Here is a 54,839-nt window from a genome sequence, read left to right on the forward strand (position 1 = left end):
CCGTTGGTTTCGAGCACCCATCCCGCAGCAACAGGCCCCGTAATGATGCCGGTGGCCGGCGGGTCAATCTGGTGTGTGCCCGTCGTTCCCGTCAGTTGCGGATTGTCCGCGGCCAACATGAGGTTGGACGCGTCGAACGAATGCGCGATAGGCGTATCCGCCACGATCAAGGAATTGAGCACCGGGGCAACGCCCTTCGCGATAGTGATCGCGCCGAGATAGTTCGGATGCAATCCGTTGTCTTGCGCCGTGTTGTTGGTTGTCATCGTCGCCGGGTCAAAGACCGATTCGAGGTCGACCACCAAGACATCATTTTGCGCGCGGATCATCGCATTGAGCGCCTGCCGATCAGCCTCACGCTGGGGACCAAGGCCCTGCCACTTCGGATCGTTACGCGGCAGAACGCAGATGTTGACGACTTGAGCGCCGGCCTGCCGATAGGCCGTTACGCACGTCCGGATGTTTGCAAAAATTGTCGGAACATCGTCGGACGTTTCGCCGAGATCGTTCGTACCAGCCAAGAATACAACAACCTTTGGATTCGTCGCGAGCACCTGCGCGATTTCTGCCGGCTGTGCCATCTGGCGAGCGGTTTCACCGCCAACAGCTTCGTTGTACCCGACCGGCGCATAGAAACGGCCCTGCGAAAACATCAGATCGAACTCGACATGAGTCGGCCCGTTGCTGCCGCGCGTGATGCTGTCACCCTCGAAGCAGATTCGCGAATGCAGTGGGAGCGGCGTGCCGACCGGCGGAGTCACCGGCTCTTGGTCCGGAGCGAACGAGATACCCGACGCCTTCGAGATTCCCTTGATAGCGTCCATAAACGAGATCGCGGTTTCTTCCGACACACCCTTGATTGAGATCGTTCCAGTCACTTGTCACCGTCCTTTTAGTTGATCGAAAGAGCCTGCCGAACCTTGAACTCGACGCCGCCGCCGGCAATCGAGGCGATGTTCACACGAACCGCCGAGATCGGGACAATGTAATTGCCCGTGATCGTATCGGCGGAGGCAGTCGGGAATTGAGGGTCGGTTGTCCACCGCACATTGGTATTCGGCGAGCCGTCCGAGTTGGACAGATCGTCAAGGGTGAACTCGACGCTATAAGCTACCGTTGTTCCGGCGGGGACGAACACCTGCACCGCAACGTTGAAGGGCGCGAGCATCGGATCAAGGTTGATCGCTTCTTTCGCGCCGGGACTCGTATAGGTGACGTTGCGAAACATGGTTTCTCTCTCACGCGTCTATGATGATTGCGGCCAGGATGGCGAGCGCGATAGCAACCGCGACCATTGCCCAAAGGCCTATGATTCCTTCGATCATATTGCCTCCAACTCCCTAAAGAACTTGTGATGCGTGCGGCCCTTCGCGTCGATCACGACAGCGAAATCAGCCGCCCCATATCGGCGAACGAGGCTGAAAATCTTGGCCGGGAATGGCCCCTTGGGGGAATGCGCGAGCACGTCTTGCCCGACTTCAAACGGGAAATTGACGACGCTCATAGCGCATTCCCCCAACTGCGCCCCCCGCAGCGCGGCGAACCTCCAAATGCCACGGATTGTTTAACGAGCACCTTCATTGCAGAGCCTCAGTTTCAAACTGAATCTCTCCGCTGCGGATTTCCTCGATCGCGTCAGCAATCGTTCCGCAATCATCAACCATCGAGATCGCCATCGCGAGCAGATTTTGCATCGTAATGCCGCACGACAGACGCGAGAGAATTTCAAGAATCAACTCCTCTGACGGCAAACGCAGCTCAGCGCCGTCCTTGATCGCCTCAAGACGTGCCCGGCCCACGGGACCAAGGCGGAAATATTCTGGCTTACTCACTTCCGACTCTCCTCTTGCAACCCTCTCAGAACAGCGACTCTCACGCCGCAATCTCCCCCGCGCTGGTTTCATCGAGCAGCACATAGCGACTCGAACCCGTGAGGAATTTCATGTCGGCGCGACCCTTCACGCCGGTTCCTTCGAAGCGCACCTTGCGAACGTGAATGTTCGTGACGTCAGGCCGCACCGGATCAAGATCGATCACAATCAAATGGTCCGGTTTGTTCAGCCACGCCGCGGAGCCGTCGATATCGTACCCGCCAGGGACGCGCACACGGCCGCCATCAACAACGTTCTTCGTCGGATGGGCGATAATGAAGAACAGCAGCCCGTACCGCTTGGAGAGCTTGCGAAGCTTGCGCAGCGCGCGGTTGATGTACTGCGTTTCCGACTCGGCGCGAGCGCGCCCGTGCTCGACTTCGTTCCAGGGATCAAGCACGAACACCCGGATTCCATGGCGCAGCACCGCGTCTATCACGCGCTCCTCAAGCCATTCGAGCGTCAAATCCTCATCTTCATCGCCGGTAACGTCATGGTCGATAAAAACGAAATGCTGCCCGATCCAGCTATCAGCGCGGCGCGCGTATTCCAGCGACAAGTCGTCAATGTCGGAGCCCGTCACCATGCGGCGCATCTTGTCGCGAATGTGCGGCACCACAGGCATTTCGGGCGAGAAGATGCACGACTTCCAACCGTGCAGCCGAGCGAAGTTGATGCACAGATTTAGAACCCATGTCGATTTGCCCGAGCCAGGAATACCCGTCACCACCACGAACGACGGGAAAAACGGCTTGTAATGATAATCGACCGTGGGCCAGCCCGTCGAATAGGTCTCAATCGGCGGCAATTCCGGATAGTCCGAAAGCGTATAAAGCCCCTTGATGGGATAGGGCTTGGCATCGCGGAGCACCGCGTGCGCGGCTTCCGGCCCGTGCTCCATAAGGACCTGATTCAAATCCTTGCAGCCGGCGGGATAGGTGACGAACATGCAGCGCGAGGCGCCGAGCCGCCGCACAAGTTCCTCTTCGAGATACTTGCCGGGCTTGTCGTTATCCACCGCAATGATGAAGCGCTTGATTTTCTTCAACCGCTCCCGGTTGATCCACATAAATTCGAATTTGCCCGTTGAGTCGTCCCGCTCCTCCCCATCCCGCTTTTCCCGATTCTCATCAGCCGGCGGAGTCGGCGCGCCATCGGGCACGGAAACCGAGATCGGGAATCCGACATCGATCGCGGTGAAGAGATCGGGCTCACCCTCAAGGATGGTTAGAGCGTTGGTACCGTCCCAGAGCGATGGATCGTCCAACACGTCGCCGTTGATGAATGTGCGCTTGCCGCCCGGTTTCTGGAAAAAGAACTTGTTCGGCCCGCGGTATTTCTCGCCGACCGTGACGCCGTATTCCGTAATCGGGAACACGAGAATGTTGCCCTCCGGATCAGGCTCGACATGGTCGATTTTCTGCCTTCCGGTTTGCTCATCCTGCACATAGACGCAGCGGCCGGAATAGGCACCGAGCCGCATCGCCGTTTCCGGATTGATGCCGCGCTTCTCCATCGCATTGATCGCGACCTCGCCCAGGACGTGACTCATCGGTAATAGCTCGCAATTGAACGTTTCGGCGGCGCCGGCTTGCGCACGCCCTTGTGGGAGGGCCGGGAAGCCCCCTTGGCTTGATCGAAGAACGCGCCGCCTTGGTGCGGACAGTTGTTGCAGAAGAACTGCACGCCGGCCGAATCGACCTTCACGCTAAGACAGGGCTTTTTCCGGTTTCCAGCCTTCCGCTTGTGCGAGCATTCAGGACAAGTCGTATAGAATTGACCGCCCCGGCTCGACTTCTCGATGATCTTGAACTCCCGGAAGATATCCGACGCGCTCCGCATCTTTCAGCATCCATTTGGTGGGAGCCGGCGGCTCGATATCGGCCCGCTTCCAATCGAAGAAACCAAGTTGCCCGACCACAGGAATCGGCTCGCATGGTTCCGGGTTGCGGAGCACGAAACCCCAATAGCCGAAGAACCACGGGCTATCGCTTTGCTTGACCGCGTCGACGATTTCGACGCTTCCGATAATGGCGCCGCGCGTGAGATCGATCGCCGCCGGGCAGCGCACGCCGAGTTGCGACATGAACCCGCGAGCCGCGTCGTAATAGGTGCGCGTCATCCCCTTTGACGCATGGATGGCGACGCGGCCGCGGAATTTCAGCGCCGGATTGTCATCGCGCCAGGAGCGATTCTCGATCGGCTTGCCGCCGTACACCACGGCCCAGGCCCAGGGCTGAATCAGGGAAAGGCATTTCGCCGGCAGCATCAATACCTCCTATCCATGACTTCGCGCGCGCCGTTCTTTTCCGCCTCGCGCTGGCGATACTCGACATCTCTTTCCACCCACGTCCGCCACGCCGCCGGCCAATCGGCATATTCCCGCGCGTTCGCGTGCGCGCCGTTTTGGAACTTCGTCCACATCCGAGCGATTTCCTGCGGAGTGAAGCCGCGATCCGCCGCATAGGCGACTCGATCCGCCGTCAAAGAGAACCCTTCCGGCCAGCGGTGCTTGACCTTGCGGGGCTTCGTGGGAGCGCCATCGGGAAAGAGCGTGGATTGTACCGGCTTCCTTTTCGAGCGCGGCGGAGCAAGCGTCATGGCCCGCGCAATGGCATCGTGCGCATCCCGTACCCGCAAGCCCCGTTCAACAAGAGCCTCGATCAGATCGCCGACCGTCGGCGCTTCGAGAATGTTCACAGCGACATCTCCATTTGGGGCTTAACCGGCTCGTTATAGGCAACCGTCCACCTAATCGCCTTGCGGCCCGCCTCAGTCGTTCCATAGAGGCCGCTTGGCTTCACCGCGCCGCGCTCGACAAGATGGCGAAGGTTGCCAGAGACAGCTTGGTGCGAGCGGCAAATGCGCGTCTCGATTTCCTGACAGATCAGGCCCCCCTCACTTGCCCTTGTGAGGCACTCCATTATGAGACGATCCAGCTCGGCCGAGACCGGAAGAAAATCGCGCCACGCTTCGCGCGACGTCGGCTGATACCGAATCTTGCTCATGCTTCCACCCGCTCAACAATCTCGCGGACTGTCACAAGGACTTGCGGAACCTCGCCATAGACCTTGACGTAAAAACCCTGCACCACTTGCGTGTCATCGACGAACACGACGGTATTGAAAGCGTCGTTCCAGGCCTTCAGGATATTGTCGATATCCGGCTTTTTCGTCGGACGAATAGCGCCAGCCAGGGCGAGCGCGCGCTTTTTCTTCGACCAGCTTTGCGGTACCGGAAACACGGCCCGCAGCTTCATCTCGCAAGGCCCGACGATCGGAGCGCGGCCGGCCATGACATCCATTGCTTTCGTCCGGATCATCCCCTCATAGGTGACCGTCTTTTCCGGCGTGTGGTGGCCCACGGCCAGCTTTCCGGTTTTCTTTTTCTTGTAGAGGAATGACCGAGCACGGCCCTTGCCCTGCGGAGCACCCGCAAGCTGAATCATCACCTCAAGCATTGTGGTGGACCTCCGACACCGAATACTTGCGGCGCGGCAGCATCTCGCCCGGCTCAAGACGGACACGAAGGAAATAGCCTTCCTTCCACACCGTGATGACTTCCACGTTGGACGACTCGATTTTCTTGCGCAGCTTGCACAGAAGAACGTCGACCGTTTTCCAGTCCGGCCCGCCGTTCGGATCATTCCAATAAAGCGCATCGAATAGTTTTTCGCGGGTTACAACCCGACCATTTTTCGCTGACTTCCACAGCACATCGAAAATGGTTGCTTCGCTTGGCGTGAGCCGAGTCGAATAGCTGGTACCGAGCAATTGCCGAGTATCGGGACTCCACGACAGCCCATCGCCCAGGTGCATAGATTGCCCGCAGCACGGGCACAGGATTTGTTTTTCGTTAGACACGGACTGTTCTCCGGATATCAGGCAGACGATTTGCCACCGTATGTTCGCGGAGCCGCAATTGCTTTGCGATCTCCGCCGTGTTCAGCCCGCGGCGCCACAAAGCGGCGATGAGTCCCTCGTCTACGAGACTCAGCGCCGGAATGTGCAGGGTGCGCGAGCTGCGCTCCCCCGGCTTAGTCGTCATCGTCCGTTGTCCCAGGAAGGTCCGGTTGATCCTTGTCCGCCTTTGCCGGCGCGCGTTCGCCGAGGTAAACCGTCGGGTCGGACAGGATCAGCATCGCCGACGAATTGCCGTGCTCAGCCAACTTCGCCATGCTGTCGACCAGGGCGGAGGTTTCGATTTCCATCTTGATCGAATCCTTGACGAGCCACTTGTTGAGCTTCACGACGATATGCGGGAAACCCTGCTGCGCCATCAGGCCAGCGGCGCGGCGAACAGCGTCGATCGCGGTTTTCTGGATGGCGTCAATTGCTTCCTGTTGCTCATCCTCCGCCAGCATCGCCCACGGCACTTTGATCGATCGCACATGCGTCAACAGCGCGTCGCGGATATCGCCCGACAACGTTTCGATCTCCGCCAAGTCGATGATTTTCTCCGGCGGCAACTCCGCCGAAACCGGCGGCTTGATGTTCTGACTTTTCGACACGTTCACTTCTCCTCTCGTTTATCGGCAGTTTCAGCCCGACCGATTTCATAGCGAGCCCGTTCACCGACCCACTGCGCGATAAGCATTTCGAGCGTGACGCCCTCCGCCTGCGCGATCATCTGGATTGGCTCTCTCAATTCCGGATCGACATGACGCAGCACCGCGCGCTCGTTGAGTCGCCGGCGTTTGCCGTCCCGCAGCCCGTCGAAATAATTCAGCACCGTTGTGTGGTTGCGCTTGAGGATTCGGCCGATTTGCCCCGACGTGAATCCCGCCTCGCGCAGCCGATGCGCGGCGTCGCGCCGAGCAGCGACCAGATGCAAATCGCGCCTATGCCCGAAAAAGTCGTCGCGGTGCATCCGGTGCAGCGAGAGCACGGCCGAGATAATCAGCTTCGCGCGCCCGATCTCCGCGACCCTTTGCGGCGCCAGAGTCAGCATGTCGCGCTCGCGCAGTTCGTGCACGGACGGACCCATGCCGGGCGCCACATAGCGCCCGCTCCGGATAACAGACGCGCTCACGCCGCCGACCTCCGAGCGATGGAGCGGTGATAGGCACAATACGGCATGCCGTCGTCATCAAGGTGAGGAAGGCCGCAGAACACGAACTCATTTGTCGGCGTATCGTGTGGACTGCACTCGAATTTGCATTCGCCATCTTCCAGCGCCAGGAACGGCACGAGGCGCGGCTCGAACGCCGCGACGGCACTAGGCGAAGGCAGCGGGGCTTTGCGCTTCTTCACGTCGCCGCCGCGCGTGGCGACATGGAGCCGGCGCATTTTGCCGATGACGGCGCTGCGGGTGAAGTCGTACCCATGCGCCGCGAGCCGGCTTGCAATTTCGCTTGCCGTGAAAAGCGGGGCATAGCTTTCGAGCAACCCAACCGCTTTGTCATCCCATTCGCTTGGCCCATGCATAGTTCAATGCTCCCGTTCTTTTTGGATTTGATCGATGGATACGCCCGCCTGGATGGCCTCGGCGAAGTCCGCAAACCGACGCGAAACGTTGAGCCACCAATGCGCCCTTCGCTTCGCGTAGATCGCCAGCCAATCAGCGAAGTTGATGAAGATGTTTTTCAGCACTGTTGAGCCCCCGCACGAACTCACGCCGCAAAGCGCGCGGCAGCGCTACGCAAGTCGGACTATGTTTTGAGAAAGGAAGAGAGCGCCGGCCCCTATCCGGTTTCCTCGATCGCCTTCGCCAACTCCTCTTGCTGGCGACGCAACTCCGCTCTTTTCACGCTTCGCTTGAAGTCGATCCACCAGAGCGGTGTTGCGTCGCCCATGATGGCTTCAAGGAATTGGAAACCCTCATCGCTGCGCAGCAGGCATGCAAGTGCGTCAGACGAGAGGCTGTATTTGTTTTCTAGCCAGTATCGGCACATGCGATCGCTCGCGCCCGTCTTGTGGCGCAAAGCCCAATCGGTTTTCACCGGCCAAAGCTTCTGAGCAACCCGCGCCACGATCGCGGTTACCGAATCAATCACGCCCGGCTTTGCCGAACTTCGGAAAGCCCTTTCCGAGCCAGGTCTTGCTTCCTTTGGAATCAGTCGGCTTACTGCATCCATAGCGCAACCCCCGCAACGATTTCGAGGGCAACACCAACAGACAGAGAGGCCGCCAGTGCATTCCAGATATAAAAATCGTAGAGTTTACTTGAAACCTGCCGATCTATCCCAGACCGTTCGCGAACTTCAAAAAAGAACGAACGAGACACCGCATGGGAATGCAGGAACAAGACTTGATTCCGGATACTTTTGGACTTCCGGAATATTACGTGACCGGCGTAACAACGGAAATCGATGGGCCGAACGTGCGGGTCACGTACTATGCGCGGCGTCACGGACAGGTGCATTGGCTGTTCAGCAAGGTTGTCCGCGCCGAACACTTGATGCAGATCGGGCGGACTTGCCAGCACGTGGCAGAGCAAGCTTTCAACCTCGCCCAGATGATGGAGAGCCATCAAAGTCATTGAGCCGCCCCAAGCTGTTCCTCAAAGAGGAAATCGTTCGGCGTCACTTCGCCATTGGTCTCATCGAGAATCCGCTTGGCGAGCTCCCTACCGACCCAGACCGTACCGTTACACAGTCCGGTAATCGTCGCGGGCGACACGCCGACACTCGCGGCGAATGCAGAGCGCCGTCGTTCTTCTCGTCTCAACCAGTCGGTTAGTTTCATGGCGTACTAATAGCATTACTAAAATTCGCTTTCAAGCCAACTTTTTAGTGATGCTATGTGGCAAGCGACGAGTTGATAGTTCCAAATGTTTAGTATGGGTAAAAAAACGATTCAGAGCCGTGCTGCGCCGCGCCCGAGCCCTTGGAGGCGCAATTACGTCAAGCAATGGCGGAAGTACCGCGGCTTGACCCAGGAGCAGCTTGCCGAGCGCGCCGGCATGACAGTGGGCAATATTTCTCAGCTTGAGCAGGGAAAGCAGGGCTATTCGGACAAGGGACTGCACGCCATCGCCGAGGCGCTACAGTGCACGCCCGGTCAACTATTGATGGTCGACCCCACCGAGGATTCGGCCATTTGGGCCATCTGGGAAACGGCCGAGCCGTCCGACCGCCAGAAAATTCTTGAGATCGCCAAGACGATCACCGGCAAGAGCAGCCTGAATTAGCCTAATCCTCCCAGAGGATCGGCTGGCGAGGCGGCTCCTCAATCGGGAGCCCGAGGCCGGTTAGAGCGACTCTCTCGTGCGCCACTTCAGCGATTCGTGAATCGCCCGACTCAAGCGATTTTTGCGCGCACATTGCACAAATCTCCAAATCACCACGCGATTCGGTCACGGCGTAGCGGTGACGCTTGAGCCCGCCGGTCGACCACATGCGGCACGCAGTATCTTTCCGCGACTCGCTCCAAATGTGCGCGCGGACCTTCGCGCCCTTCTTCCGGATCAGAAATTTGCTCACGAGCCTCTCTCCATAACTAAGACTCTGAATCTCTTACTTTCTGAGTCTCTGTCGAGGGTTGCTCGGAAGGGTTCAGGAAGCCAACACCCCCCTTACCCCCCTCACTGAATTACAGTGAGGAAAGTGAGGAAGACATTGGCCTCCGCGTTCATTCTGTCGATGGGAGACGGAATGGGACGAGTCAGCCTGTCTCGGCGTTTTTCCTAGCAGCACATCCGACAAGGGAAATCCCTCACACCCTGCGCTACCGGCAACCCGCTAGGGGAATCGTCACCGGGAGCGGTTGGCTAATAGAGTCACTATTGCCGCGTCAAGCCGGCCGGAGGGCCGTCACCGAACCGTGATCGACATTCTTTATAGTATCACTGAGATTCATGTTGCGATCTGCTTTTAGTATCACTATTAGTTTGCCCATCGGCGGCGCGGTGCTGTCCGATGAAATCGGTGGGGACCGATGATGCAGACAAAAAAGATTTTCACGCTCAAGAGCTTTGCTCTTGTCGTCATAGCTGACGCTGTTCTCGCGCTCGCGCTCCTCACCTACGCGATTTTTTTCTGAGGAGTGGCAGCAGTGAGTTTGACGAAGAAAACGAAGTCCCGTTCTCCCTACAGCAAATACGGAAAGATTCCGCATCGCTACAGCGAGACGTACCAGCGTTGGAAGACGGCAGTGTGCGCCGGCCGCGATAATGAAGCCCGGCAACTCGCTTTCGAGCACGCCGCGAAGTTCGTCCGCAATCCCGCGTTTCATCGCGAACTGGCCAAGGCCGGCACGCTGCAAGCGGCTCAGTGAGGAACGATGATCTTGGAACAGGAGCGCAAGCATTTCTTCCGCGTGTCGGGTGAAACGGTGGTGACCGGGATTGTCCCGATTGCCGGCGGATATGCCGCGGTGCTCGCAGACGACCGCGACGGCTTGAAGGGTTTCGGCTGCACTCGGTTGTCCGCAATCACCGACCTTTCCGAACGCTTGGATGTTCTTCGCCAGGATGGCGAGGAAATGAGAGACGAGCCCGACCATGCGGCCGCGCACCACGATCACACGCGCGATTTGCGCAAGCACGCAACGGCAGGAGTCTAACATGGCGGCACGATTCAAGACGGCGGAAACGCTCGGCATCACCCAAAAACAGAAAGATGCTTTGGTGAAAACCCTTCGCCTGCTCGAAGGGGGCAAGGCGAAGCACGTTGATCCGCCGCCGATCGCGATCGATTGCGAACGCAAGCGCCGATATTCTTTCGATGGCCTGTTCAATATGCGGGTTTGGAAGAAGAAAACTGATTGCGGCACTGTCGCATGCATCGGCGGAACGGCAGAATTGGTTGGCGGGGTCAAGTTTACTGACGTTACCATGAACGACAATCTGGAACTGGCAAAGCTGTTTTACCCGCATTCCGGCGGACTGCCGTTCAGCGCCATCACGGTAAAGCAGGCCGCGAAGGCTCTCCGCAATTACCTCGCCGTCGGCGCTCCGCTCTGGGAGAAGGTACTGCGCAGCGCGGTTAAGCGCGCGAAGGACCGCGAAGTAGCGCCGACCCGCTTCTAACCACTTCGAAATCTCGAAACACCACAACAACCGCCCTCGCATGCGAGAGGGCGGAAGGCCCCTCGCATCTCGGAGTCAGCCATGCGCCGACCGCTTCGGAAGGGATACGTCCATCTCGCAACCATCGCCGTGACGGTTTTGCTTTGGGCCGTCGTCATCAACGCCGCGACGCTCGCGCATGCCATCGGGGATTTGCTCCGATGACGCTCGATTTCAAGCTTTCGCTCGCGCTCGCGTTCGCTGGCGCATTCATCCTCGCAGCACTGGTGTAGCCATGAATCAATTGACCATCCAGGGACCGGCGTCGCTTGTGCCGGCGATGCAGCAGCAGGCGCAAGACCCCATCGTCTCAATGATTGCGATGGTGGAGCGCGCCGCGCGTGACCCGTCCGTCGATATCGTGAAGATGGAAAAGCTGTTCGACCGGCTCGAGTTTTTCCGGGCGCAGCAGGCCGAGCAGGCTTTCAACGAATCCATGTCGATCGTTCAAGGGAAAATGCGCGCCGTCGCGGCGGACGCTTCCAACCCGTCGACAAAGAGCCGCTACGCCACTTACTTCGCCTTGGATAAGGCTTTGCGGCCGATCTACACGGGCGAAGGTCTCGGCCTCTCCTACGACACCGAGGATAGCCCGCACCCCGAGATGGTTCGCGTCGTCTGCTACGCGACCAAGGGACTCTTCACCCGGAAATACAAGGTCGACATGCCCGCCGATGGCAAGGGAGCCAGGGGCGGAGACGTGATGACCAAGACGCACGCCGCCGGCTCCGCCATGACGTACGGCCAGCGGTACCTGTTGAAAATGATTTTCAACATCGCGATTGGCTCAGACGACGACGGGAATGCAGCCGGCGACCAGAACCCAGCCCACGAAATCACCGCGGCGCAACTGAAAGAACTGCGCGACCTGATCGCGGAAGTTCGCGCCGATGAGGCGAAGGTTTGCAAGGCCTGCCACGTCGCCACCCTCGAAGACATCACCTCGAAGAACTTCGAGAAGGCCAGGGCCAAGCTGGTTTCGATGAGGAGTCCGCTATGAGCACCGCCCTGATTAACATCGACGTTTTGACGCCCGAGAAGGTTTTCGCGCCCGGCGGAGTCGAGGAGATCATCTCCAAATTGGAGAAAGATGTTCGGGCAATGGAGCGGCCCGGCATCGCCACCGAAGACGATCGCAAGGAACTTGCGTCGCTCGCCTACAAGATCACGCGCAGCAAGACCGCGCTCGACGAGATGGGCAAAGAGCACGTTGCCAAGCTGAAAAAGGTTGCCGGCGTCATCGACGCGGACCGCCGGATTATCCGAGATCGCCTCGAAGCGTTGAAGGACGAAGTTCGCAAGCCTCTCACCGATTGGGAGAACGCGGAGAAGGCCCGCGTTGAGGCTCACGAGATCGCGCTAAACGCAATCCATGCAATCAGCACTGATTTGTTTGGCGCCGGTTCGGCAGCGCTCCGCAGCCGCTTGGATGGCCTGCGCGACCTCATGAAGCGCGACTGGCAAGAGTTCGGCCCCAAGGCAGAGGTTATGGCCGAGGACGCGGCAACGGCCCTCACGGCCGCTCTAATAGTCGCGGAGAAGGCGGAGGCGGAGGCTATCGAACTGGCGCGACTGCGCGCCGAAGCGGCGGAGCGGGAACGCCGGGACCGAGAGGAGCGCATCGCCAGGGAGGCGGCGGAGAAGGCCCGCGCGGACGCCGAAGCGAAGGCAGCCGCCGACCTCCGCCGCCTCGAAGCAGAGAAGTCCGAAGCGCTCGCCCAGGCGGAGCGCGACAAGGCCGCCGCCTTGCAGGCACAGCAGGATGCAGCGGCAGCCATCACTTATGAGCGCGCCCGCATCGCGGCGGAAAACAAGCGGGTTGACGATGAAGCAGCAGCGCGCGCTCGCGACGTCGACCGTCGCGCCGGCATCCACCGCGCTGCAATGCTCGCGCTGATTTCCGGAGGGCTTTCCCAGGACGCCGCAAAGCTTGCCGTGACCCTGATCGCCAAGGGCAAGATTCCCGCAGTCACCATCACTTACTGAGGTACAGAAAAATGACCATCCACATTTGCGAACAAGGGAGCGAGGAGTGGCACGCACTCCGCCGCGGCAAGGTGACAGCGTCGCGCATTGTCGACGTTTGCGCCAGGACCAAAACCGGATGGGGCGCCAGCCGGAAGAACTACAAGGCCGAGCTTGTTCTTGAGCGGCTGACCGGCAAGACCGCTCCATTCTTCACGTCCCAGGCCATGAAAGAAGGCCAGGAAAAGGAACCGATCGCCCGCAGCGAGTACGAATTGAAGCGGCGTTGTGACGTGCGGCAAATCGGTTTCGTCGACCACCCGATAATTCCGATGGCTGGCGCGAGCGCTGACGGTTTCGTGGGCGAAGATGGGCTTGTCGAGATCAAATGTCCGATTGCGGCGACGCACTTGGAATATCTCGAAGCCGGTACCGTTCCGAGCGAATACGTCAAGCAAATCGATTGGAATTTTGCCTGCAACCCAGGCCGAGTGTGGTGCGACTTCGTTTCGTTCCACCCGGATTTTCCGGAGGCGATGCAGCTTTTCGTCGTTCGCACCTTGCGCGACGCGAAGAGGATTGCCGAGGCCGAGTCCATCGTGCGCGACTTCGAGCACGAGGTTGATATTGAGACCCGCGTTCTCCGCAAGAAGTATCTCAAGGTCGCAGCATGAGCGTCGACAGCATTCCAGATGAGGAATTGCTGCGGCGTGCCGTGAAGGGAGCCCGCAGCAATAAAACCCCGTGGCGCGGCTCCCCGCGATGGGTTGCCGTCATGGAAACGTTCGGCCTTGGCTCGACATACTCCGCCGAGCTTTGCCGGCGGTTCGACCTCGATCCTTATGAAACGGTGAAGCCATCATGAGTCAACGGGCAGTGCTCACAATCCTTTCCGTCGTCGATCGCCAGAAGGCGCGCGAAATCTTGGAGAGCGCGCCCATTGGATCACGTCTCGAAGTTCGCGCCGCTCCGGCCCGGTCGCTCAAGCAGAATGACCTCATGTGGGGCCGGCTCGCCGACATCGCGAATCAAGTGGTCTGGCACGGCCAGAAGCTAACCGACCAAGACTGGAAAGACGTGCTCACCGCCAGCATGAGGCGAGCCAAGATCGTCCCGAACATCGACGGCGATGGTTTTGTGCAGATCGGATACCGCACCTCGCAATTCACGACTCCGGAAATGACCATGTTCCTCGACCTGATAGACGCTTTCGGCACTCAACAGGGCGTGAAGTTCACGGACATCGAGCGACAACTAAATTCGTACGGGCAGCAATCGCAAACGGCTGCCAACCACGATGAGGCCCGTACGGATCAACCAGCGGCCGCGACGGGAGAAGCGGGCGCGGCCGCTGGCACTATTCCCGAACGCGAGCCAGGAGACGAAGGACTCTCGGACGATTGGCGCCACACGTACCTAACCTGCATGATGAATCGGCGGGACAAGGCCATGTCCCTGCACTCGCGGCACGCCGAGGCGATTCAAATGGTCGGAGGCACGCCGCGCGCACGAGAGCTTGCATGGATGAGGCTTGCATGGCGCGCGGTGGAGCACCGCAACAAGGGCAAGATGAAGCCCGGTGAGTTCGACGCGAAGCTGACCGAACTGCTCTCGATGCCGTTGCCGGATGAGGATGCCGGCAAATGAAACTGCGCGGCACAGAGCGGAAAGAGTTTCCGCTATCGGTCCGCAAGGCCGCGTTCGCGCGGTGCTGCAAACCGGACGGAATCCCGAAGTGCGAGAACTGCGGGAAGCCGCTCCGCCCCGGAAATATCGAGTACGAGCACCTTACGCCGGATGGGCTTGGAGGAGAGCCGACGCTTGAGAACTGCGGCGTTTGGTGCCGCGTCCCATGTTCGAGCGCCAAGACCCACAAGGAAGACAATCCGCGCATGGTGAAGGCCGATCGCGTGTTGAAAAAGAGTTTCGGATTGGAGCGCAAAAAGAAGGCCTTCCAGTCCCGCGGTTTCGAGAAGCGACCGCGCCAGAACAACGCTTCCAGGCCGATCAACAAATGGCGGCCGGATATCGAGGAGAACGGACAATGACGAACTATCTATCAGCAGAAGTGCTCCGGATCGAACCGGCAGTGCGCGACGCTCTGATTAAAACGCTCGACGCGTTCGAGTCCGGCCTCATTCGCCACGTTGAACCGACCGACCTTAAGCCGGTGGATTGGTCTGAGCCGTACAGCCATCAATTCTCAGGCGAGTTCAACATGGCCCAATGGTTCATGCCGCATAAATGCGGGACGGCGGCCTGCATTGGCGGCACCGCGGAGTTGATCGGCGGCCTTGGCCCGCACACCATCAACGCAGCCAAGACCCCGGAACTGTATTTCCTGTTCTATCCGGATTGCGATGCTGAATATCACGGCATCAAGGTGGAGCACGCCCGCGAAGCGCTCCGGAATTACCTCACGTTCGGCGATGCCGATTGGAAGCTTGTTCTTGGCGAGGAGGATTGATCCATGCGGACACCTCCGAAGGACTCACCATTCCTGCCGGGAACACGCGTAGCAATCCGCGTCTCTGGATCGCGATGGAGCCACATCCCCGACACCTTCACCGAAGGCTTTGTGGAGAAAAGCTACAAGAACGGCAATTTCGTTCTGCGCGGATCATCGCAGCAATATCGGCCGCACAGCCCCGGCGGAATGACGAAGCATTGGACCGCCTACCAGACGGGCGAGGGAAGCTATTTCCGCGGAGAGGTTCGGGTTTGGGATGATGCCGCCGAGGAGGAGATCGCGCAGCAGAAGGCGCGCTATGCCCTCTACAAGAGATTTTCCGAATCCCAGGAGATCATCAAGGCCACGCGTTGGGATGACGACATCAATCCCGACATCGTCGCCAAACTCGAAGCCGCAGCGACCGCAATCACAGGAGTCGTCGGAACGTGACCGAGAAGAACAATCGGCCCTTCTTCACCCAGGAAGCCATTCGCGACATCAGCGAGAAGGTTTACCGCGAGCAGCTTGGCGCGGAAGACGTTCGACGCATGATCGCAAAGGACGACGACGGCGGGAAGAAGCTTCGCAATCGAGCCGCGTCATATGACCAACTGACTCGGGTTTATCTCAAGGTGTTCGGCGTGGAGCCGACAGAAGTAGGAGGCTGACTATGGACGCGAAACTTAAATCGGAATGGGTTGCCGACCTTCGCAGCGGCAAATTTACCCAGAACATTGGTCGGCTCTACGATCCAAAGACCGGCGGATATTGCTGCCTAGGCGTTCTGGCGCGGCGCATCGGCCACCGGATAACGAACAACGGATATAGCGCCGATGGATATCGGCAATTCCACGAAGTTGTCGGGAGCGCCAAGGCTTGCACCGACCTTTGGCACATGAACGACAAGGGCGTGCCGTTCGACCTGATCGCCGATCACATCGAGGCGACCCTGTGATTATCGATCACGTCACACCAGAAGAAGCGCTGGCGTTCATCGCCGCGCTCGCCGCCTATTGCATGATTTGGAGGATCAAAGAGTGAGCGCCGGTTGCCTGATCTTTCTGGGGCTGACCTATCTAATCGGCGGCCAAAAGGGACTCTTCATCGGCATGATTGCCGGCGGCATCCTTGGCCTGATTGCGAGGCACTGAAATGAACGGGAAATCACCCTGCGCCAGGACTCGGCTCGCTGACACGATGGCGCTTCATTTGAAGCTGGACGATGCCTCGCCCGGTTTCAATTTCACCGATGAAGACATGGCGTTGATGGTTGACAGCCTCCGCACCGCAGCGCGCGAGAACGAGGAGCTTGCAGCGCTCCGCAGCCGGCTCGAAGCCGTCGGCGCCGAAGTCGAACGCTGGCGCAAGAGCGCCCGGTTGCACCTCGACGCCGCCGCCAAAATGGAATCATCCGCAGACGATGAATGGTATCTGCACCGCGAGAGCGCGCGCATTTACACCGCCTGCGCGCTCGACATCTACGGAGCGTTGAACGGAAAGCCAAGCGAACCGCCGGCAGCAACGATCGACGACGTCCCTTCATGCGGGATGGAGAACGACTACCGAAAGGCGAGGCCATGATCCTGACCGTTGAAGAAGCCACGACAAAGATGTGCCCGCAGACTCTTGGACCCGTCGCGACCGCTGACCGCGTCCACTATGAGTCCTCTTGCTGCATCGGCGCGGAATGCATGGCTTGGCGCTGGAATCGCGATCCGGCATTTAAGAAGGGTAAGGACGGCAATTCCGTAGCAGTCGGATATTGCGGGAAGGCAGGCCAGCCGTGACCGGGTTTTACGTGAAGAAAGAGCCCAAATGGGATTGGCGCAAATTCCTCACGGAAGAGGAAGTTGCGGCCATCGCCGAGGCCGACGCGGCGAAAGTTCGATGGCAGGAATTGAACAAGGAGCGCTCGCGCATCACCAACCGCGCCCTACAGCGCGCGAAATATGCCGAGCAGCACGGGGAATCGAAGTGACGCTCCGCAAGACTGAAAATCTGCTACGTGGCGACCGCACGCCGGCGTATGTCAACCGCGAGACCGGCGCGGCGGAATTGCTAATCTCGCCTGACACTTGGGACCAATGGGTGAAGGAAGGCCGGCTGCCGCCGCCGTGCGATGCGTTCCCATCCGGAGCGCCGCGCTGGCGTTGGGCCGACGTCGACCGTAAGCTATCAGGAAAGCAGGCCGCGGACACGACAGATGCCGCGATCACAGGGGCAATGAACTTTGGCAAAAAGTCGGGAAACAGGCGTTCCGCTGCCTGAAGGTGTTGAGAAGGTCACCGTCCGCAAAAAGAGCGGTAAGGTCTACACCTATTACTATTGGAACCCTCACCGCGGCACTGATCGCGAGGGCGAGCGCATGCCGCTTCCCAACGCCGATAAGAAGCCGGTGGCTTTCTGGAAAGAGGTGGAACGCCGGCAGAAGGAAACGCCGACGGCCTGCCCACCCGGCTCAATCGGAGCCCTGATCGAGCGCTATCGGGACAGCGATGAATTCAAACGCTTAGGCGACGGCACCCGGACGAATTACGAAGTGCACATGCGGCGCTTCGAGGACCGCGAGACTTGGGGCTTGGTAGCCGTCAACGATCTAACGCCGCTCGCCGTGCAGACCGCGCGCGACGCGATGAAGGAAACGCCGGTCATGGCGAACCAGATGCTTTCCGTCGGGCGCACCATCTGGGATTGGGCTATCCCGCTGGACCTCGCCAAACTCAATCCGTTCGACAAGGTGAAAGACCTCGAAATTCCCGATCGCGGTCATGTGCCTTGGCCGGCGTGGGTTGTCGAATACGTGCGGCTGCACGCGTGGCCTGATCTTGTCCGGATGGAGCGGCTTGGCATCATGACATGCCAGCGCGGCAGCGACCTAATCCGCATGGGGCCGGAATTTCGCGAGCACAATGGCATCTGGTGCCGGCCGAAGAAGACGCGGAAGCGCCGCCGGTCCTTCCACATCCCGCTGTCGACCACTGACGCGCTCGAATTGGATCGATGGGCCGAAACGCCGGTCACCTACACCAATTCGCGCTGGCTCAAACCGATCGACCGATTCCGAGATGACCTGTACCTCTATTCGCCCAAGGGAGCGCAGTACACCGCCGACGGGTTGCGGGCGCGCTGGGGCCGCTGGCTCGCCGACACCCCGGAAGGCAAGCAGCTATGCAAGCGCTGGAAGGAATGGGTTGCCGCCCAGGTGAAAAAATACGATTGGGATATCGACCCCGAGGAAAAGGACCATCCGACCATCCACGGCCTACGCGGTACCGGCATCCTCGCCCGAGCCGAGCAAGGCTATGACGTTGACCAGATCGCGAACGACATCGGCATGTCCCGCCAGAACGTCGAACACTACATGCGGTTCCGAGATCAGATGAAGGTTGGTGCCGACGGTCAAAACCGACTGAGGCTTGTGAAGGATTCAGGTTAGAGGGTTTTGCAAAAACCTCAGAGAGGCCCGGAAATAGGCGGTTGTAAAATGGGGCTGATTGCAAAACTACGTTAGGAATATCAATTAGATAGGCCAAAAACCGATGTGCTACCGTTACACCATTCCCCAAGAATTGCTCAACGGCATCAATAGTTTAAGTCTATGACCGGAGCAATTGGCAGCGGGCGGGATGGCAGATGGCCGCCTCGCTACGGGTCTTTCTACTGTTCGGTCCGGGCCTTGGCAAGCGCGTATGGCGAGTGTTCCCGGGCAAAAAATGCAGCTCGTATCGCGCGCGGCCGGCTCCGCCCCGCCGCCGTCAACGTGGCCGGCAGCGCCAGCCGCCATGCCTGTGCTCGCCCAATCAATCCTCCACGCGTGTCTTCGGACGCAAGGAGAGCCGCATACGCAGCGGCTGCGGCATGTCGAGCGGGGTGCTGCCGACGCCGTCCCCGATCAGAAGCGCGGATAGATCATGCGAAGCGTCATCGTCGAGACCTTCCAACTCGATGCGCTGGACCTTGCCATCGGGCATCGCCCATACGCGCACGACAATCGACGGAGGCGCCGTCCCGGCATCAGGTGCACGCTTTGCGATCGCGTCATGGAAGCGGCGCGCCGGTGTCGTGTCCGACGCGAGCCGCTCCTGCAAGCGAAGCTGCAGGCGCTTGGCGAAGTCCTGCCACGCCGCCGGCGCTGGGGCCGCATTCAGCCAGCCGTCCACGTCGGGCGCGGCCCTGGCCGAGGTTGACTCAGCCGCGAGCAAGACGGCAAGCGCGCCGAGCGCCGCGCCGATCCCGCGCGCACGTTGTCGCCAACAGATGCGGCCTCGGCCGGGATGGATCGCGGGCTTCATCCGCATCTGGCGCGGCTACTGGACGGTGTGCGGCGCATCGGTCTCGGCGCCGCGGTCGCGCTCGGCGGCCGGGGTCGGCAACACGGCGCCGGCAGCGGGCGCATTCGATGCCTTGGCCCTGGCCAGGCTGGCCAGTTCGTCGCGCAGATAGCCGACGAGCTGCTGCACCAGGTGATCCCAGATCTCGATCTGGGCGCGCAGGTTGGTCTGCGTCACGCCGCCCGCCACCGAGACGTCGAGCGACAGCGCGAGGAACGGCGGGCTGAGTTGCAGGCGCGCGAAGCGGCGGGTCGCATTCCAGCGGTTGACCACCTCGAGCGGCAGTTCGCCCTGCACCTGCAGCACGGCGATCAGGGCGACATCGAGGAAGCCCTGCTCTTCGCCGCCGATCCGGTTGCCGGGGCGGACGTCGAACGCGAGCCCGTTGGTCGCGGAGCGCAGATACGAGAGGCCCGCGACCGGATCGGTCAGGGTCTCGACGCGATAGCCGGCGAGTTGAAACAGATCGCGCAGGCTCTCGAGGGTCAGCTTGGTGATCGTGGCATCGGACATTGGAAAACTCCGTAGGCTTGTGGGTGATGGGATCGTCAATCGCAGCGGAATGCCGATGGCTTGTGTTGCGTCATCGGCATCAGAAGGCGGCGCTGGCGGGCAGGACGCGCGAGGGCCATGGCGCGGCCTCCGGCGAGCGGGCCGATCGCGCCTGCGCGATCATGGCGCGCACCGCCTGCGCCAGCTCGGGCAGAATCAGATCCGTCAGGCAATCGCAGGCGGCGATGCCGATGCCGACGTGGCGCGTGGTGGTGCGGACCGGCGCACCCGCTGGCCCGGCGGGGAGAACAAGACCGGAGCGGCCGGCGGCGAGGTCGGCGGCAAACTGGGCCTCGATCCGCAGCACCGGCGGAGCCGCGTCATCGCCGAGCCGGTCGTTGACGGGCAGATGCGTCAGCGTCGACCGCGCATCCGATATCAGCAGCCGCAGATGGCGAACGATCGCCGCGCCCTGCGCCGGAACCTCGTCCAGTCGGATCGTGCTGCCGAGCAACAGATCGGTGTCGAGTGCGAAATGGACGCGATGCCCATCGACCGTGGCCGGCAGCACCTTGCGGATCTGCCAGTAAGTCACCTCGCCGAGGCGCGCGTCATCGCCGTTGAGCTGAAGGCTGCACCGGATCACCAGATGCGTCGGGCCGTCGCCATCGCGCGCGAGCTGATCGCCGAACTGCAGTGAGACCCGGCACCCGGCCGGCAGCACATGGCGCCGCCAGGTCGCAACCACGGCGCCGCGATAGCCGCCCATCGCGAGCAGCGTCCGGAGCCGGCCGGCGGTCAGCATCAGCTCCGGGGCCGGCGCGGCGATGGGCGGCATGGCGGCCATCGCGAGGGCTACCGCGCCGCCGGCGTCGGGCCGCCGAGCAGGCTTGAGAGCGCGAGCTCGTTGATGACGGGCGGGTTCTGCTTCAACAGCTCGGCGAGGTAGGCGCGGCGCAGCGCCGCCGCGCGCTCGCTGCGCATCTGCTGGGTGAGCGGCTCGCGCACCTCCGGCAAGGTTTTCGTGTAGGCGGCCTTGGTGTCGATCAGCTTGACGATGTGCCAGCCGTCGTCGAGCCTGATCGGCTCGGCGATCGCGTTCTTGGCGAGCGCCATCACCTGGCTGCGGATTTCCGGCCGGATCTGGGTTTCCGCCACCCAGCCGAGCGCGCCGCCGGTCTTGGCCTCGCTGGTTTCGTTGGCGAGCGCGGCGAAGTCGGCGCCAGGGGCCTTCAGCTTGCGCTGGAGCTCCTCGACGGTCCTCTTGGCCTTGTCCTCGGTGGCCCTGTCGGCGTCCTTGGCCACCGCAATGAAGATCTGCGCGAGCTCGAATTGCCGCGGCATCAGGAACGAGGCGCGGTTGGCGTCATAGACCTTCTGCAAGTCGTCCTCGCTCGGGAAGCTGGACGGCGGGGTGGAGACCTGCTGCAGATAGAGCTCGACCACCGCGCTCTCGCGCACCCGCTCGAGCTGCTCGGCGATGTTGGGCTTCTGATCCCACTTCTTGGCGGCAACCTCCTGCAGCACCAGACGGTTGGCGAGCATCAAGCGCACCGCCTGGCTGAGCAGGTTCGGATCCTGGGTGAATGCGGCGCGTTCGCGTGGCCCGAGCGCGGCGACATAGGCGCGGATCTGGTCCGCCGAGATGTTGGTGGTGCCGACCCGGGCGATCACGTCGTCGCTGGCAGCGGACTTTGCCGTGGCTGCGCCCTGCGTTGCGGCCGCCTGCTGCGGGGCCGTCGGTGCCGGGGCCACGGCCTTCGGCTTGGCAACGGCGTGGGCGGGACGCGGCGGCGCCGCCGTCTGGGCGAATGCGGCCAGCGGCAGGCCGGCGAGCGCCGTGGCCATCATCGACACGCGGAGTGATCGCATCAGGATTGTACCGCGGAGAGGAGCGAGGTTCATGGTTGTGCCTTCTGGTCGAGGAGCGTGTCGCCGGTGTCCTGGATCTTGTTCTGGATTTCGACCCGGCGCAGCCCCAGCATCGGCTCGTGCGCGACAATGGTGTCGCCGATCGTGACGCTCTTGTACTGCTTCAGCAGCTCGCGGCCGGCCTTCAGCATCTGGTCGTTCTTGGCGACGCAGCCCTTGGTCGAGGCCTTGTAGGCGTTGGCCTCGCCTTCGAACCTGGCCCGCGCGGCGTCCTTGTCGCGGGCGACGGTGGCGGCCTCCTCATAGGCGGCCTTCCATTTCTCCAAGGTCTCGTCGCGTTCGGAAAGCCGCTTGTTGAACTCGTCGACGGCCTCGCGATGCTGCTTCTCGACCTGGCGCACCTGCGCCTTGGCGGCGTCGACCTGGGCTTTGGCTGCGGCCTTGTCCCGCTCGGCGTCCGCCAGCTTGGCCTGCAGCGCGGTGCGCTGGTCCTCCAATTGCCGGGTCTGCAGGGTGGCGCTGCGCAGGGCGTCGCGCAGCCGGTCGGTCTCGGCATCGGCGCGGGCGGGTTCGAGGTGCGACCACGCCGCGACGGCCGCCAGGGTGAAGGTGAGAATGCGCATTGTCATGATCAGAACTTTGCGTTGAGGTCGACCAGGAGGACGTCGACGGCATAGGGCGAGCCGGCGATGTTGTTGGCGCTCAGCCAGCGCACCGTCGCCCACACGTTCTCGCTAAGGCCGACATTGCCGCCGAGGAAGTAGCCCTTGAGGTTGGTGCCGCCGAGCCCGAAATCGGAATCGGCGAAGGCATCGAGCGTCGCGTCCGACTCCAGGTATTTGTAGCCGACATGGAAGTTCCAGTCGGCGAAATGCCTGATTTCCCGGTTGCCGACGGTGACGCGGGCCATCCAGCCCATGTCGCCGCCGTTGAACGGGCCGACCGACCCATCCGCGGTGCCGGCGCGGTTGTTGAGGGCGTAACCGGGGACGTTGGGCAGCTCGCCAAGGCCGGTGCCGGGACCGGTCAGCGCGCGATTGAACGCCGAGTTCCAGACAAACTCGCCGTCGAGCACGATGTGGAACGGATGGAATTCGCCGAGGTCGAGCGAGGCGCTGGCCACCACCGGCCGGAATTTCTGCACCAGCCCGAAATACTGATAAAGATGGTCCTGGCCAAAGTTATTATGGATGTCCGAGTAAAGGTTGCGCAACGCCGAGTAGGTGTTGCCCTTCTGGGCAAACAACGGCCGCGACAGGTCCGAGCTGCAGCCGTCCGAACTTTGGACGACAACGCAAGGCGTGGAGGCCTGTCCCTGCACGTTCTCGAAATCGTAATAGGCGACGCCGAAGCGGAACTCGCTGACCGGATCGAACCGCATCGCGAATCCGCCCTGGGCGCCGAACAGCCACTTGTCATGGCTGGGGAATTTCGAAGTCTCCCACGACGCGTTGTTGATGCCGGCATTGAAGTCGGTGTTGAAGATCGGGAACGCACCAACCACGCCGAACGCCGTGATGTTCGGAATCACCTCCTGCTTGGCCTGCACGGCGAAGCCGTCGAAGCCGAGCTCGCGGTACCAGACCAGATCGGTCGGCGACCAGAACGGATTGTCGAACCGACCGACCTGCGCCACGACATCCTGGCTCGGGAGCTGGTACTTCAGGAAGGCGCGATCGAGCCAGATCGAATATTTGGAGAAGTTCGAGCCGCTGCCGCCCAGGGTCTGGTTGGTCGAGACCGGCGAGTTGCTCTCGCCGGTCGCGATCCGCAGGCCGGCCGCGAAGCCGTTGGTGAGGTCGGCATCCATGCCGAGCCGGGCGCGCAGCCGCACCTGGTTGCGATTCTCATAGGTGTTGTATGTCGGGGGAGATAAGGGGTTAGTAGCGAGCGATGTATCGTAGGGTGAGCCGGTGTTGATGGCGTTGAAATTGATCAGACCCGGATCGTTGCCGGTCGGGAAGAAGCTGCCGGCATAGCGGGCGCGGACGTCGCCATAGAAGCGGATGCGCTGCGCCCATTCCGGATACTTGCCCGGCGAGGCCCAGTTCTCCTTCTCGGCCTTCGCCATCACCTCTTTCTTGATGTCGTCACGCAGTTGCCGCTTCACGATCTCCGGCACGTAGGTGACGTGCCGGGTGCCGGGCGGATTGGCCGCCGCCGCGGCCGCGGTCGCCGCCTTCGCGGCGTCGTCGGCCTTGGCCGTGGCGTCCTTGGCGGCCTGCCGCGACACATAGGCCTCGTCCTCGGCCTGCTTGATCAGCGCCTGCGCGTCATCCTCGCTCAGCAGCTTGCGCTTCACCATCAGGTTGAGCAGGTTGACCGTGGCGTTCGGCGAGGTCGGCTTGGCATCCGACACCTTCGGCCGCTTGGACTCCACCTTCTTCTCAGGCGCGCCGGCCTGGTCCGCGGGCTGGCCGAGTGCCGGCGCCGCGCAGGACAGCGCCGCCAGCGAGACAGCGAGCAGCAGCGTGCGCCGGCGTGCACCAAGATTGATCTCAAACATGTTGTCCCCAGTCCTCTTAGTCCGTTGTGTTTGACAGTGTCGCGTCAGCTCGGCCGACGCGCGGTCACGCGCGTCACCATCGGCATCGGCATATCCTTCGGCGGCGGCTCGCGCAGCGTCAGACCGCCGAGAATGTCGTTGCGTATCAGTGCGTCGAGTTCGGCATCGCCGGTCGATGGCACGAGCTGAACCCGGTTGATGCGGCCGGTGCTGTCGGCCCACAGGCGGATTTGCACTTCCATCACCGCCCTGCGGGTCCTGTTGTTGGCGCGCAGCGCGGATTCGATCTGCGCCTGCACCATTGAGGCGTACCAGCCCCAGCGGCTGCCACCGCCACCGCCACCGCCGTAAGGATTGCCGCCCGGCTTGCCGCCGAGATTGAAGAGATCGCCGGGTCCGGTGGCCTTGGCGTCAAGCGACAGTGGCCCCGGCGGCTCTTCGTTCTTGGCGTCCTTGACCGGCTCGTCCTGCGGCTTCTCGATCGGCTTTTCTTCCTTGAACTCGGGTTCGGCCATCTTCGGCTGCTCGATCATCTTCTGCTCGGGCGGCGGAGGTGGCGGAGGCGGCGGGGGTGGTGGTGTGATGTTGACGATCGTGATCTCGCGGACCTGCCGCGGCGGCGGCAGATCGTCCCCGCCGAGCAACCAGTAGCCTGCTCCGCCGAACAGCAAGGCGATCACCGCAAGCACCGCGCCATAGCGCAGCCCGGGGCTACGGAACACGGAGCCCAGACGCGCGCTCGCCGACGCCGACGGGTCGTCCGGCAGATTCGAATCGTCCCGAAGCTTGCTCACGACACGACCTCGACCTGCCGCAGACCGCGATCCCGCTCGGCGAAATACTGAAAGACGAATTCGACAATCCTTGCGAACTCCTTCGTCTCCAGCGTCAGCGTCAGGACGGGCATGGCATCTATCTTCAGATGAAAGGTCTCGTCTTCGGCGTTGAACTCGACATAGGCGTCGCGGTCGATCGACAGGCGCGCCCGGCGGCCGCGCGATAGCGTCGCCAGGAACGGATCATCCTCCAGCTCACCTGCCGTGACGCGGCCGCGCAGTTCACTCGCCAGCTTGACCAGAAGCGCTTCGCCCCGGATGGGAAACGGCAGAACGACAGACCTCACGCAATCCCCTCCCTTCACCGTATCGGAAGCAGGGTTATCGGGAGCCGGCCCGACCAGCCGCAGCCGGACCAGCGCCCGCAGCAGCGTATCGAGCGCACGCTCATAGGCGCGTTTGCGCCGAACGGGCGTGTGAGGGAACGGCGTTGGCAGCGGGATCGACGATCGCATCATTTCACGAGCGGCTTGGTGGCGAGCCCGACCTGGTTGAGGCCGATGCGGCCGAGCAGGTCGAGCACGTCCATCACGCTTTGGTACTGGGCCTGGGCGTCGCCGCGCAGCACCACGGGGAACTCCGGCGTCAGCGCCTTCTGCTGCACCAACCGCTGCTCCAGCTCGGGCAAGGTCACGGGGATGGTGTCGAGGAAGATCTTGCCGTCGTTGGCGACCGTGATCGCCTTGGTGGTCTGCGTCGCCAGCGACGGCGCCGCCGAGGCCTTCGGCAGGTTGACCTTCTGGCCCTGCACCGTCGCCGTGGTCATGATGATGAAGATCACCAACAGCACATAGGCGAGGTCCAGCATCGGGGTGATGTTGATGTCGTCGTACGGCTTGGAGTCGCTCTGGATCTGCATCGCCGTTACTCCGCGGCCATGCGGTGCGCCGTCGGGTCCGGCCGGTCGGCGGAATAGAACTCCGCCATCTTGGTCACGAACTCGTCGACGAAGACCTGGATGTCAGAGGTCAGATCCTTGATCTTGGAGATCAGGTAGTTGTAGCCGAACAGCGCCGGGATCGCGACGCCGAGGCCGGCCACGGTGGCGACCAGCGCCGCCGCGATGCCGGGCGCGATCGCATTGACGTTGACGTCGCCGGAGGCCGCGATCGCCGCAAAGGTGATCATGACGCCGACCACGGTGCCGAGCAGGCCGAGGAACGGACCGCCGGAGATCGCAATGGTCAGCACCACCATCAGCCGGTTCAGCCGCTGGATCTCCTTGACCACGCCGCTGTCGAGCGCGGCGCGGATCGCCGCGATCGAGGCGCCGGACAGCACCGGTGCGGTGCCGCTGCGGAAGCGGTGGCGGATCTCGCCGGCCCCGATGTGGTAGATCCGATACAGCGAGGAGGACTTCATCGCCTTGGCGTCGGCGGCCGAAAGCCGGCCGCCGAGGGTGGCGACCTCGGCATCCTCGCCGCGGTCGAGCATGGTGAGATCGTCGGCGACCTCGCGGAAGTGCGTCATGAACACCGCGTTGGCCTTGGCCTGGCGGTTCAGATAGCCGGCGCGGTCGACCATCACGACCCAGCTCAGCGCCGCCATGATCACGAGCACGCCGATCACGACCCAGCCGTCGAGCGTGACCGACTTCAGGATCACCGCGAAGTAGCCCGACAGCCAGCTTGCGGTCTCCTCATCGACGCTGAAGGAGATCAGCTTGGCGGTGTCGGGTCCCTGCCCGATCGCGGCGAATTTGATCAAGCCGGCCGGCCGCGCGATCTTCGCAATCTGCAGTTCGTCGACGTCACCGGCAAAGCCGGCCATCGCCGGCACCGCGGCGGGCGCCGGCGCCGCGGCAGCGGCATCGTCCGCCGCCGGGGCCGCCGTGCCGTCGCCGTCCGCAGCCGGCGCAGCAGGGGACTGCGCGGCTGCGGACGGGTCGGCCTGGGCGATCGGAGCTGCACTGGAGGTTGCAGCCGTGTCACCTCCGATCAGGGCCACCGTGTTCAGCGCCGGCAACGACGCGGCGACCGACGCATAAGGATTGCCGTCGAGGACCAACGTCACCTGGCCGTTGTTTGCGATCATCGCCAGATGATGCCAGGTGCCGGGCGCGATCGGCGCACCGGCGCCGCTGCGCTGAGCCGTGCCGGCATTCGTCACCTCGACGAACGGCGCGCCATTGTCGAGCCCGATGACGAGGCCGTCGCCGGTCGCGCCATCGCGGCGGCTGTAGAGCGCCGCGTTCGGCTGCACGGCCGCCGGCCGGATCCACGCCGACCAGGTGAACGCGCCACCGGCGGGCTGGGTCAGCGACGGCGCGGCCGGCAGCGTCACCGGGTTTTGCCCGGTCAGCCGCACGCCATTACCGATGATCGCGCCCTCGGCCGGCTGGCCCACGCTCTGGGCATTGTTGGCCCACACCGACGAATCCAGCGACGGCGTGCCACGCTCGTTGAAGTGATAGACCAGCAGCGTATCGGGATCATAGGTCGCCTTGGCGTCGGCCGCGGCCACCGCCTTCTTGTTGCCGTAGTACAGCCAGACCTCAGCCTTGGCCCCCGGCTGCACGTTCGGCACCGCGACCCACACCAGCGCTTCGCTGAGCAGGGAGTCGTATTTCTCGACGTGATACTTCAGCGGCGTCTTGTCGTCGCCGGCGACAAACCGCAGGTCGGAGCCGTCGTCCTTGGCCGACGCAAAGCGGAAATTGCCGGTGTGCAGCCGGATCAGCACCGGCGTGGTGCCGATCGGATCGGTGATGTTGGCCCCAGTGGCGCTGGCATCGATCGTGATCTTCTTGCGCAGCTGCCATTCGTCGTTCCACCAGGCCTGCGCCGGCGCGGACAGCGCCAGCGCGGCGACCCAGGCCAGCACCAGCGTGGCCGTCGCGTTCGCGACCGCCCGCCTCGCACCGCGGCGCACCGTGCGCATCTTGTCCCATCCCATCATCATCAGAATTCACCCCAGATTCGAACGTTGAGGCGCGGATCGCCCGCGCGGCTATAGGTTTGGCTGACCATCGGCACCGAGAGCGCGAACAGGCCGTTGAACGTGTTGAACACCCGAAAGCGGGTGCCGACGCCGTAGCTCCACAGATTGAATGTCGTCTGCTGTTCCGGCAGCGGCCGCTGGATGCGGACATGCGCGGCGTCGGCAAAGGCGAACAGGCGCCAGTCGTTGAAGGTCACAAACCGCGGCGCGCCCTGCCCGGTCTCGTCCTTCATCTCCTTCTGCAGCATGTCGCCGAGGTTCGGGCTGCGGATCTCCAGATTGCCGATCACGCCGTCATCGCCGAGCACCTCGGATTCCAGATAGCCGCGCACGGTGTCGAGGCCGCCGGCGCTGAGCTGCTCGCTCGACACCAGCGGGCCGTCGGCGAGTTGCGCCTGCACCTTGCCCCAGAGCTGGAAGTTCTCCGGCAATTCCTGGGTGTGCGAGACGTCGACGTTGAAATGCGTGAAGCTCGGCGAGGCGTAATAGCGCTTGGCGTCGAACTCGGTCCAGTCGCTGCCGAACGGACGCAGACTGTAGGTGATCCCGGCGTTGAACTGGGTGAGGAACGCCTCGTTCTGGAACGTGGCGCCGTAGCTGGCGACCACCGGATAATAGGTCACCGGGGAGGCGAAGCTGTCGGTGCCCAGCGCCACGGTCTGGTCGAAGTGCTTGTAGTCCACCCCGACCGACAGCGTCTGGAAGAAGTTCTCGCGGCCCGGCAGCGTCATCACCGCGCGCCCGCCGACGATCTCGCCGGGGCCGACGATGTTGGTGCCGCCAACGGTGGCGACGTCGCTGCTCGACTTCACCGCGTAGACCAACAGGCTCAGCCAGTCGAGGTCGGGAATCCGCGCCAGGTACGAGCCCGAGAACACCTGCGCGTCGCTGGGCCGCTGCGGCGCCACCTGGTAGGTGAAGCTGAAGGAATGCCCGAGCTGCCACAGATTGTCATAGTGCACGGTGGCGCTGAGGCGGGGTTGCGTCGTGTTCGGCGAGTTGCGGTTGTTGACCTCGACGGTGCCGTGCAGCGGCGGCTTGTCCTCGACGTTGAGATCGACGTCGACGGTGCCCGGCGTGACGCCGGCCCGCAGCGCCGGCGTCACGCGCCGGTCCGGCCACTGGTTGAGCGCGACGATGTCCTTGGTGACATCGTTGAAGTTCGGCACCGTGCCCTCTTGCAGCGATGCTGCCTTGTCCTTGATCCGGTCGATGTCGAAGTAGCGCGAATTCTTTACCCGCAGCCGCCCGACCTTCATCTCCGTCACCTTGAGGATGACTACCCCGCGCAGCGCATTCTGCGTCGGCACCGACACGCTGACGGTCTGATAGCCCTTGTCGCGATAGGCCTTCTCCAGCGCCGCCCGCGCCTTCTCGACATCGTCGGCGCTCTTGTTCGGACCAAGGAAGGGGTAGATCGCTTCCTCGATCTCGATCTGCGGCAGCTTGTCGGCGCCCTGGATCGCGAAGTCGTCGATGTCGAAGCGTTGCGCAGGAGCAGAATTCTGCGGCGCCGCGCCGGCTGGCGCAGGCGTATCCGCCGTGGACGCATTCGCGGGCTGCTGCGCGCTTTGCGGCGCGGCACCCGCCTCACTCCACGTCAGCACACACAGACCACCGGCGATCACCGACAGGACAGGTCGCAGGCCGAGCAACACCGTTCGGGCGGACGCAGGTCCGCCGCGCTTGTAACCAGTCTCAGATTGCACGGGTGCTCGCTCGTCTCCTGGGCACGCACATGACGGCACGGCGGAATGCCGCGCTCATGGTGCCTCACTTCAACAGACGATCGAGCCGGAACGAGACTGAATCAAAGTCTTAAGAAATTTTTGCGTCCACGCGATTCGCTGAAGGCGCGTGCGATCCCGCAGCTCACCAGGGGAGTGCGCGGCGCGGATTATGCGGTATCTGCTTCCCGGCATCGTCCGGCGGTCATGCCGCTACTTGAGATTCAGCAACAGGCGCAGACGCAGGGGCTGCAGCATTTCCGGCGGCGGCGCCTCCCCGACGTTGCCCCGCGTGAGGATCTTCCGCAGATCAGCGTCGGCCTGTGCATTGTTGAGCGGGGGGAAGGTCACCTTCTCGACCGTGCCGTCAGGATTCAGCCAGGCGCGCACCTCGAGCATCTGCGGCGGTCCGTCCTCTTTTCCCCGGTTTTCGCGAAGATAGGCCCGGAAACGATTGCACACCTCGTCATCCGCTCCCATCCAGTCTTCAAACCGATACCTGACCAGCTTGGCGAATTGAGTCCAATGCGGCGGCGCCTTGCTTGCCTCGCGATAGTCTTGCGACGGCGCCGGCGTGGAAAGCGCCACCGAAAACGTCACCACAATCGCCGTCGCCGCAACGCAACCGGCTATCCTTGATACGAGCCGACGCCGCGAACGTGCCGGGAACGGATGCGATTGGGAACTCTTCCGCCACATGCGTCTCGCCTCAATTCTGCAAACACGTGACCCGCGCCGAGATCGAGGCCGCCCGGCTGGCTCGCGAGGTCGTGGCGACGATCTGGGATCGGTCATCTTCCGCGACACGAACCCCCTTGGAGGCGAGAAAACTCTTGGCGTCCCCTGCCCCCACCGCGACCACACGGCTCGATCCGGTCCTGCGGCTTATGATCCCTTGTACCAGGCCACGACTGTCCAGTACCGGCGCACCGCTGGCGCCGAAGGTGACATCCGTATCTATCTGCAGCGCGCCCGACTGGCTGCCTGGGCTTCCCGCGACGGTCGCGTTTGCAAACATGCCGCGGTTGGTCGCCAGCTTGTCGTAAGCGGAGGCAAACACCATGTCGTTGGTGCTCACGCCGACCGTGCTCGGGAAAACCGCGGCCAGCCCCAGGGTCTTCGTCACCTTGATCAGCGCAATATCCGTACTGGGCGACAGAGCCACCACCTGCGCCGCCAGGGCCCGGCCTTCCTTGAAGACAATGAGCCGCGAGCAATCTTCCGCCGCGTGACGGGCGGTCAGCATATGGCCCTTGTCGTCGACAAAAAAGCCGGTGCCGGTTTTTTGGCGGTTAGGCACCGTAGGCTCCTGCGTGCGCGCCAGTGGCGAAACCTCGGACCGCTGCTGATTCGGCGCGAACTGCCCAACCGCCGCCCAGCCGATGTCGTGGGCCTCGGCGCGCCAGGCTGCCGAAATTGTCAGCCCCAGCAATCCGAAACCGACCGCAATTCCTTGGATGACGGTGGCCAACCTGCGACACCGGCGCACGCCATCCGCATGTCGCGACTTGATCATTGAATCCCTATTGCCCTGCAGTTTATCTGGCAGACCCGCTCTGTCGAACGTTTGTCGCAGGGGATATGCAGCCCGTTCAAAACGCTAGCTCAGCAATACGATGCCTCCGGGCAGCGACCGTGCCGTCGCGCCGAACAGGCCGTGGGCCTGAGCGATGAAGTCGTCCAGGTGATCGAGATGGAACGTGCCGGAAATCATGCGGCGGCCGAGTTGCTCGTCCATAATGACAATCCGGCCCGGCCGGTAGCGGTTGATCTCTTCGACCAGCCGCCCGACCGGCCAGTCGCGGACGATGAGAAGTCCCTTTCGCCAGGCGTTCGCCTGCTCGATATCCGCGTGCGATGCGGGCCCCAGCCCCGTCTCCGCCGAATAGGATATCTGCTGCTCCCCCGACATGGCGACGCGTTGTCCTCTCCATTCGATTTCGACAGCGCCTTCAATACACGACACCGAGACAACACGATCGAGACATTTCACATTGAAACTGGCGCGACGTGTCGTGACACGGCCCCCGCCGGCATCAATGACAAGTGGCACGGGCGCATCGCGCTCGGCCTGGACGGCAGCCTCGCCCGAAATCAGTTCGATGCGCGGCGTCCCCTGCTCAGATCGTATGGCGATGCTCGTCTGGGTATTGAGCGTCAGCGTGACATTATCGGACAAGGCAATGTTGCGCCGCTCGCCCTTGGTCGTCCGATAGTCCGCCGAGAGTTCTTCGAACGACGGCCAAAGCCCCATCGGCGGACGGACGACCAAATATCCGCCGGCCACGGATGCGGCAGCCATTGCGCCCCCGATCAGCGCCCGACGGCTGAGCCTGTCGCGCGCGCCAGGTGGTGTCCTGCGTTCGACATTCATAAGCTCCGATTCGCTCGCGAGCTTGCGCGTGGCCTCGCCGAAAGTCCGCCACAGCCTCACGGCATCGCGGAAGGCGGCCTCGTGTTCGGCGCTGCGCTGCCGCCAAAGTGCCAAAGCAGCAGCATCTTCCGATGTCGCCTCGCCCGAGTGCAGGCGAATGACCCACGCAAGCGCTTGCCGCAACAGCGGATCCAGCCCGGAAGGAATATCGTCGCCTGCGGTCAAGGCCAATCGCTCTTTGTTGTCTCTCCCGCCGAATGACTCCGGCGTACCGAAAATACCGCGCCCTCTTGCTCTATAGACGATTGACGCAAAGGAAGACTGAATCGAAAATGCAAGCTATCCGCACTTTCAAGCACTTTGTCGCTATGGAAAGTGCATCTTTCAAAATTTTTCTTGAGGAATCCCCGCTCCTGCGAGCACTCAAGCGCGTGCGTCGGGAAATGATCCCAGACGGCCTGACAAACACGTCCGCTACCGAGACGCAAGCTACTCGCCGGACTTCTGCTTTGGACGCGGCCCGAGGCGGCGGAGAACGCTGCGGCCGAGCCGGCGGCTGAGATGCTCCATGGCATGCTGCAGGTCGAAATCGACCGTACGCACATTGATGCCAAACCGAGCGGCGATCTCGCGATGGGGGAGATGGTCAAGATGGGCTGCCACGAACACATCGCGCCGGCGAGCGGGCAATTCTGCGAGCGCCTTCTGAAACTCCATCAGTTCGATACGTGCTTCCGTGACCATCGCCGGGTCCGGACGGTCGTCCGGGACGTCCATGATATCAGCGATTTCCGCAGAGTTCAGCAAGTGCCGATCGCTCTTGCGCCGATCCTTGGCGACGTTCAGCGCGGTGCGAAAGAGATAGTCGATGGGGCTCTGAATCGGCACCGCATCCGACACACGATCGACCCGCATAAACGCTTCGTGCAGCGCCTCGCGTGCGAAATCCGACGAGCCAAGGCAACGCGTCAGGCGTTTGGCCAAGCCCTCGTAATCAGCTGCGACTGTTTCTCGCAGAGATTTACTGTTGGAATCAGACACTTACCAGCCCCGCAACGCCCACGTCCTGCGGTTTCGCAGACCCGTGGTCATTCCCACTATTTTCCCTATCGACCGAGGATGACACTCGCGTGACGGATCGTAGTCACTTGCAAGCTGGTCCGCGATTGCGACAATCGAGCACTACGGGCGCGAGAATATTGAGGTACCGCGGCCATTTCGCCCGAGGGCAACATCTGAGCGCCTCGAGAATCGCTTAATCGCTACGGCATCGAGTAAGGTGTCGCCGGAGCTTGAGGCAACCCTTTATATTTTGTCGACTGGATTTAGAGCGCATGAATCGAGATCATGAAGCGGATCGGCAGCGGCATGTTGGGCGGCGCCTGCTGGCTCAACACCAGACCGCGCAAAGCCTCGGTTATCGAACTATCCCGATCAACGTCGCCTGTCGATCCGTCGAGCTCGGCTCTATCAACGGTTCGGGAGGACGGCGTCACCCATAGCTTGACCCCGACCCGATATTCACCGCGCCTATTCCGCCCGCCCTTGAGCGCCTTCTGAATGTCAGATTGGACGAGGCCGATATACTCACCGAGATTGCGATCGGAAGCATCGCTTGTGCCGCGCACACGCAGCGTTCCAAGCGTGATGTCCGCGGAGCCCGGAGGATGGATGGGCGGCTCGTCGGGATCCGGCGCAGAGGCCGGCGCGAGCGTCACGGCGTTGGTTCGGCTATAGCGAACTCTCAGGTCCGTATCGGCCAACAGCATCAATAGCGCCGCCTGCGGCGTGTACTCGCCGTTGACCGACTGCGAACGGAGATCGGCCGCCGAGGTCGTCTCGAACATCACCTGGACGCCGGCCTGCTGGCTGTACGCCTGCAAGGCGTCGATCAGCGGCTGTGCCGGGATGTTAAACGTCATGAGACCAATCGGCGGCTTCCGCTCGTTTCCGGATGCGACGGTAACCCCCACCAGAATGACAAGTACGGCCGCGATCTTCGCCAAAGACCAGACGCCGAGGCGGCGCAAGCGCATCCTTTGCCGGACTTGCACACGGGACGAAGCGATTTGGCCAATACGTACCATCAATGACAACTGAGCCGTCTCATCGGCTGCTTCCACATCGTACCTTCCTATGTCAACCATATGACAGATCGACCTGACAGCGTCACGTGACCAACCTTGACATCCGGCTCGAATGCGGGAGGCGACCGGATACGCTTCGCGAGCCGAGTGGAGCTTGGCGGGCACAAAAGTCACAGAGGATTTACCGTCAGTTTCGCACGCGTGCTTTTGAAAGCGCTGTCCACTTTCCATCTCTACCCATGGGAGCCACGAAGCGCTCCAGCATCTCGAGCAGGCCAAAAGTTGCCTCGCAAAGCAGGCGTTGGCAGACCGACGCCGCGCACGCGCATACCATCGTGAGGATCGAACCATGACGCAGGTCGCGGTGGCTCACACCATTTCTACGGTCGAGACCGAAGCGGTGCCGGTAGTTGCGCCCCGCCGACACGCCATTAATCAAATGCTGCTGCCGTTTTCGGTCGCCTACCTGATCGGCGCCTTCGTCACCGATATCGCCTATTGGCAAACCGCGCTCGTGATGTGGGAAAGGTTCTCGGTCTGGCTGATTGCCGCCGGCCTCGTGATCGCAACGATTGCGGCCATCGCCGCCGTGATCGATCTCCTGATTGGCAGGCAGAGGCCGGCCTGGTTTCGTGCACTCACCTACGCCATCGCGATCGTGCTCTCGGTCGTGAACGTCCTCGTTCACAGCCGCGACGGATATACCGCGGTGGTGCCGACGGGGCTTGTGCTTTCGGGGCTCGTCACAATCCTCCTGCTCTCCCTGTTGGTGGGAGGCTGGAGCCTGACCGATGGCGATCAGTTGGGAGCAGCCCGATGACCAGCTTGCTCAGTCTAGCACGTGCGGCGCAGCTGCCGCGCTTTGCCGCGGTGGCTGTCGTCGCTGCAGCCACCTTGAGCCTTGCGGGCTGTGACGACAGTGGCGGGGCTCCTGCAAGGCAGATCGGCGTCCATCCGTACTTGCCGGAATTGCAGCAATATCTGCTGCCGCCGATCAGGATTGCGCGGCCCGTCCCGTGGGGCGGCGAAACACCGAAGGTGCCGGAAGGAATGCAGATCCGTGCAATGGCCACCGGGTTCGAACACCCGCGATCGCTTTACGTGCTGCCGAACGGCGATGTGCTGGTGGTCGAAAGCAATGGACCGAAGGCTCCGGTCTTCCGGCCCAAGGATCTCGTCACCGGCTGGGTGCAATCATTCGCAGGCGCCAAGGCGCAGGATGCAAATCGCATCACGCTGTTGCGCGACACCAATGGCGACGGCATTCCCGATGTGCGCTCCACCTTCCTTGACCACCTCAACTCGCCGTTTGGCGTTGCGCTGGTCGGCCACGATCTCTACGTCGCAAACACGGATGCGATCGTGCGATATCCGTATGAGGACGGACAAACCAGCATCACCGCCCCCGGCACCAAGCTAACCGATCTTCCCGGCGGGCCCATCGATCATCACTGGACCAAGGCATTGCTCGCAAGCCCTGATGGCAAGAAGCTCTATGTCGGCGTCGGCTCGAACAGCAACATCACCGAAAATGGCATCCAGGCCGAGTATGAGAGAGCGGCGATCTGGGAGGTCGACCGCGCGACCGGCGCCCATCATATCTTCGCCAGCGGCGTGCGCAATCCCACCGGGCTGCAATGGGAGCCCGAGACCGGCAAGCTCTGGGCCATCGCCAACGAACGCGATGAGATCGGCCCCGACCTCGTGCCTGATTATCTGACCTCGGTGCAGGACGGCGGCTTCTATGGCTGGCCTTACAGCTACTATGGCCAGCATCTCGATCCGAGGGTCGAGCCGCAACGCCCTGATCTCGTGGCCAAGGCGATCGTGCCGGATTACGCTCTGAGTTCGCATGTGGCACCGCTCGGCCTCGCCATGTACACAGGCAACAACCTTCCAGCGCAGTACCGCGCAGGCGCGTTCGTCGCCGAGCATGGAAGCTGGGATCGAACCCCGCTCAACGGCTACAAGGTGGTGTTCGTGCCGTTTAGCGGCGGCAAGCCATCCGGTCCTGCGCAGGACGTCGTCACGGGATTCCTCAACGCGAACGACCGCGCACGCGGCAGGCCGGTTGGCCTCGCGATCGACCAGGCGGGCGCTCTGCTGATCGCCGACGATGTTGGAAACACGGTTTGGCGGGTGTCGTCTGCCAGCCCCGCTCAACCCAAGCCCGCCACTTAAGAGCTCGAGGAGCCCAAGGAGCGTGGCAGAGCCGGGCGTCGCTCGTATTCGCGACGCCCGGCTCCGCCATCAACCGAGCCTCGCGCTTTTGCCAATTCGCACGGCACCTTCCTCAATCGCACGTTACTCTTCATCACTGCAAAATAACCGCAGCGTGAGCCCGCTTGCCTGCGAGCGCCGCAAGCTCACCGATCTGTAAGACAGTAACTTTCCCTCAATCGGACGTGAACTCATTGAACGCCTGTTTAGTGGCTCCGCTGACCGCGCCAGGCCTACGCTCGTCAAGCACCTAACTCCGAACGCGAGCGTGATCGCCATGAACAGCTCAGTCCACGTCATCAGCCTCGATCGCTTCGACGTTGGCACGACGCAAACTCCGGCTCCGGACGTCGTGCCGCGATCGATCCGCGATTCGCCTGGCCCGACGCAGAGGCCGTGCGGCCAACCAGCGCGATCTGAAATGTGCGTTTCAGCAAAAAACCGTCGCTCTCGAAAGACCGGTGCAGCGCTTGCCCCTAATGATCGTATTGCCTCGACATGCCTCAGACTTTGAAAACGCCGAGCGCCATAACTGACGGAACCTATACGATGGAACAATACTGCCTACTGGACGCAGAACAGGAACAACAGCTTGCACGGCGTTGGCGTGAACTCGGCGATCAAGCCGCGCTGCATGCTCTCGTCAAGAGTCATCTCAGGCTCGCGGCCAAGGTCGCGCGGCATTATCGCGGATATGGCCTGCCGCTCCCCGATATCATTGCCGAGGCAAATGTCGGCCTGGTCGTTGCCGCACAACGCTTCGAGCCGGACCGCGGCTCGCGCTTTTCGACTTACGCACTCTGGTGGATCAAGGCCAACATTCACGAATACATCCTGCGCTCCTGGTCGCTCGTCAAGATCGGAACGACCGCCGCTCAGAAGAAGCTGTTCTTTCGCCTCAGGAGCGAAATCAGAAAAGTCTCAAACAACCGCACCTCGCTCACGCCGGAGATTGCCAATGTGGTCGCCGAGCACCTGGGCGTCACCGCTGCCGACGTGATCGAGATGGACGGCCGGCTGCGCGGCGACTTCTCCCTGAACAAGCCGATGGACGACGATGGACAGGCGGCGGAATGGGAGACGATGCTGGTCGATGATTCCCCGGACGCCGAAGTGATGCTGGCGGAGCGGGATGAAACGAGCCACCAGACGAGCGCGCTCTTGGCTGCCCTGAAGGTGCTGACACCGCGGGAACGGCAAGTCTTCGAGGCACGGCGCCTCACCGAAAATCCGCCCACGCTCGCAGAGCTCGCCCGCCGGATGGACATTTCGCCGGAGCGCGTGCGGCAAATCGAGAACCACGCCTTCGAAAAAGTGAAGCGCGCGGCGGTCGGCTATCTGAAGACTGATCGATTGACGTCCGATGGCCCGACGAGCGTACCGCCTACGCACCGCGATCAACCATATCGAAGGAACGAGGCGGCTTATGAAAGCATGCGTGCGGATTACGAAATGCAGGTGTAGAGCACGATGACATTTGGCGGCGCGTTCATTTCACCTCTCCCGCTTGCGGGGGAGGTCGGCGCGGAGCGCCGGGTGGGGCTCTCTCCCCACGGAAAGTCCCATCGTGGAGACACCCTCACCCCAGCCCTCTCCCGCAAGCGGGAGAGGGAGCCCACCGAGGCTCCGACATGCTCGCAACGATGAAGCGCTTCGCAATCGGTTCCAGGCTGATCCTGTCGCTCAACGCACCGTTCTTCGCTGAAGCCTTTGCCACGCCGGCCTCACAGAGCGGCTCGACCACCGGACCTGCGACGCCCCAACTTCAGCCCGGCGATCTTGTCCGCCTGCGTTCAGGTGGGTCATTGATGACGGTGGACACGGTCAAAGACGATCAGGTCGATTGCTTCTGGATCGACGGCACCGGCCAGACCAACAATGCGACCTTCCCCGTCGAGGTCCTCCGAAAATTCTGATCGCAGACATCTGACCATTGCGCTACTCCGCCGGACACGTCGCTACCTCAGCCCGCGGCCGGTCGAGGCGCAGGCTCCACAGCGCCAGGGCAAGACCAGCCGAGGTGATCGCCGCCGCAACCAGCGGCAGCGCCGTGAAACCAAGCCCATGATCGATGGTGATGCCGCCAGCCCAGGCGCCGAATGCATTGCCGAGATTGAAGGCGCCGATGTTGAGGCCCGAGGCGAGCGTCCGGCCGGCTTCGCCCGCCGTCTCCAGCACCCGGAGCTACTGTCATTCCGGAGCGCGCGAAGCGCGAACCCGGAATCCATGGGACCGCAGGCGCGAGCGGAGCAATGGATTCCGGGCTCATCGCTTCGCGATGCCCCGGAATGACAGAGAAAAATTCATCAGCAATTCCAAAGTGATTTGGCCCGTCCAGTCAGCCTGCGAAAAACATTCCGCTTCCGCCGTCGGGCAAATCAGTGATTTAACTCCGCGCGTCTCATCCAAATGAGGGGCGGCTCGCGATCGTCACGAACGTGCGGTGAGATGCGGTGGACGCGGGTGTTGCGACTGACGAGCGCGGCACTCGCGGACGGCGAAGTCGTGTGGTTCTGGCGCCCCGACGCTGGCGCTAAGTTTTTTGCGCGAAGAAATTTGCGCGAGAGGCGACGGTGGCAAGAAAGCCCGGTCACCGGGAAGAGCACGAAGTAAGCCGTAAAACCACTGCGCAGGGAAAGCCGGTGTTGCTCCGGTCGACCTGTGGTCCTACCCCCGTGCTTTTTGTTGCACGGGGCCCACGGGTGCAGCCGGCACCCGGCTTTCCCTGCGCCCTCTGATATCGAGGAGGAGGGTCGAAAGTGAAGCAAACCTCGGGCGAAACACGCTGCGAGAACGCGGACGCGCATCCTCTTCTCACACTCCATCGTCATGCCCGCGAAAGCGGGCATCCGGTATCCGGCAGCCTCTCGGCTTAAGCTCAGACGCCTCTGGAATACTGGATCGTCCACCGGAGCCTGTCATCGGGCGGCGCTTTGCGCCGACCCGGTGGCGGACGATGACAGCGGAGAGCTGTTTGACAATTGAATCAGAACTCTCCCCACGTCGTCTCGGGCTTACGCGCCGCGCCCAAGCCTTGGCGTAGCCCGGACCCATAACGAGAACTACGGCACGTCAGGCCGCGGGTCGGAGACGAACCGATCGCGGTTCGGCATCTTGATCGCGGCGAGCGTCTTGGCATCGAGCACGGCGTCCGCCGGAGCGAGGCCGTTGAGATGGAGGATGTAGGCAGAGACCGCATAGACATCCTCATCGCTTAGCGACTGCGGCGCGTTCTGCGGCATGGCGCGGCGGATATAGTCGAACAGCGTCGGCGCATAGGGCCAGTAGCTGCCGACGGTGCGCGCCGGCTTTGCGCTTGCCAGCGTGCCCTGCCCGCCGGCCAGGCGATCGCCGACACCGCCCTGCCCGTCGGCGCCATGGCAGGACGCGCATTGTTCGCTGAAGACCACACGGCCGCGCTCAACGCTGCCATTGCCCGGCGGCAGGTTCGATCCGTCATGGCCGATGTCGATGTCCCAGCCCTTGATCTCCGCCGGCGTCGCCGCTCGGCCGATGTGAAAACGCTCGTCGGCCTGCGCGGCAACGGCGAGCCCGGCAATCAAGGCGGCGAGCAGCGCGACGTGCGGTCTAGCCAAGCGCATTGCTCACCTCCCCGTTCGAATCGATGCGCCACGGCCAGATCGCGTTGTTGTGGTAGTAATGATTGACGCCGCGAACCGCGAGCAACTCAGCGAGCGTCGGCTGCACGTACTCGGTCTCGTCGATTGCGCGGCTCTGGATCACGGCAGGAGTGCCGTCCCACTGCCATGGCAGGCGGAAGCGGGTGAGCGCGCGGGTCAGGACCGGCTCCTGCAACTTGGCCACCTGCCAGCTCTTGCCGTCATCGACCGAAACTTCGACGCGCTTGATCTTGCCGTGTCCGCTCCAGGCGATGCCGGATATCTCGTGGAAGCCGCTGCCGTTTAGTTTCTGTCCGCCCGAGGGACGCAGGATGATCGACTTCGCCTCCATGTAGAAGGTGAACTCGCGCGCGGTGCCGTCGGGCATCAGATCGGTATATTTGGAGGTCTCCTCGCGCGAATAGACGGGCTCGGCCACCGCCTTCAGCCGCCGCAGCCATTTGATGTTCATGTTGCCCTCGAAGCCCGGCAGCAGCAGGCGCAGCGGATAGCCCTGCTGGGGTCGCAGCCGCTCGCCGTTCTGGCTGTAGACCAGCATCGCATCGTCGAGGCATTTCTCGATCGGGATCGAGCGCGTCATCGCCGCCGCATCCGCGCCCTCGGCGACGATCCATTTCGCTTCCTTCTGCAGGCCGGCTTCGTCCAGAACATCCTTCAGCATCACGCCGGTCCACTCGGCGCAGCTCACGAGGCCGACGAGGTCGGACGCGGTCTTGCCGTAGGGCTTGGAGTAGACGGGATTGCCGGAGCACTCGATGAAATGGATCCGCGATTGCGACGGGAAGCGACGGATGTCGTCCATCGTGAAGATCAGCGGATGATCGACGAGGCCATGCAGCATCAACCTGTGCTGTGCCGGATCGATCGTCGGGACGCCGCCGTGATGGCGTTCATAGAACAGCCCGTTCGGCGTGATGATGCCATCGACCTCCTGCAGCGGCGTGCGGCCGGAGGCGGAGAGATATTGCGGCAGCGTCTTGGAGATGTTCTTGACGACGCCCTTCTCGTAGATCGACGGCGTGCCATAGGGCTGATCGCCCATCGGTGCGCCCGGCGCCTTCATCCATTCGGGAATGTTGGGCGGAAGGTTGCCAGTGTCCGCGGCGGCTGGCGCCGCGGCGAGCGCGGCTCCGCCCGCGACCGCCGCACCTGCTCGCAGAAAATGCCGGCGAGATGGTCGTCGTTCGCGGTTGGCAGTTGTTTGCTCGCTCATTGACGCTTTCCCTTGCCGCTCTCATTGATCGATCTCAAGCCAATCACCCAACGCTAAGCACACGCCTTCACATCTGCAAAATCGCGTGATCTCGTGTCGCCGTCGCGGCGCTGGCCGGAATATTTCGATCGGACGTGGACGATGCCCTGGATGAATTTGCTCCTGGCCGAATCGTTCCACCTCAGCGCTGACCGTTCGCGCGCAGACGGCTGTGCGTCCGGCCATAGGCAGCGTAAATCACAAGCCCGATCACGAGCCACACCGCTAGCCGGATCCAGGTGTCCGTCGGCAGGCTGAACATCAGGAAGAGCGAGGTTGCGGCCGCGGCCGGCCCCACCAGCCAGATCGCCGGCGCCCGGAACGGACGTGGCAGGTCCGGATCGACGACGCGCAGCACCATTGTGCCGATCGAGACCACGGTAAATGCGAACAGCGTGCCGATGCTCACGAGCTCGCCGACCAACCCGATCGGCAGCAACCCACCGAGAAGGGCAACGACAATGCCGGAACCGATGGTGGCGACATGAGGCGTCCGGAAACGCGGATGGATGTTTGCAATCACCTGTGGCAGCAATCCATCATACGCCATCGCGCGGAATATCCGGGGTTGCGCCAGCAGCAGCACCAGCATCACCGAGGTCAAGCCGAACAGGATGCCGAGCTTGACGATCGGCGACAGCCAGCCGACGCCGGCCGCATCGATCCCGACCGCAATCGGGTCGGGAACGTTCAGCCGGTCGAACGGCACGATGCCGGTCAGCACGAAGCCGACGGCGACATAGAGCGCCGCGCAGATCACGAGCGAGCCGAGAATGCCGATCGGCATGTCGCGCTCCGGCGACTTCGCCTCTTGCGCGGCGGTCGAGACCGCGTCGAAACCGATATAAGCGAAGAACACCACGGCTGCGCCGCGGAACACGCCGGACCAGCCATAGACTCCGGCGCCCGCATTCGGCGGAATGAAGGCCCCTTCGGGATTGCTCGCGGTGACCCAGTTCGCGGTCGTGAACGAGGAGATCGTGCAGGCGATGAAGAGCAGGATGACGATCAGCTTCACCGCGACTATGAAATTGTTGAACCGCGCCGATTCCCTGATCCCCGCAACCAGCAGGGCCGTGATGAAGATGATGACAAGCATCGCCGGCACGTTGAAGATCGCACCGGTCGCCGACCATGCATGCGTGGTCGCGTCATAGTTCAGCGGCGCTGACGCCAGTTGCGGCGGTATCGTAACGCCAAAATCCCTGGCGAAGCTGACGACATAGCCCGACCATCCGATCGAGACCGCGATGGCGCCGACGGCATATTCGAGGATCAGGTCCCAGCCGATGATCCAGGCCACGAATTCGCCCAGCGTCGCGTACGCAAATGTATAGGCGCTGCCGCAGACCGGGACGGTCGACGACATCTCCGCATAGCAGAGGCCCGCAAAGGCGCAGGCGATCGCGCCGAGCAGGAACGAGAGCGCCACCGCGGGTCCCGCATTCGCCGCCGCGGCATGTCCGGTCAGGACGAAGATGCCGGCGCCGATGACGCCGCCGATGCCGAGCGCGACGAGATTGAGTGCCGACAGCGAGCGCCGCAGCGGCAACGTTCGCGCATCGCCTTCCACCGCTGCGGCCTCCAGCAGCAGCTCGGCTGTCGATTTTCTTGCCCAGATATCTGCCAAGAACCGCCTCCTCGCGACGTCGACCCGGCGGCCGGTCGCACAAGGCTAGCACGGTCTGGATACCGCTTGCGACAATCGCGACGGACCGCGCCGCTCACGCATTCGGCACCACTGGCAGATTCGCGATCGACCGAATGCCCGGCCGGCGGCGCCAATGGATCTCAGACGGCTGAACCGCAAGCTGAAGCTTTGGCCAGCGGGTGAACAGCGCCTTGAGCGCGCAGATCGCCTCGATCCGCGCGAGCTGGTGGCCGAGGCAGAAATGGATGCCCGTGCCGAAGGAGATGTGGCGGTTCGGTCGCCGCTCGAGGTCCATTCGCTCAGCTTGCGGGTGCGCTGCGGGATCGAGATTAGCCGCGACGATCATGGCCATCACACGATCATTCTTCCTAAGGTTTATGCCGCCGAGCTCGACATCGCGCCGCACATAACGCGGCTTCGAGAATTGCACCGGCGAGACGAAGCGCAGGAATTCCTCGACCGCGATGGCGGCGCGGTTCCAGTCCGCCTCAAGCCAGTCGCGCATCTCTGGATTCTTCAGCAGTTCGAAGACCGATCCGCTGATCAGGTGCGTCGTGGTTTCGGAGCCGGCGCCAAGCAACAGTATCACCATCGATACCATTTCGTCCGGTGTGATGCGGCCGCCATCTCTCTCGACCTGCACCAGTTCGGCAATCAGCCCCTCACCGCCCTCCTTGCGTGCGGCCTCGAGGCGCTCCTCCAGATAGCGCCGCATCTTCCCCAGGATGAACAGCATCCTCAGGAATCCGAAGGCGCTGGCGATCTGCCCCATCGCATTCGCCCAACCGATGAACTTCGGCCGGTCGGCCGCTGGCAGGCCGAGAAGCTCGCAGATGACAGACAGCGGCAAGATGCGCGCATAACGCTGCACCAGATCGGCTGGGCTGCCCGCTGCAAACAGTTCATCCGCAAGGCCGTCCGCGATCGCCCGGATATGCGGTTCCATCTCGAGCACGGCACGACGGCGGAACGCCTCGTCGACGAAGTCGCGCAGCCGGCTGTGATCCGGCTCGTCCTTCGTCAACATACTGTTGGCGATCGTCGCGATGGATTTCGGCATCCACCACTGAAGCCCCGCGAGCGCCCCGTCCTCCTTGCGCAACGTGAAGGTGGAAGAATCCTTCAGCATCTGTGCGGTGGTCTCATAGGTCGTGGTGACCCAGACCTTGCCCACGATCGGAAATCGCGTGGCAATCACCGGCGCAATAGCTCGCAGCGCCGCAACAGCGGTCGCGGGATCGCGGAAGAATTCTTCACTGGTAAAATCGATGCGTGTCGCCACCGGTTCCCCTCCCGCCTCGCCCGATGAAAGTGGTGCGGCGCGCGCCGCGCGCAAGGCACGATCATGCGTCGGATAGAGCGCCCGCTTTCCCGCCCTTTTTCAGGACTCCCCGGGAACCGCCGCGCCGCGAAATGGTTTGCGCCACGAGGCAAGCAGAATGACGGGGACTGACGCATGCCGCAAATCATCGTATCCGTGCCAATCGGCGAGAAATCCACAGACCTCTGGCGGGAGATCGGTTCTTTCGGCTCGGTGGGCCGATGGCACCCGATGCTGACGAGGGTGGAAAGCGAAGGAGACCACGAAGGCTGCGCGCGGGTTGCCGAGACGCGCGACGGCGAGCAACAGACCGAACGGCTGATCGAATTCGCGCCAAATAAACGTTTCTATCGCTACAGGATGGAGACGACCGCGATGCCGATCCGCAACTATGTCGGCGAGTTCCGCATTGAGGATGCCCCGGAACACAGCAGCAGGGTCGTTTGGTCCGTTTATTTCGATCTGATGTCGGACGAGGCATCCGGTGCGACGGACGCCGTCAAATCATTCCTGAAGGCAGGTCTCGACCATCTCGTCAGCACCCACCCCCCGCCTCCGGCGTGATCCTTCTTTTCGTGCGCGGCAGCGCGGTACCGCAGTCTACCGACGTGGTAAATCGATCGTTAATCGGAACCAGCGAGGGGTTGGGCCAAGTTCTGACGAGAAAACCTTCAATTTTCCTGCGGCACGCGCTCCGCCAGCCATACTCACGAAGCAAATCCTCACCCGGATGATGCGGATTTAGCAAACCTGGAACCGCTTCGGTTTAACCCTTTGTCCAGCCCCGCTTCCCATAGTGAGAATCCAGCTCAACCTCCCAATATCCCGGGTCCGGAACTGTGACATCCTTTGGACGTGTGATTTCGGTGCGCGGCTCACAAGCGCGCGTCGGACTCCTGGCAACCAGCCAGATGCCGTTTTCGGAAGTGCGCGCAACCGTCGGCCGCTTCGTCAGCATCCGGAGTGCGTCTTCCGTGATCGTCGCCATGATCACGGAGGTGAGTTGCGAGGACTTGCCGACTTCAGACAATTACATCGCAACCGCTTCCGTCGACCTGCTCGGCGAAATTCTCGGCGGCGACCGTCCCAAATTCCAACGCGGCGTCACCAACTACCCGACCATCGGCGACACCGTAGACCTGATCAGCGCACAGGAGCTGCGCACGATCTATGCGCCGAGTGGCTCGGACCAGATCAATATCGGCACCCTGCAGCAGGACCGTTCGGTCACCGCCTATGTCGATATCGAGGAGTTGCTGTCCAAGCACTTCGCTGTGCTCGGTTCGACCGGCGTTGGCAAGTCGACCGGCGTGTCGCTACTGCTCAACGAAATCCTGAAGTCGCGGCCGAACCTGCGCATCTTCCTGCTCGACGTGCACAACGAATACGGCCGCTGCTTCGGCGAGCGCGCCCAGGTGCTGAACCCACGCAACCTGAAACTGCCGTTCTGGCTGTTCAACTTCGAAGAGATCGTCGACGTGCTGTTCGGCGGCCGCCCCGGCGTGCCGGAGGAACTCGACATCCTCGCTGAAGTCATCCCGATGGCGAAGGGCATCTACACCCAATACCAGAATGCCGACCGTATTGGACTGAAGCGCATCGATCCCAAGCAGATCGGCTACACCGTCGACACGCCGGTGCCGTATCGTCTGGTCGACCTGATCTCGCTGATCGACGAGCGCATGGGCAAGCTCGAGAACCGCTCCTCGCGCATCATCTATCACAAGCTGATCTCGCGCATCGAGACCGTGCGCAACGATCCGCGCTACGCCTTCATGTTCGACAACGCCAATGTCGGCGGCGACACCATGGCGGAGGTCATCAGCCACCTGTTCCGCCTACCCGCCAACGGCAGGCCGATGACAGTGATGCAGCTCGCCGGCTTCCCGGCCGAGGTCATCGATTCCGTGGTGAGCGTGCTCTGCCGGATGGCATTCGATTTCGGGCTGTGGAGCGACGGAGTCTCGCCGCTATTGTTCGTCTGCGAGGAGGCGCACCGTTATGCGTCCGCGGACCGCAATATCGGCTTCGGCCCGACGCGCAAGGCGGTCTCCCGCATCGCCAAGGAAGGCCGCAAATACGGCGTCTATCTCGGCCTCGTCACCCAGCGCCCGGCCGAGCTCGATGCCACCATCATCTCCCAGTGCAACACGCTGTTCACGATGCGGCTCGCCAACGACCGCGACCAGGCGCTGTTGCGCTCGGCGGTCTCCGACGCCGCGGCCAACCTGCTGTCGTTCGTGCCCTCGCTCGGCACCCGCGAAGTGCTGGCATTCGGCGAAGGCGTGGCACTGCCGACCCGGCTGCGCTTCAAGGAGGTGCCGCCGCATCAGCTTCCGCGCAGCGAAGCCACCATCGCGACCGTGCCGTCGGTTGCCGCCGGCCACGACATGCACTTCGTCTCGGCGGTCCTGGAGCGCTGGCGCGGCGCCACCTCGCACCGCGACGTGCCGAACGACCCCGCGATCAGCGAGCGGCCCGCCGCGCGGACCACGACGCTGGATGCGCCGATGCTGCAACCCTCGCTGGGGCTCGATCCCGATCGCTTCTCGCTTCTGAAGAAGCCATTGCGCTGAACATCCAGCGCGGGTGCTTGCGCCCGTGCCGTCATCGACTATGGTTCCGACAAAACCGCCCTCCGGGGTCTTGAAGTTCGGAGCCCGCCATGACCGAGCCGATCGCGACACGCTTTCCCGCGCCTTCCCTCGACAAATTGCCCAAGGATATCCGCGAACGTATCCTCGCAGTGCAGGAGAAATCCGGTTTCGTGCCGAACGTCTTCCTGACGTTCGCCTATCGCCCCGACGAGTTTCGCGCCTTCTTTGCCTATCATGACGCGTTGATGGAGAAAGAGAGCGGGCTTTCCAAGGCCGAGCGGGAAATGATCGTGGTGGCGACGAGCGCCGCCAACCAGTGCCACTACTGCGTGATCGCGCATGGCGCGATCCTGCGCATCCGTGCCAAGAATCCCGTGATCGCCGACCAGATCGCCGTCAACTATCGCAAGGCCGACATCACGCCGCGCCAGCGCGCGATGCTCGATTTCGCGATGAAGGTGAGCCGCGAGGCGAGCACGGTTGCGGAAGCCGATTTCACCGCACTCACCGCGCACGGATTCAGCGACGACGACATCTGGGACATCGCGGCGATCGCCGCCTTCTTTGCGCTTTCGAACCGGATGGCCAATTTCACAGCGATGCGCCCAAACGATGAATTCTACATGATGGGACGGCTGCCGAAATAGCCGACCGCCGAGGTATGCCGCGTGCTTGAATGGAGCGACATCATCCTGCGTCTTGGCGTCGCCACGCTCGCCGGTGGCCTGATCGGTCTCAATCGCGACCTGCGCGGCAAACCGATCGGCTTGAAGACGCTCGGCATTGTCGGACTGTCCACCGCAGCTGTCGTGGTCGTCGCTGTGCAGTTCACCGAGGCCGGTAGGATCACCGATGCGACCAGCCGTGTGATCCAGGGCGTTCTGACCGGCATCGGCTTTCTCGGCGCCGGCGTCATTGTCCGGGAAAGGGAGCCCTTCCGCGTCCATGGATTGACGAGCGCTGCCTGCGCCTTTCTGGCCGCCTGCATCGGCATCGTCTCCGGTGCCGGCGAGTGGCGGATCGTGGCGACGGCCGTGGCAATTGCGCTCGTGCTCCTGACCCTCGGCCGCCGCACCGAGCGCTTCCTGCATCGCAAACTGGGCGGCAGCGACGATCCGGACGAACACGACCCGACCGTCACGCCGCCACGGCCGCCGACAAGTCGCTAATCATCCGAGGCTGGTCCGCACCAGCCTGGCAGGTAGATCGCATTCTTGCTCTTTGCGAAGGCGAGCGCCTTCTCCATCGCGGTCTCGAAATCAGCTTCGACAAGCTTGCGCGCGACCTTGCGGCGCAGGAAATCCGCCCACAGGAACTCACTGAATGGCGTGGTATCCTTGGCAAAGCCGCCGGCCCGGCGCAGTTCGCCGGCGAGGCTGCGGAACGGATCATCTTTCAGGTCAGTCACCGATCTCGGCAGATCGCGAAAATGCCTGCGGTCGCCCTTGGCGTCGTAGGGATAGACCCAGCGTTTGTTGTCCATCACGCCCCAGAAAGCATCGCGCTCGACCATGGTGAGGTCGCCGATCACGGTCACCAGCACATCCTTGACGCCCTCATCGTGCAACGCACGAGCGAGATGGTGATGGTCGACGACGTAGTAGCGCTCATCGGGCCCGAGTACCACCGGGATCATGTGCTCGCCCAACATCTCGGCACGCTTCTTCGCTGACTTGTGCTCGCGCCAGCGCTTGCGCTTCTCGTTTACCTCCCTCATGCCGACCGTCATCTGCGTCGGGCGCAGGGACGCGACCGCGACCGGCTTGAGAATCGGCTCGCGCGTATTGGCCATGGTTCAACTCCCTATTCCTGCCCACGGAAATCATCGGAGGCTGGTTCCACTATCGCATGGCGCCACCCGGGATTGAATTCCTTCGCCTCCTGTCTTGACGAGCTGTGAACGGGTGATCCTCGACGTCGCGCGGCGAGGTTGCGTCGCACACATCGCCGCGATGCCTTGCGCCTGTCGCTGCGCCATCAGTTCCATGAAATGCCGCAGGATCATGTTGCGCGACCGCGCACCAACATTTTACGTGAGAAGCGCGCGCGGCGTGCTAAACAGGATCGCAACTTCTGCGGACGGACGGCAGTGAAAACCCAGCGGCCTATCAGCTCGGACGGCGAGCACGTGGTGCTCAAATTCCGGCCGCGCACCTCAGCCGATCCGCCAGCCCGCCGCGAGCAGCCGCATGAGGCGGGAAAGTCCGGGCAAGTCGCCCGCGACCTTTCTCGCTACGAACGCCCGCGCGAAGAGCCCGATGACTTCCGCCAGCGTATGCTGGCCAATATCGCAGCCTTCGCATTCACTGTAGCGCTGACCGCGATCGGCATCTGGCTGGCCGTGAGCATCGCCGACCTGCGCAAAACCCAGGATTGCGTCCTGATGGGGCGGCGGGATTGCGCGCGGATTTCGGTGATACCGCGAAGCTAGCGCGGGAACCGCAGCGGTATCTGCTGTCCAACGAGGGGCCCACAGACAAGACCAAGCTCCATTGAACTCGCGGCCCCGCTCCGATATACGGGCACTCGAGTCCGCCCGGGGGAACAGGGCATTCCGGGACAGCGCCGCCCGCCACCTCCCGACCATCCCGGAATTACCGCCAATATATCAAAGGCTTAGTTATGTCTTCCACATTCGAGCAGATCGCCAACATAATCGCCGAGACCTGCGATATCCCGCGCGACACGATCAAGCCGGAAAGCCACGCCATCGACGATCTGGGGATCGACAGTCTCGACTTCCTCGACATCGCTTTTGCGATCGACAAGGCGTTCGGGATCAAGATGCCGCTCGAGAAGTGGACCCAGGAAGTCAACGACGGCAAGGCCACGACCGAGCAGTATTTCGTGCTGAAGAATCTTGCCGACCGCATCGACGAACTGGTCGCGGCCAAGAATGCAGGCACGGGCACGGCGTCGGGCTCCTAATCGCGCCCCATGCAGCTCGAATATTTCCAGCTCATCGATCGCATTGTCGATCTCAACATCGGCAACAAGACGATTGTGGTGGAGGCTGACGTTCCGCAGACCAACACGATCTTCGAAGGCCATTTCCCGGGCTACCCGATCATGCCGGGAGTGCTCCTGACGGAAGCGATGGCGCAGTCATCCGGCTGGCTCCTGCTCGGCCTGATGAAGTTCGAACGGATGCCCTTTCTCGCGATGATCAAGGAAGCCAAGATGCGCGGCTTCGTCAACCCAGGCGAGGTCCTGACGATCGACGCCAAGGTCGAGCATGAAGGTTCGGGCTTTGCGGTGACGTCGGCCAAGGTTCGGGTAGGCAAGGAATTGAAATGCAACGCCGCCCTGACCTTCCGCCACATCCCCTTCCCCCATCCCGATCTGCGCGTACACATGGACGCGATGGCCAAGAGGATCGGCTTTCCGCAGCAGGCAATGACGCATGACTGAACGGAAGGAAGTCTGGATCACCGGCATTGGCATCCTGTCGTCGCTCGGCGAGGGGCTGGATGCGCATTGGGATGCCCTCGACGCCAAGCGCATCAATATCGACGACAAACGGTTCGCGCCCTACATCGTCCATCCGATCGCCCCCGTCAGCTTCGACGCGCAAATCCCCAAGAAGGGCGATCAGCGCCAGATGGAAGCCTGGCAGCGCATCGGCACCTATGCCGCGGGGCTCGCACTGGATTCGGCGGGCGTCAAAGGCAATCAGGAAATCCTGTCCCGCATGGACATGATCGTCGCCGCTGGCGGCGGCGAGCGCGACCTCGCGGTCGATACGGCGATCCTGAACGCCGACGCACGCGGCAATTTCAGTCCCGGCTTCCTGAACGAGCGCCTGATGAGCGAGCTGCGTCCGACGCTGTTCCTCGCGCAGCTCTCCAACCTGCTTGCCGGCAATATCGCGATCGTTCACGGCGTCCGCGGCACCTCGCGCACTTTCATGGGCGAGGAAGCGTCCAGCATCGATGCGGCGCGGATTGCGCTGGCGCGCATCGAGGCCGGACAGAGCGACATTGCCCTCGTCGGCGGCGCCTATAATGGCGAACGCCTCGACTTGCTCGTCCTCTTTGAATTCGGCGACTTCAACCTGACCGGCGAGTTCGCTCGGGTCTGGGCTCGCGAGAACAACAGCGGGTTCGCGCTTGGCTCGGCGGGGGCGTTCCTTGTGCTGGAATCCCGCGAGCACGCCGAGGCGCGCGGCGCCAAGCCCTACGCCAAGCTCAGCAAGGTGGTTGCCGACCTCGCACAGCGCAAGCAGGCGGGCGCGGTGACGAAGTCGCTGGAGGCATTGTGGTCGAAACTCGGCGTCGGCGACGATGCTGGCGTGGTCGTCACCGGCGCCACCGGCGCCGAGCCCGTCACATCGGAAGAGCGAGCGTTCCTGCGCCAGCACCAAGGCCTTGCCGTGCGCGCCACCGGGACGATGTTCGGCCACACCGTGGAAGCCCAATTCCCGCTTGGCGTTGCGCTGGCGGCGCTCTCGATCTCGCGCGGCGCCCTGTTTCCGCCAAACGATCCGACCGGCTTTGAGGTTGAAAAGTCCGACCCGCCGACCCAGATTGTGGTGGTGGGAACCGGTCATTGGCAGGGCGAAGGGATGGCCCTGGTCGAGACCATCAAGTAGGGCGCATTCGCGCGCCAGAGCATGATCCGGGAGGTCACGCTCAAACAGTGAGATGAGATCATGATCCGGCACTCTCGAAGCGGATCATGATCGGGCGCAGCATCGACGGGGGAAGCATGGCGACACCACGCGATAAATTCGGCAGACCGATCGTTGTCGTGACCGGCATGGGCATCGTCACGTCGCTTGGCGCCGGGAAAACGGACAATTGGGCCAAGCTCGCTGCTGGCGAATCCGGGATCAAGACGGTCACCCGTTTCCCGATCGAAGGCCTGCGGACCACGATGGCGGGAACGATCGATTTCATCGCCGTTGATCCCTTCACCTCGACCAGACTTTCCGAACGCATCGCCGAAATCGCCACCGAAGAGGCGCTGGCGCAATCCGGCATCGGCAGCAAGGGCGATTTTCCAGGCCCCCTCTTCCTCGCGGTCGCACCGGTTGAGACCGAATGGCCGCAGCGGCTCGAACTCGGGCGCTTGATCGACAAGAAGGAATTCGACTACCACGACATGCTGCGCGCGAGCGGCGGCGGCAGGTTCGCCGCTTACCATGATCGATTCATGTTCGGTTCGGTCGCAAAATACCTCGCCGAGAATTTTGGTACCAAGGGCTCGCCGATCTCGCTGTCGACCGCCTGCGCCTCCGGCGCAACAGCGATCCAGCTCGGCGTCGAGGCGATCCGTCGCGGCGAGGCGGATGCCGCGCTGTGCGTTGCGACCGACGGCTCGGTGAATCCGGAGGCCGTTGTCCGCTTCTCCCTGCTCTCGGCCCTGTCGACGCAGAACGATCCGCCGCAGGCTGCCTCGAAGCCGTTCTCCAAGAACCGCGATGGCTTCGTGATGGCGGAAGGCGCCGGCGCGCTGGTGCTGGAGAGCTATGAGGCGGCGACCGCGCGCGGCGCCACGATCCTGGGGGTCGTCGCTGGCTGCGGCGAGCTCACCGATTCGTTCCATCGCACCCGCTCGAGCCCGGATGGCAAGCCGATCATCGGCTGCATGCGCAAGACGCTGGCCGACGCCGGCATGGCGCCGGAGCAGATCGACCACATCAACGCGCACGGGACGGCCACGCCCGAGAACGACAAGATGGAATATCTGACGACCTCGGCAGTCTTCGGCGAGCAAATCTCGAAGATTCCGGTATCGTCGAACAAGTCGATGGTCGGCCACACGATCTCCGCGGCCGGTGCGGTCGAGGCGATTTTCTCGCTGCTCACGCTCGAGCATCAGCGGATTCCACCGACCATCAATTATGACGTGCCGGATCCGACCATTCATTTCGACGTGGTCGGCAACAAGGCGCGCGATGCCCGCGTGACCGCCGTGATGTCCAACTCCTTCGGCTTCGGCGGGCAGAACGCCTCATTGATCCTGATGCGCGAGCCGGCCTAGAGCATGATCCAAGGAACTGGTCTCGGGTTTTCTGAAGAGATCATGCTTAACCAAACGCCGCGCCGCCTGTCGCGATGAACCGTCTGCAGCTCCTTCGTGCCCGCGCGCGCCTTCGCGACGCCGTCAAGCCCGTGGGGGACGCGGCGGTGGGCGCGCTGACGATCGCGCTATTGCGCACCACACGCTGCTTCGATCCGTTCAAGACCGCCGATTTCTTCGGGCGCGCCGCGCATTTCATCGGTCGAAGGCTGCGCGAGGACCGGATCGGCCGCGAGAATCTGAAGGCCGCATTTCCGGAAAAATCGCCTGAGGAGATCGAGAAGATCCTGGCCGGCGTCTGGGACAATCTCGGTCGCATCGGCGCCGAATTCGCCCATCTCGACCATATCTGGGACTACGATCGCGACCACCCAGAAAACAGCCGCATCGAATTGTCGCCGCGGACCATCGAGCTGTTTGACCAGATCAGGGACGACGGCAAGCCGGCGCTGATCTTTGCCGCCCATCTCGGCAATTGGGAATTGCCGGCGCTTGCGGCCGTCGCGCACGGGCTCGACACCGCGATCCTGTTCCGACGACCGAACAGCGAAGCCGCAGATCGCGCGATCGAGAAGATCCGCGCGGTCAAGATGGGCGCGCTGATCCCCGCCGGCCGCGGCGCGCCGCTCCGCCTGGCGCAGGCGCTGCAGAGCGGCCAGCACGTCGCCATGCTGGTCGACCAATATCTGACCAACGGCGTCGACATCACCTTCTTCGGCCGCAAGACCAAGGCCAACCCGATGCTGGCGCGGCTCCGGCGTCAAGTCGAATGCCCGATCCACGGCGTCCGCATCATCCGCCTGCCCGACAACCGATTCCGGGGCGAGCTCTCCGAGGAAGTAAAGCCGGTGTTCGATGCGTCCGGGCAAATCGATATTCAGGGCACAATGCAGGCCGTCACCAATGTGATCGAAGGCTGGGTGCGCGAATATCCGGAGCAGTGGCTGTGGCTGCACCGCCGCTGGCGGTGAACTCACGACGATCTCACATCGTCATTGCGAGCGGAGCGAAGCAATCCATGGTGCAGCAAGCGGAGGCGTGGATTGCTTCGCTTCGCTCGCAATGACAGAAAGCGTCGCGACAGCGAGCGTCACCTCCCCGTCTTCACCCTCGTCCACAGCCGGTTGATGATCCGCTGGGTTGCCGGGTCGCGCGCCGTGATGACGAACAGCTTCTTCTGAGTCGCTTCGTCCGGATAGATGTTCTTGTCGTCGAAGATCTTCGGATCGATCAGCTTCTGGCTGGCCAGGTTGCCGTTGGCGTAAGACAGGAAGTTCGAGTTCTTTGCCGCAACATCCGGCCGGTAGAGGTAGTTGATCAGCTCATAGGCTTCAGTGACGTTCTTGGCGTCCGCAGGAATCGCGAGATTGTCGAAGAACATCTGCGCACCTCCCTTCGGGATGGTGTAGCCGATTTCGACGCCGTTCTTGGCTTCGACCGCGCGGCTGCGCGCCTGCATGATGTCGCCCGACCAGCCCACCACAAAACAGATCTCACCGGAAGCGAGCGCGCTCAGATATTCGGAGGAATGAAACTTGCGCACGTAAGGCCTGATCTTGCTGACGAGGTCGGCGGCCTTTTCGAGATCGGCCTGCTTGGTGGAGTTCGGATCAATGCCGAGATAATTCAGAGCCGCCGGCAGGATGTCGTCGGCGGAGTCCAGCATGTGGA

The 54,839-nt window shown here is 62.5% G+C and carries 71 protein-coding genes and 1 pseudogene (2 of these 72 running past the window's edge); 31 read left to right on the top strand and 41 right to left on the bottom strand.

The genetic code is table 11. The features are described 5' to 3' along the window. The 15 genes from J6497_RS12990 to J6497_RS13060 form a co-directional block, all read right to left on the bottom strand. A protein-coding gene (locus J6497_RS12990) for an SGNH/GDSL hydrolase family protein (RefSeq protein ID WP_225704662.1) crosses the window boundary here: on the bottom strand, positions 1-878 show its 5' portion. Its footprint begins 442 nt before the window's first position; 878 of the gene's 1,320 nt are visible here — the first part of the coding sequence; its start codon is at positions 876-878; its stop codon lies beyond the left edge, outside the window. Between the two features lie 14 nt (positions 879-892). After that, positions 893-1,228: a hypothetical protein gene (locus J6497_RS12995; protein WP_225704663.1), complete on the bottom strand. Its 336-nt coding sequence runs from the start codon at positions 1,226-1,228 to the stop codon at positions 893-895. A gap of 93 nt (positions 1,229-1,321) precedes the next feature. Then, on the bottom strand, positions 1,322-1,504 hold the full coding sequence (locus tag J6497_RS13000; RefSeq protein ID WP_225704664.1) for a hypothetical protein: 183 nt from the start codon (positions 1,502-1,504) through the stop codon (positions 1,322-1,324). A 73-nt stretch (positions 1,505-1,577) separates the two neighbouring features. Next, entirely contained in the window at positions 1,578-1,832 is a 255-nt protein-coding gene (locus tag J6497_RS13005; protein WP_225704665.1) for a hypothetical protein, read from the bottom strand. 40 nt (positions 1,833-1,872) lie between these two features. Continuing rightward, positions 1,873-3,423: an AAA family ATPase gene (locus tag J6497_RS13010; RefSeq protein WP_225704666.1), complete on the bottom strand. Its 1,551-nt coding sequence runs from the start codon at positions 3,421-3,423 to the stop codon at positions 1,873-1,875. A gap of 204 nt (positions 3,424-3,627) precedes the next feature. Then, a complete protein-coding gene (locus J6497_RS13015; RefSeq protein ID WP_225704667.1) occupies positions 3,628-4,140 on the bottom strand; it encodes an ASCH domain-containing protein in 513 nt (170 codons plus the stop codon). Further along, positions 4,140-4,571, bottom strand: coding sequence for a hypothetical protein (locus J6497_RS13020; RefSeq protein WP_225704668.1), 432 nt, complete (start codon positions 4,569-4,571; stop codon positions 4,140-4,142). The genes J6497_RS13015 and J6497_RS13020 overlap by 1 nt, the downstream gene beginning before the upstream one ends. Continuing rightward, a complete protein-coding gene (locus tag J6497_RS13025; RefSeq protein WP_225704669.1) occupies positions 4,568-4,879 on the bottom strand; it encodes a hypothetical protein in 312 nt (103 codons plus the stop codon). Before J6497_RS13025 ends, J6497_RS13020 begins: the two co-directional genes overlap by 4 nt. Continuing rightward, positions 4,876-5,331 carry a RusA family crossover junction endodeoxyribonuclease gene (locus J6497_RS13030; RefSeq protein WP_225704670.1) on the bottom strand — a complete coding sequence of 152 codons (456 nt, stop codon included), beginning with the start codon at positions 5,329-5,331 and terminating at the stop codon, positions 4,876-4,878. The genes J6497_RS13025 and J6497_RS13030 overlap by 4 nt, the downstream gene beginning before the upstream one ends. Then, positions 5,324-5,734: a winged helix-turn-helix domain-containing protein gene (locus J6497_RS13035; RefSeq protein WP_225704671.1), complete on the bottom strand. Its 411-nt coding sequence runs from the start codon at positions 5,732-5,734 to the stop codon at positions 5,324-5,326. Before J6497_RS13035 ends, J6497_RS13030 begins: the two co-directional genes overlap by 8 nt. A 173-nt stretch (positions 5,735-5,907) precedes the next feature. Beyond that, positions 5,908-6,381 carry a hypothetical protein gene (locus J6497_RS13040; protein ID WP_225704672.1) on the bottom strand — a complete coding sequence of 158 codons (474 nt, stop codon included), beginning with the start codon at positions 6,379-6,381 and terminating at the stop codon, positions 5,908-5,910. A 2-nt stretch (positions 6,382-6,383) separates the two neighbouring features. Then, positions 6,384-6,857, bottom strand: coding sequence for a hypothetical protein (locus J6497_RS13045; protein WP_225704673.1), 474 nt, complete (start codon positions 6,855-6,857; stop codon positions 6,384-6,386). 41 nt (positions 6,858-6,898) lie between these two features. Continuing rightward, on the bottom strand, positions 6,899-7,297 hold the full coding sequence (locus tag J6497_RS13050) for a GcrA family cell cycle regulator (RefSeq protein WP_225704674.1): 399 nt from the start codon (positions 7,295-7,297) through the stop codon (positions 6,899-6,901). A gap of 3 nt (positions 7,298-7,300) precedes the next feature. Beyond that, a complete protein-coding gene (locus tag J6497_RS13055; protein WP_225704675.1) occupies positions 7,301-7,462 on the bottom strand; it encodes a hypothetical protein in 162 nt (53 codons plus the stop codon). Positions 7,463-7,554: 92 nt separating this feature from the next. Next, positions 7,555-7,947: a hypothetical protein gene (locus J6497_RS13060; protein WP_225704676.1), complete on the bottom strand. Its 393-nt coding sequence runs from the start codon at positions 7,945-7,947 to the stop codon at positions 7,555-7,557. Positions 7,948-8,099: 152 nt separating this feature from the next. On the opposite strand from J6497_RS13060, the gene J6497_RS13065 reads away from it, so the two are divergent. Further along, complete coding sequence (locus J6497_RS13065; RefSeq protein WP_225704677.1) at positions 8,100-8,354, top strand: hypothetical protein; 255 nt, start codon at positions 8,100-8,102, stop codon at positions 8,352-8,354. On the opposite strand, the gene J6497_RS13070 is transcribed toward J6497_RS13065, so the two are convergent. Then, positions 8,348-8,557, bottom strand: a complete 210-nt coding sequence (locus tag J6497_RS13070) for a helix-turn-helix domain-containing protein (protein WP_225704678.1) — start codon at positions 8,555-8,557, stop codon at positions 8,348-8,350. The genes J6497_RS13065 and J6497_RS13070 overlap by 7 nt on opposite strands. A 94-nt stretch (positions 8,558-8,651) precedes the next feature. On the opposite strand from J6497_RS13070, the gene J6497_RS13075 reads away from it, so the two are divergent. Further along, positions 8,652-9,002, top strand: coding sequence for a helix-turn-helix domain-containing protein (locus J6497_RS13075; RefSeq protein ID WP_225704799.1), 351 nt, complete (start codon positions 8,652-8,654; stop codon positions 9,000-9,002). A gap of 1 nt (position 9,003) precedes the next feature. Here J6497_RS13075 and J6497_RS13080 read toward each other — a convergent pair whose 3' ends face one another. After that, entirely contained in the window at positions 9,004-9,294 is a 291-nt protein-coding gene (locus tag J6497_RS13080) for a hypothetical protein (RefSeq protein ID WP_225704679.1), read from the bottom strand. Positions 9,295-9,604: 310 nt separating this feature from the next. Next, complete coding sequence (locus J6497_RS13085) at positions 9,605-10,120, bottom strand: hypothetical protein (RefSeq protein ID WP_225704680.1); 516 nt, start codon at positions 10,118-10,120, stop codon at positions 9,605-9,607. Between J6497_RS13085 and J6497_RS13090 the strand changes: the two genes are divergently transcribed. From J6497_RS13090 to J6497_RS13165, 15 genes are all read left to right on the top strand, one after another. Then, entirely contained in the window at positions 10,100-10,375 is a 276-nt protein-coding gene (locus tag J6497_RS13090; RefSeq protein ID WP_225704681.1) for a hypothetical protein, read from the top strand. The two genes, J6497_RS13085 and J6497_RS13090, sit on opposite strands and share 21 nt — an antisense overlap. A gap of 1 nt (position 10,376) precedes the next feature. Continuing rightward, positions 10,377-10,841, top strand: coding sequence for a hypothetical protein (locus tag J6497_RS13095; RefSeq protein ID WP_225704682.1), 465 nt, complete (start codon positions 10,377-10,379; stop codon positions 10,839-10,841). 283 nt (positions 10,842-11,124) lie between these two features. Continuing rightward, entirely contained in the window at positions 11,125-11,880 is a 756-nt protein-coding gene (locus tag J6497_RS13100; RefSeq protein WP_225704683.1) for an ERF family protein, read from the top strand. Continuing rightward, complete coding sequence (locus tag J6497_RS13105; RefSeq protein ID WP_225704684.1) at positions 11,877-12,866, top strand: hypothetical protein; 990 nt, start codon at positions 11,877-11,879, stop codon at positions 12,864-12,866. The genes J6497_RS13100 and J6497_RS13105 overlap by 4 nt, the downstream gene beginning before the upstream one ends. 11 nt (positions 12,867-12,877) lie before the next feature. Beyond that, the gene (locus tag J6497_RS13110; RefSeq protein ID WP_225704685.1) at positions 12,878-13,519 is read left to right on the top strand and encodes a lambda exonuclease family protein; all 642 of its coding nucleotides are present in this window, start codon (positions 12,878-12,880) and stop codon (positions 13,517-13,519) included. After that, a complete protein-coding gene (locus J6497_RS13115; protein ID WP_225704686.1) occupies positions 13,516-13,710 on the top strand; it encodes a hypothetical protein in 195 nt (64 codons plus the stop codon). Before J6497_RS13110 ends, J6497_RS13115 begins: the two co-directional genes overlap by 4 nt. Continuing rightward, positions 13,707-14,492: a recombination protein NinB gene (locus J6497_RS13120; protein ID WP_225704687.1), complete on the top strand. Its 786-nt coding sequence runs from the start codon at positions 13,707-13,709 to the stop codon at positions 14,490-14,492. Before J6497_RS13115 ends, J6497_RS13120 begins: the two co-directional genes overlap by 4 nt. A 205-nt stretch (positions 14,493-14,697) precedes the next feature. Further along, entirely contained in the window at positions 14,698-15,312 is a 615-nt protein-coding gene (locus J6497_RS13125; RefSeq protein WP_225704688.1) for a hypothetical protein, read from the top strand. A gap of 3 nt (positions 15,313-15,315) precedes the next feature. After that, a complete protein-coding gene (locus J6497_RS13130; RefSeq protein WP_225704689.1) occupies positions 15,316-15,747 on the top strand; it encodes a hypothetical protein in 432 nt (143 codons plus the stop codon). Continuing rightward, positions 15,744-15,965 (top strand): hypothetical protein, encoded by a 222-nt coding sequence (locus J6497_RS13135; RefSeq protein ID WP_225704690.1) that lies wholly within the window; start codon positions 15,744-15,746, stop codon positions 15,963-15,965. The genes J6497_RS13130 and J6497_RS13135 overlap by 4 nt, the downstream gene beginning before the upstream one ends. 2 nt (positions 15,966-15,967) lie before the next feature. Then, positions 15,968-16,252, top strand: coding sequence for a hypothetical protein (locus tag J6497_RS13140; protein WP_225704691.1), 285 nt, complete (start codon positions 15,968-15,970; stop codon positions 16,250-16,252). Between the two features lie 197 nt (positions 16,253-16,449). After that, the gene (locus J6497_RS13145; protein ID WP_225704692.1) at positions 16,450-16,878 is read left to right on the top strand and encodes a hypothetical protein; all 429 of its coding nucleotides are present in this window, start codon (positions 16,450-16,452) and stop codon (positions 16,876-16,878) included. 202 nt (positions 16,879-17,080) lie between these two features. Further along, positions 17,081-17,275 (top strand): hypothetical protein, encoded by a 195-nt coding sequence (locus J6497_RS13155; protein ID WP_225704693.1) that lies wholly within the window; start codon positions 17,081-17,083, stop codon positions 17,273-17,275. Next, on the top strand, positions 17,272-17,565 hold the full coding sequence (locus J6497_RS13160; RefSeq protein ID WP_225704694.1) for a helix-turn-helix transcriptional regulator: 294 nt from the start codon (positions 17,272-17,274) through the stop codon (positions 17,563-17,565). Before J6497_RS13155 ends, J6497_RS13160 begins: the two co-directional genes overlap by 4 nt. Beyond that, positions 17,528-18,733 carry a site-specific integrase gene (locus J6497_RS13165; RefSeq protein WP_225704695.1) on the top strand — a complete coding sequence of 402 codons (1,206 nt, stop codon included), beginning with the start codon at positions 17,528-17,530 and terminating at the stop codon, positions 18,731-18,733. The genes J6497_RS13160 and J6497_RS13165 overlap by 38 nt, the downstream gene beginning before the upstream one ends. A 364-nt stretch (positions 18,734-19,097) precedes the next feature. On the opposite strand, the gene J6497_RS13170 is transcribed toward J6497_RS13165, so the two are convergent. From J6497_RS13170 to J6497_RS13245, 16 genes are all read right to left on the bottom strand, one after another. Beyond that, a complete protein-coding gene (locus J6497_RS13170; protein ID WP_225704696.1) occupies positions 19,098-19,589 on the bottom strand; it encodes a hypothetical protein in 492 nt (163 codons plus the stop codon). A 15-nt stretch (positions 19,590-19,604) separates the two neighbouring features. Then, positions 19,605-20,141 (bottom strand): YbjN domain-containing protein, encoded by a 537-nt coding sequence (locus J6497_RS13175; RefSeq protein WP_225704697.1) that lies wholly within the window; start codon positions 20,139-20,141, stop codon positions 19,605-19,607. 79 nt (positions 20,142-20,220) lie between these two features. Next, positions 20,221-20,958 (bottom strand): hypothetical protein, encoded by a 738-nt coding sequence (locus J6497_RS13180; protein ID WP_225704698.1) that lies wholly within the window; start codon positions 20,956-20,958, stop codon positions 20,221-20,223. A 17-nt stretch (positions 20,959-20,975) separates the two neighbouring features. Beyond that, a complete protein-coding gene (locus tag J6497_RS13185; RefSeq protein WP_225704699.1) occupies positions 20,976-22,025 on the bottom strand; it encodes a peptidylprolyl isomerase in 1,050 nt (349 codons plus the stop codon). Then, positions 22,022-22,615 (bottom strand): hypothetical protein, encoded by a 594-nt coding sequence (locus tag J6497_RS13190; protein WP_376708200.1) that lies wholly within the window; start codon positions 22,613-22,615, stop codon positions 22,022-22,024. Before J6497_RS13190 ends, J6497_RS13185 begins: the two co-directional genes overlap by 4 nt. 8 nt (positions 22,616-22,623) lie before the next feature. Then, complete coding sequence (locus J6497_RS13195) at positions 22,624-24,498, bottom strand: putative porin (RefSeq protein WP_225704701.1); 1,875 nt, start codon at positions 24,496-24,498, stop codon at positions 22,624-22,626. Between the two features lie 44 nt (positions 24,499-24,542). Continuing rightward, positions 24,543-25,292: a TonB C-terminal domain-containing protein gene (locus J6497_RS13200; protein ID WP_376708201.1), complete on the bottom strand. Its 750-nt coding sequence runs from the start codon at positions 25,290-25,292 to the stop codon at positions 24,543-24,545. Beyond that, positions 25,289-25,789 (bottom strand): hypothetical protein, encoded by a 501-nt coding sequence (locus tag J6497_RS13205; protein WP_225704702.1) that lies wholly within the window; start codon positions 25,787-25,789, stop codon positions 25,289-25,291. Before J6497_RS13205 ends, J6497_RS13200 begins: the two co-directional genes overlap by 4 nt. Beyond that, the gene (locus J6497_RS13210) at positions 25,789-26,193 is read right to left on the bottom strand and encodes an ExbD/TolR family protein (RefSeq protein WP_028164575.1); all 405 of its coding nucleotides are present in this window, start codon (positions 26,191-26,193) and stop codon (positions 25,789-25,791) included. The genes J6497_RS13205 and J6497_RS13210 overlap by 1 nt, the downstream gene beginning before the upstream one ends. 5 nt (positions 26,194-26,198) lie before the next feature. Then, entirely contained in the window at positions 26,199-28,235 is a 2,037-nt protein-coding gene (locus J6497_RS13215) for a DUF2341 domain-containing protein (RefSeq protein WP_225704703.1), read from the bottom strand. Then, complete coding sequence (locus J6497_RS13220; RefSeq protein WP_225704704.1) at positions 28,235-29,983, bottom strand: ShlB/FhaC/HecB family hemolysin secretion/activation protein; 1,749 nt, start codon at positions 29,981-29,983, stop codon at positions 28,235-28,237. The genes J6497_RS13215 and J6497_RS13220 overlap by 1 nt, the downstream gene beginning before the upstream one ends. A 231-nt stretch (positions 29,984-30,214) precedes the next feature. Next, complete coding sequence (locus J6497_RS13225) at positions 30,215-30,601, bottom strand: hypothetical protein (protein WP_225704705.1); 387 nt, start codon at positions 30,599-30,601, stop codon at positions 30,215-30,217. A 109-nt stretch (positions 30,602-30,710) separates the two neighbouring features. Continuing rightward, a complete protein-coding gene (locus J6497_RS13230) occupies positions 30,711-31,472 on the bottom strand; it encodes a S1 family peptidase (RefSeq protein ID WP_225704706.1) in 762 nt (253 codons plus the stop codon). A 129-nt stretch (positions 31,473-31,601) separates the two neighbouring features. After that, positions 31,602-32,600, bottom strand: a complete 999-nt coding sequence (locus J6497_RS13235) for a FecR family protein (RefSeq protein WP_225704707.1) — start codon at positions 32,598-32,600, stop codon at positions 31,602-31,604. A 264-nt stretch (positions 32,601-32,864) separates the two neighbouring features. Then, entirely contained in the window at positions 32,865-33,416 is a 552-nt protein-coding gene (locus tag J6497_RS13240; protein WP_225704708.1) for an RNA polymerase sigma factor, read from the bottom strand. A 284-nt stretch (positions 33,417-33,700) separates the two neighbouring features. Then, positions 33,701-34,297, bottom strand: coding sequence for an STN domain-containing protein (locus J6497_RS13245; protein ID WP_225704709.1), 597 nt, complete (start codon positions 34,295-34,297; stop codon positions 33,701-33,703). A gap of 514 nt (positions 34,298-34,811) precedes the next feature. Between J6497_RS13245 and J6497_RS13250 the strand changes: the two genes are divergently transcribed. From J6497_RS13250 to J6497_RS13265, 4 genes are all read left to right on the top strand, one after another. Continuing rightward, positions 34,812-35,282: a DUF2231 domain-containing protein gene (locus J6497_RS13250; RefSeq protein WP_225704710.1), complete on the top strand. Its 471-nt coding sequence runs from the start codon at positions 34,812-34,814 to the stop codon at positions 35,280-35,282. Continuing rightward, a complete protein-coding gene (locus tag J6497_RS13255) occupies positions 35,279-36,643 on the top strand; it encodes a PQQ-dependent sugar dehydrogenase (RefSeq protein ID WP_225704711.1) in 1,365 nt (454 codons plus the stop codon). The genes J6497_RS13250 and J6497_RS13255 overlap by 4 nt, the downstream gene beginning before the upstream one ends. A 537-nt stretch (positions 36,644-37,180) precedes the next feature. Continuing rightward, entirely contained in the window at positions 37,181-38,146 is a 966-nt protein-coding gene (locus tag J6497_RS13260) for an RNA polymerase factor sigma-32 (RefSeq protein WP_225704712.1), read from the top strand. A gap of 167 nt (positions 38,147-38,313) precedes the next feature. Further along, entirely contained in the window at positions 38,314-38,598 is a 285-nt protein-coding gene (locus J6497_RS13265; protein WP_225704713.1) for a DUF2158 domain-containing protein, read from the top strand. Between the two features lie 22 nt (positions 38,599-38,620). Here J6497_RS13265 and J6497_RS13270 read toward each other — a convergent pair. The 5 genes and pseudogenes from J6497_RS13270 to J6497_RS13290 all read right to left on the bottom strand — a co-directional run. Further along, positions 38,621-38,866 (bottom strand): annotated as a pseudogene (locus J6497_RS13270) (MFS transporter); the annotation flags it as partial. A gap of 878 nt (positions 38,867-39,744) precedes the next feature. Beyond that, positions 39,745-40,284, bottom strand: coding sequence for a c-type cytochrome (locus tag J6497_RS13275; RefSeq protein ID WP_225704714.1), 540 nt, complete (start codon positions 40,282-40,284; stop codon positions 39,745-39,747). Further along, entirely contained in the window at positions 40,271-41,536 is a 1,266-nt protein-coding gene (soxC, locus tag J6497_RS13280) for a sulfite dehydrogenase (protein WP_225704715.1), read from the bottom strand. The genes J6497_RS13275 and soxC overlap by 14 nt, the downstream gene beginning before the upstream one ends. A gap of 181 nt (positions 41,537-41,717) precedes the next feature. Beyond that, positions 41,718-43,205 (bottom strand): amino acid permease, encoded by a 1,488-nt coding sequence (locus tag J6497_RS13285; RefSeq protein ID WP_225704716.1) that lies wholly within the window; start codon positions 43,203-43,205, stop codon positions 41,718-41,720. A 94-nt stretch (positions 43,206-43,299) separates the two neighbouring features. Continuing rightward, positions 43,300-44,508, bottom strand: coding sequence for a cytochrome P450 (locus J6497_RS13290; RefSeq protein WP_225704717.1), 1,209 nt, complete (start codon positions 44,506-44,508; stop codon positions 43,300-43,302). Positions 44,509-44,682: 174 nt separating this feature from the next. On the opposite strand from J6497_RS13290, the gene J6497_RS13295 reads away from it, so the two are divergent. The 4 genes from J6497_RS13295 to J6497_RS13310 all read left to right on the top strand — a co-directional run bounded on the left by J6497_RS13295 (position 44,683) and on the right by J6497_RS13310 (position 48,313). After that, positions 44,683-45,111, top strand: coding sequence for an SRPBCC family protein (locus tag J6497_RS13295; protein ID WP_225704718.1), 429 nt, complete (start codon positions 44,683-44,685; stop codon positions 45,109-45,111). A 275-nt stretch (positions 45,112-45,386) separates the two neighbouring features. Beyond that, the gene (locus tag J6497_RS13300; RefSeq protein ID WP_225704719.1) at positions 45,387-47,123 is read left to right on the top strand and encodes an ATP-binding protein; all 1,737 of its coding nucleotides are present in this window, start codon (positions 45,387-45,389) and stop codon (positions 47,121-47,123) included. A gap of 89 nt (positions 47,124-47,212) precedes the next feature. Continuing rightward, positions 47,213-47,791, top strand: coding sequence for a peroxidase-related enzyme (locus J6497_RS13305; protein WP_225704720.1), 579 nt, complete (start codon positions 47,213-47,215; stop codon positions 47,789-47,791). A 21-nt stretch (positions 47,792-47,812) separates the two neighbouring features. Beyond that, positions 47,813-48,313: an MgtC/SapB family protein gene (locus J6497_RS13310; protein WP_225704721.1), complete on the top strand. Its 501-nt coding sequence runs from the start codon at positions 47,813-47,815 to the stop codon at positions 48,311-48,313. On the opposite strand, the gene J6497_RS13315 is transcribed toward J6497_RS13310, so the two are convergent. Beyond that, complete coding sequence (locus J6497_RS13315; protein WP_225704722.1) at positions 48,310-48,936, bottom strand: ParB-like protein; 627 nt, start codon at positions 48,934-48,936, stop codon at positions 48,310-48,312. The genes J6497_RS13310 and J6497_RS13315 overlap by 4 nt on opposite strands. 297 nt (positions 48,937-49,233) lie before the next feature. Here J6497_RS13315 and J6497_RS13320 point away from each other — a divergent pair, with 297 nt between their 5' ends. From J6497_RS13320 to J6497_RS13345, 6 genes are all read left to right on the top strand, one after another. Then, positions 49,234-49,575 carry a hypothetical protein gene (locus J6497_RS13320; RefSeq protein ID WP_225704802.1) on the top strand — a complete coding sequence of 114 codons (342 nt, stop codon included), beginning with the start codon at positions 49,234-49,236 and terminating at the stop codon, positions 49,573-49,575. Between the two features lie 191 nt (positions 49,576-49,766). Continuing rightward, the gene (locus J6497_RS13325; RefSeq protein ID WP_027583603.1) at positions 49,767-50,072 is read left to right on the top strand and encodes an acyl carrier protein; all 306 of its coding nucleotides are present in this window, start codon (positions 49,767-49,769) and stop codon (positions 50,070-50,072) included. Positions 50,073-50,081: 9 nt separating this feature from the next. Next, positions 50,082-50,555: a 3-hydroxyacyl-ACP dehydratase FabZ family protein gene (locus J6497_RS13330; protein ID WP_225704723.1), complete on the top strand. Its 474-nt coding sequence runs from the start codon at positions 50,082-50,084 to the stop codon at positions 50,553-50,555. Further along, on the top strand, positions 50,548-51,735 hold the full coding sequence (locus tag J6497_RS13335) for a beta-ketoacyl-ACP synthase (RefSeq protein WP_225704724.1): 1,188 nt from the start codon (positions 50,548-50,550) through the stop codon (positions 51,733-51,735). The genes J6497_RS13330 and J6497_RS13335 overlap by 8 nt, the downstream gene beginning before the upstream one ends. Positions 51,736-51,851: 116 nt before the next feature. Then, on the top strand, positions 51,852-53,129 hold the full coding sequence (locus tag J6497_RS13340; RefSeq protein ID WP_225704803.1) for a beta-ketoacyl-ACP synthase: 1,278 nt from the start codon (positions 51,852-51,854) through the stop codon (positions 53,127-53,129). Positions 53,130-53,203: 74 nt separating this feature from the next. Next, positions 53,204-54,139 (top strand): lipid A biosynthesis lauroyl acyltransferase, encoded by a 936-nt coding sequence (locus tag J6497_RS13345; protein WP_225704725.1) that lies wholly within the window; start codon positions 53,204-53,206, stop codon positions 54,137-54,139. Between the two features lie 119 nt (positions 54,140-54,258). Here J6497_RS13345 and J6497_RS13350 read toward each other — a convergent pair whose 3' ends face one another. Beyond that, positions 54,259-54,839 carry the 3' portion of a polyamine ABC transporter substrate-binding protein gene (locus J6497_RS13350; RefSeq protein ID WP_225704726.1) on the bottom strand. It continues 529 nt past the right edge of the window, so 581 of the gene's 1,110 nt are visible here — the last part of the coding sequence; its start codon lies off the right edge, out of view — the gene reads right to left on this strand; it ends in the stop codon at positions 54,259-54,261.

The sequence above is a fragment of the Bradyrhizobium cenepequi genome (assembly GCF_020329485.1).
GTDB classification, from domain to species: domain Bacteria; phylum Pseudomonadota; class Alphaproteobacteria; order Rhizobiales; family Xanthobacteraceae; genus Bradyrhizobium; species Bradyrhizobium cenepequi.

Bases quoted from the DNA above. Each gene is read 5' to 3' on its own strand.
- J6497_RS12995 (WP_225704663.1), bottom strand. From the start codon at position 1,228: ATGTTTCGCAACGTCACCTATACGAGTCCCGGCGCGAAAGAAGCGATC.
- J6497_RS13000 (WP_225704664.1), bottom strand. From the start codon at position 1,504: ATGAGCGTCGTCAATTTCCCGTTTGAAGTCGGGCAAGACGTGCTCGCG.
- J6497_RS13010 (WP_225704666.1), bottom strand. From the start codon at position 3,423: ATGAGTCACGTCCTGGGCGAGGTCGCGATCAATGCGATGGAGAAGCGC.
- J6497_RS13015 (WP_225704667.1), bottom strand. From the start codon at position 4,140: ATGCTGCCGGCGAAATGCCTTTCCCTGATTCAGCCCTGGGCCTGGGCC.
- J6497_RS13025 (WP_225704669.1), bottom strand. From the start codon at position 4,879: ATGAGCAAGATTCGGTATCAGCCGACGTCGCGCGAAGCGTGGCGCGAT.
- J6497_RS13030 (WP_225704670.1), bottom strand. From the start codon at position 5,331: ATGCTTGAGGTGATGATTCAGCTTGCGGGTGCTCCGCAGGGCAAGGGC.
- J6497_RS13045 (WP_225704673.1), bottom strand. From the start codon at position 6,857: ATGGGTCCGTCCGTGCACGAACTGCGCGAGCGCGACATGCTGACTCTG.
- J6497_RS13050 (WP_225704674.1), bottom strand. From the start codon at position 7,297: ATGCATGGGCCAAGCGAATGGGATGACAAAGCGGTTGGGTTGCTCGAA.
- J6497_RS13060 (WP_225704676.1), bottom strand. From the start codon at position 7,947: ATGGATGCAGTAAGCCGACTGATTCCAAAGGAAGCAAGACCTGGCTCG.
- J6497_RS13065 (WP_225704677.1), top strand. From the start codon at position 8,100: ATGGGAATGCAGGAACAAGACTTGATTCCGGATACTTTTGGACTTCCG.
- J6497_RS13070 (WP_225704678.1), bottom strand. From the start codon at position 8,557: ATGAAACTAACCGACTGGTTGAGACGAGAAGAACGACGGCGCTCTGCA.
- J6497_RS13075 (WP_225704799.1), top strand. From the start codon at position 8,652: ATGGGTAAAAAAACGATTCAGAGCCGTGCTGCGCCGCGCCCGAGCCCT.
- J6497_RS13085 (WP_225704680.1), bottom strand. From the start codon at position 10,120: ATGCTTGCGCTCCTGTTCCAAGATCATCGTTCCTCACTGAGCCGCTTG.
- J6497_RS13095 (WP_225704682.1), top strand. From the start codon at position 10,377: ATGGCGGCACGATTCAAGACGGCGGAAACGCTCGGCATCACCCAAAAA.
- J6497_RS13105 (WP_225704684.1), top strand. From the start codon at position 11,877: ATGAGCACCGCCCTGATTAACATCGACGTTTTGACGCCCGAGAAGGTT.
- J6497_RS13110 (WP_225704685.1), top strand. From the start codon at position 12,878: ATGACCATCCACATTTGCGAACAAGGGAGCGAGGAGTGGCACGCACTC.
- J6497_RS13115 (WP_225704686.1), top strand. From the start codon at position 13,516: ATGAGCGTCGACAGCATTCCAGATGAGGAATTGCTGCGGCGTGCCGTG.
- J6497_RS13120 (WP_225704687.1), top strand. From the start codon at position 13,707: ATGAGTCAACGGGCAGTGCTCACAATCCTTTCCGTCGTCGATCGCCAG.
- J6497_RS13125 (WP_225704688.1), top strand. From the start codon at position 14,698: ATGTTCGAGCGCCAAGACCCACAAGGAAGACAATCCGCGCATGGTGAA.
- J6497_RS13130 (WP_225704689.1), top strand. From the start codon at position 15,316: ATGCGGACACCTCCGAAGGACTCACCATTCCTGCCGGGAACACGCGTA.
- J6497_RS13140 (WP_225704691.1), top strand. From the start codon at position 15,968: ATGGACGCGAAACTTAAATCGGAATGGGTTGCCGACCTTCGCAGCGGC.
- J6497_RS13145 (WP_225704692.1), top strand. From the start codon at position 16,450: ATGAACGGGAAATCACCCTGCGCCAGGACTCGGCTCGCTGACACGATG.
- J6497_RS13170 (WP_225704696.1), bottom strand. From the start codon at position 19,589: ATGAAGCCCGCGATCCATCCCGGCCGAGGCCGCATCTGTTGGCGACAA.
- J6497_RS13175 (WP_225704697.1), bottom strand. From the start codon at position 20,141: ATGTCCGATGCCACGATCACCAAGCTGACCCTCGAGAGCCTGCGCGAT.
- J6497_RS13180 (WP_225704698.1), bottom strand. From the start codon at position 20,958: ATGCCGCCCATCGCCGCGCCGGCCCCGGAGCTGATGCTGACCGCCGGC.
- J6497_RS13185 (WP_225704699.1), bottom strand. From the start codon at position 22,025: ATGAACCTCGCTCCTCTCCGCGGTACAATCCTGATGCGATCACTCCGC.
- J6497_RS13190 (WP_376708200.1), bottom strand. From the start codon at position 22,615: ATGCGCATTCTCACCTTCACCCTGGCGGCCGTCGCGGCGTGGTCGCAC.
- J6497_RS13195 (WP_225704701.1), bottom strand. From the start codon at position 24,498: ATGTTTGAGATCAATCTTGGTGCACGCCGGCGCACGCTGCTGCTCGCT.
- J6497_RS13205 (WP_225704702.1), bottom strand. From the start codon at position 25,789: ATGCGATCGTCGATCCCGCTGCCAACGCCGTTCCCTCACACGCCCGTT.
- J6497_RS13210 (WP_028164575.1), bottom strand. From the start codon at position 26,193: ATGCAGATCCAGAGCGACTCCAAGCCGTACGACGACATCAACATCACC.
- J6497_RS13215 (WP_225704703.1), bottom strand. From the start codon at position 28,235: ATGATGATGGGATGGGACAAGATGCGCACGGTGCGCCGCGGTGCGAGG.
- J6497_RS13245 (WP_225704709.1), bottom strand. From the start codon at position 34,297: ATGACGTTTAACATCCCGGCACAGCCGCTGATCGACGCCTTGCAGGCG.
- J6497_RS13250 (WP_225704710.1), top strand. From the start codon at position 34,812: ATGACGCAGGTCGCGGTGGCTCACACCATTTCTACGGTCGAGACCGAA.
- J6497_RS13255 (WP_225704711.1), top strand. From the start codon at position 35,279: ATGACCAGCTTGCTCAGTCTAGCACGTGCGGCGCAGCTGCCGCGCTTT.
- J6497_RS13260 (WP_225704712.1), top strand. From the start codon at position 37,181: ATGCCTCAGACTTTGAAAACGCCGAGCGCCATAACTGACGGAACCTAT.
- J6497_RS13265 (WP_225704713.1), top strand. From the start codon at position 38,314: ATGCTCGCAACGATGAAGCGCTTCGCAATCGGTTCCAGGCTGATCCTG.
- J6497_RS13275 (WP_225704714.1), bottom strand. From the start codon at position 40,284: ATGCGCTTGGCTAGACCGCACGTCGCGCTGCTCGCCGCCTTGATTGCC.
- soxC (WP_225704715.1), bottom strand. From the start codon at position 41,536: ATGAGCGAGCAAACAACTGCCAACCGCGAACGACGACCATCTCGCCGG.
- J6497_RS13295 (WP_225704718.1), top strand. From the start codon at position 44,683: ATGCCGCAAATCATCGTATCCGTGCCAATCGGCGAGAAATCCACAGAC.
- J6497_RS13305 (WP_225704720.1), top strand. From the start codon at position 47,213: ATGACCGAGCCGATCGCGACACGCTTTCCCGCGCCTTCCCTCGACAAA.
- J6497_RS13315 (WP_225704722.1), bottom strand. From the start codon at position 48,936: ATGGCCAATACGCGCGAGCCGATTCTCAAGCCGGTCGCGGTCGCGTCC.
- J6497_RS13325 (WP_027583603.1), top strand. From the start codon at position 49,767: ATGTCTTCCACATTCGAGCAGATCGCCAACATAATCGCCGAGACCTGC.
- J6497_RS13330 (WP_225704723.1), top strand. From the start codon at position 50,082: ATGCAGCTCGAATATTTCCAGCTCATCGATCGCATTGTCGATCTCAAC.
- J6497_RS13335 (WP_225704724.1), top strand. From the start codon at position 50,548: ATGACTGAACGGAAGGAAGTCTGGATCACCGGCATTGGCATCCTGTCG.
- J6497_RS13340 (WP_225704803.1), top strand. From the start codon at position 51,852: ATGGCGACACCACGCGATAAATTCGGCAGACCGATCGTTGTCGTGACC.
- J6497_RS13345 (WP_225704725.1), top strand. From the start codon at position 53,204: ATGAACCGTCTGCAGCTCCTTCGTGCCCGCGCGCGCCTTCGCGACGCC.